General features: G+C 44.9%; 47 protein-coding genes and 1 pseudogene. 18 read left to right on the top strand and 30 right to left on the bottom strand.

Features of this window, described 5'->3' with window-relative positions; all coding sequences use genetic code 11:
- Positions 1-464: 464 nt before the first annotated feature.
- The 4 genes from Q4B79_RS06585 to iscX form a co-directional block, all read right to left on the bottom strand.
- Positions 465-842: a response regulator gene (locus Q4B79_RS06585; RefSeq protein ID WP_303085630.1), complete on the bottom strand. Its 378-nt coding sequence runs from the start codon at positions 840-842 to the stop codon at positions 465-467.
- Between the two features lie 168 nt (positions 843-1,010).
- Complete coding sequence (locus Q4B79_RS06580) at positions 1,011-3,236, bottom strand: ATP-binding protein (protein WP_303085629.1); 2,226 nt, start codon at positions 3,234-3,236, stop codon at positions 1,011-1,013.
- Positions 3,237-3,273: 37 nt separating this feature from the next.
- Positions 3,274-4,272, bottom strand: coding sequence for a galactose ABC transporter substrate-binding protein (locus Q4B79_RS06575; RefSeq protein WP_303085628.1), 999 nt, complete (start codon positions 4,270-4,272; stop codon positions 3,274-3,276).
- A 302-nt stretch (positions 4,273-4,574) separates the two neighbouring features.
- Complete coding sequence (gene iscX, locus Q4B79_RS06570; RefSeq protein ID WP_029103819.1) at positions 4,575-4,775, bottom strand: Fe-S cluster assembly protein IscX; 201 nt, start codon at positions 4,773-4,775, stop codon at positions 4,575-4,577.
- A gap of 105 nt (positions 4,776-4,880) precedes the next feature.
- Between iscX and Q4B79_RS06565 the strand changes: the two genes are divergently transcribed.
- Positions 4,881-5,630 carry an epoxyqueuosine reductase QueH gene (locus Q4B79_RS06565; RefSeq protein WP_303085627.1) on the top strand — a complete coding sequence of 250 codons (750 nt, stop codon included), beginning with the start codon at positions 4,881-4,883 and terminating at the stop codon, positions 5,628-5,630.
- Positions 5,631-5,695: 65 nt separating this feature from the next.
- Complete coding sequence (locus Q4B79_RS06560) at positions 5,696-6,289, top strand: CAP domain-containing protein (protein ID WP_303085626.1); 594 nt, start codon at positions 5,696-5,698, stop codon at positions 6,287-6,289.
- Between the two features lie 4 nt (positions 6,290-6,293).
- On the opposite strand, the gene Q4B79_RS06555 is transcribed toward Q4B79_RS06560, so the two are convergent.
- The 6 genes and pseudogenes from Q4B79_RS06555 to plsB form a co-directional block, all read right to left on the bottom strand.
- Complete coding sequence (locus Q4B79_RS06555; protein ID WP_303085625.1) at positions 6,294-6,902, bottom strand: hypothetical protein; 609 nt, start codon at positions 6,900-6,902, stop codon at positions 6,294-6,296.
- 12 nt (positions 6,903-6,914) lie between these two features.
- Positions 6,915-7,352: pseudogene (locus tag Q4B79_RS09660) on the bottom strand (OST-HTH/LOTUS domain-containing protein); the annotation flags it as partial.
- A gap of 65 nt (positions 7,353-7,417) precedes the next feature.
- The gene (locus Q4B79_RS06550) at positions 7,418-7,876 is read right to left on the bottom strand and encodes an NYN domain-containing protein (protein WP_303085624.1); all 459 of its coding nucleotides are present in this window, start codon (positions 7,874-7,876) and stop codon (positions 7,418-7,420) included.
- Positions 7,877-7,958: 82 nt separating this feature from the next.
- Positions 7,959-8,807, bottom strand: coding sequence for an SPFH domain-containing protein (locus Q4B79_RS06545; RefSeq protein ID WP_303085623.1), 849 nt, complete (start codon positions 8,805-8,807; stop codon positions 7,959-7,961).
- Positions 8,808-8,843: 36 nt separating this feature from the next.
- Positions 8,844-9,293, bottom strand: coding sequence for an NfeD family protein (locus Q4B79_RS06540; protein ID WP_303085622.1), 450 nt, complete (start codon positions 9,291-9,293; stop codon positions 8,844-8,846).
- Positions 9,294-9,348: 55 nt separating this feature from the next.
- Positions 9,349-11,976, bottom strand: a complete 2,628-nt coding sequence (gene plsB, locus Q4B79_RS06535; RefSeq protein WP_303085621.1) for a glycerol-3-phosphate 1-O-acyltransferase PlsB — start codon at positions 11,974-11,976, stop codon at positions 9,349-9,351.
- 153 nt (positions 11,977-12,129) lie between these two features.
- Here plsB and Q4B79_RS06530 point away from each other — a divergent pair, with 153 nt between their 5' ends.
- Both Q4B79_RS06530 and Q4B79_RS06525 read left to right on the top strand, forming a co-directional pair.
- Positions 12,130-13,065, top strand: coding sequence for an acyl-CoA thioesterase II (locus tag Q4B79_RS06530; RefSeq protein ID WP_303085620.1), 936 nt, complete (start codon positions 12,130-12,132; stop codon positions 13,063-13,065).
- 37 nt (positions 13,066-13,102) lie between these two features.
- A complete protein-coding gene (locus Q4B79_RS06525; RefSeq protein WP_303085619.1) occupies positions 13,103-14,254 on the top strand; it encodes a DUF1615 family protein in 1,152 nt (383 codons plus the stop codon).
- 3 nt (positions 14,255-14,257) lie between these two features.
- Here the strand turns inward: Q4B79_RS06525 and Q4B79_RS06520 are convergent, their stop codons facing one another.
- Positions 14,258-14,863, bottom strand: a complete 606-nt coding sequence (locus Q4B79_RS06520) for a class I SAM-dependent methyltransferase (RefSeq protein ID WP_303085618.1) — start codon at positions 14,861-14,863, stop codon at positions 14,258-14,260.
- Positions 14,864-14,975: 112 nt separating this feature from the next.
- On the opposite strand from Q4B79_RS06520, the gene Q4B79_RS06515 reads away from it, so the two are divergent.
- The gene (locus tag Q4B79_RS06515; protein WP_303085617.1) at positions 14,976-16,274 is read left to right on the top strand and encodes a valine--pyruvate transaminase; all 1,299 of its coding nucleotides are present in this window, start codon (positions 14,976-14,978) and stop codon (positions 16,272-16,274) included.
- On the opposite strand, the gene xerD is transcribed toward Q4B79_RS06515, so the two are convergent.
- The gene (gene xerD, locus Q4B79_RS06510; protein ID WP_303085632.1) at positions 16,271-17,218 is read right to left on the bottom strand and encodes a site-specific tyrosine recombinase XerD; all 948 of its coding nucleotides are present in this window, start codon (positions 17,216-17,218) and stop codon (positions 16,271-16,273) included. The two genes, Q4B79_RS06515 and xerD, sit on opposite strands and share 4 nt — an antisense overlap.
- A gap of 132 nt (positions 17,219-17,350) precedes the next feature.
- Between xerD and ribB the strand changes: the two genes are divergently transcribed.
- Positions 17,351-18,439 (top strand): 3,4-dihydroxy-2-butanone-4-phosphate synthase, encoded by a 1,089-nt coding sequence (gene ribB / locus Q4B79_RS06505; RefSeq protein ID WP_303085616.1) that lies wholly within the window; start codon positions 17,351-17,353, stop codon positions 18,437-18,439.
- A 62-nt stretch (positions 18,440-18,501) separates the two neighbouring features.
- Here the strand turns inward: ribB and Q4B79_RS06500 are convergent, their stop codons facing one another.
- The 4 genes from Q4B79_RS06500 to parE form a co-directional block, all read right to left on the bottom strand.
- Positions 18,502-18,999 (bottom strand): YggT family protein, encoded by a 498-nt coding sequence (locus tag Q4B79_RS06500; protein WP_303085615.1) that lies wholly within the window; start codon positions 18,997-18,999, stop codon positions 18,502-18,504.
- A 125-nt stretch (positions 19,000-19,124) separates the two neighbouring features.
- Positions 19,125-19,955: a pyrroline-5-carboxylate reductase gene (gene proC / locus Q4B79_RS06495; protein ID WP_303085614.1), complete on the bottom strand. Its 831-nt coding sequence runs from the start codon at positions 19,953-19,955 to the stop codon at positions 19,125-19,127.
- A gap of 88 nt (positions 19,956-20,043) precedes the next feature.
- Entirely contained in the window at positions 20,044-21,516 is a 1,473-nt protein-coding gene (gene tilS / locus Q4B79_RS06490; RefSeq protein WP_303085613.1) for a tRNA lysidine(34) synthetase TilS, read from the bottom strand.
- Positions 21,517-21,528: 12 nt separating this feature from the next.
- Positions 21,529-23,433 (bottom strand): DNA topoisomerase IV subunit B, encoded by a 1,905-nt coding sequence (gene parE, locus Q4B79_RS06485; RefSeq protein WP_303085612.1) that lies wholly within the window; start codon positions 23,431-23,433, stop codon positions 21,529-21,531.
- Positions 23,434-23,593: 160 nt separating this feature from the next.
- Here parE and Q4B79_RS06480 point away from each other — a divergent pair, with 160 nt between their 5' ends.
- On the top strand, positions 23,594-25,255 hold the full coding sequence (locus Q4B79_RS06480) for a DEAD/DEAH box helicase (RefSeq protein WP_303085611.1): 1,662 nt from the start codon (positions 23,594-23,596) through the stop codon (positions 25,253-25,255).
- The gene (locus Q4B79_RS06475) at positions 25,158-27,050 is read left to right on the top strand and encodes a 3'-5' exonuclease (RefSeq protein WP_303085610.1); all 1,893 of its coding nucleotides are present in this window, start codon (positions 25,158-25,160) and stop codon (positions 27,048-27,050) included. Before Q4B79_RS06480 ends, Q4B79_RS06475 begins: the two co-directional genes overlap by 98 nt.
- Positions 27,051-27,126: 76 nt before the next feature.
- On the opposite strand, the gene Q4B79_RS06470 is transcribed toward Q4B79_RS06475, so the two are convergent.
- The 4 genes from Q4B79_RS06470 to Q4B79_RS06455 form a co-directional block, all read right to left on the bottom strand.
- A complete protein-coding gene (locus tag Q4B79_RS06470; RefSeq protein ID WP_303085609.1) occupies positions 27,127-27,723 on the bottom strand; it encodes a glutathione S-transferase N-terminal domain-containing protein in 597 nt (198 codons plus the stop codon).
- 253 nt (positions 27,724-27,976) lie between these two features.
- Positions 27,977-29,785 (bottom strand): aminopeptidase P family protein, encoded by a 1,809-nt coding sequence (locus tag Q4B79_RS06465; protein WP_303085608.1) that lies wholly within the window; start codon positions 29,783-29,785, stop codon positions 27,977-27,979.
- A 22-nt stretch (positions 29,786-29,807) separates the two neighbouring features.
- Entirely contained in the window at positions 29,808-30,416 is a 609-nt protein-coding gene (locus Q4B79_RS06460) for a YqiA/YcfP family alpha/beta fold hydrolase (protein WP_303085607.1), read from the bottom strand.
- A 22-nt stretch (positions 30,417-30,438) separates the two neighbouring features.
- A complete protein-coding gene (locus Q4B79_RS06455) occupies positions 30,439-30,918 on the bottom strand; it encodes a type IV secretion protein Rhs (protein WP_303085606.1) in 480 nt (159 codons plus the stop codon).
- Between the two features lie 59 nt (positions 30,919-30,977).
- Between Q4B79_RS06455 and Q4B79_RS06450 the strand changes: the two genes are divergently transcribed.
- The 4 genes from Q4B79_RS06450 (at position 30,978) to Q4B79_RS06435 (ending at position 33,650) form a co-directional block, all read left to right on the top strand.
- Entirely contained in the window at positions 30,978-31,262 is a 285-nt protein-coding gene (locus Q4B79_RS06450; protein WP_303085605.1) for a hypothetical protein, read from the top strand.
- Positions 31,259-31,636 carry a type II toxin-antitoxin system VapC family toxin gene (locus Q4B79_RS06445; protein WP_303085604.1) on the top strand — a complete coding sequence of 126 codons (378 nt, stop codon included), beginning with the start codon at positions 31,259-31,261 and terminating at the stop codon, positions 31,634-31,636. The genes Q4B79_RS06450 and Q4B79_RS06445 overlap by 4 nt, the downstream gene beginning before the upstream one ends.
- Positions 31,637-31,776: 140 nt before the next feature.
- Positions 31,777-32,412: a hypothetical protein gene (locus Q4B79_RS06440; RefSeq protein ID WP_303085603.1), complete on the top strand. Its 636-nt coding sequence runs from the start codon at positions 31,777-31,779 to the stop codon at positions 32,410-32,412.
- Positions 32,391-33,650 (top strand): replication-associated recombination protein A, encoded by a 1,260-nt coding sequence (locus tag Q4B79_RS06435; protein ID WP_303085602.1) that lies wholly within the window; start codon positions 32,391-32,393, stop codon positions 33,648-33,650. The genes Q4B79_RS06440 and Q4B79_RS06435 overlap by 22 nt, the downstream gene beginning before the upstream one ends.
- Before the next feature lie 2 nt (positions 33,651-33,652).
- Here the strand turns inward: Q4B79_RS06435 and tusA are convergent, their stop codons facing one another.
- From tusA to Q4B79_RS06405, 6 genes are all read right to left on the bottom strand, one after another.
- Positions 33,653-33,892 carry a sulfurtransferase TusA gene (tusA, locus tag Q4B79_RS06430; protein WP_303085601.1) on the bottom strand — a complete coding sequence of 80 codons (240 nt, stop codon included), beginning with the start codon at positions 33,890-33,892 and terminating at the stop codon, positions 33,653-33,655.
- On the bottom strand, positions 33,889-34,353 hold the full coding sequence (locus Q4B79_RS06425) for a thioesterase family protein (protein WP_303085600.1): 465 nt from the start codon (positions 34,351-34,353) through the stop codon (positions 33,889-33,891). The genes tusA and Q4B79_RS06425 overlap by 4 nt, the downstream gene beginning before the upstream one ends.
- Positions 34,354-34,389: 36 nt before the next feature.
- Positions 34,390-35,334, bottom strand: a complete 945-nt coding sequence (locus tag Q4B79_RS06420) for a hypothetical protein (protein ID WP_303085599.1) — start codon at positions 35,332-35,334, stop codon at positions 34,390-34,392.
- Positions 35,335-35,347: 13 nt separating this feature from the next.
- Positions 35,348-36,133 (bottom strand): uroporphyrinogen-III synthase, encoded by a 786-nt coding sequence (locus Q4B79_RS06415; RefSeq protein WP_303085598.1) that lies wholly within the window; start codon positions 36,131-36,133, stop codon positions 35,348-35,350.
- Entirely contained in the window at positions 36,130-37,059 is a 930-nt protein-coding gene (gene hemC / locus Q4B79_RS06410) for a hydroxymethylbilane synthase (protein ID WP_303085597.1), read from the bottom strand. Before hemC ends, Q4B79_RS06415 begins: the two co-directional genes overlap by 4 nt.
- Before the next feature lie 126 nt (positions 37,060-37,185).
- Positions 37,186-37,920 carry a LytTR family DNA-binding domain-containing protein gene (locus Q4B79_RS06405; RefSeq protein WP_303085596.1) on the bottom strand — a complete coding sequence of 245 codons (735 nt, stop codon included), beginning with the start codon at positions 37,918-37,920 and terminating at the stop codon, positions 37,186-37,188.
- A gap of 413 nt (positions 37,921-38,333) precedes the next feature.
- On the opposite strand from Q4B79_RS06405, the gene argH reads away from it, so the two are divergent.
- From argH to Q4B79_RS06385, 4 genes are read left to right on the top strand one after another with little or no spacing between them, the layout of a single operon-like run.
- Positions 38,334-39,722, top strand: coding sequence for an argininosuccinate lyase (gene argH, locus Q4B79_RS06400; RefSeq protein ID WP_303085595.1), 1,389 nt, complete (start codon positions 38,334-38,336; stop codon positions 39,720-39,722).
- A 1-nt stretch (position 39,723) separates the two neighbouring features.
- A complete protein-coding gene (locus Q4B79_RS06395; RefSeq protein WP_303085594.1) occupies positions 39,724-40,032 on the top strand; it encodes a hypothetical protein in 309 nt (102 codons plus the stop codon).
- Positions 40,033-40,034: 2 nt separating this feature from the next.
- Positions 40,035-40,430, top strand: coding sequence for a type II toxin-antitoxin system VapC family toxin (locus tag Q4B79_RS06390; protein WP_303085631.1), 396 nt, complete (start codon positions 40,035-40,037; stop codon positions 40,428-40,430).
- Between the two features lie 11 nt (positions 40,431-40,441).
- Positions 40,442-40,732: an oxidative damage protection protein gene (locus Q4B79_RS06385; protein ID WP_303085593.1), complete on the top strand. Its 291-nt coding sequence runs from the start codon at positions 40,442-40,444 to the stop codon at positions 40,730-40,732.
- A 37-nt stretch (positions 40,733-40,769) separates the two neighbouring features.
- On the opposite strand, the gene Q4B79_RS06380 is transcribed toward Q4B79_RS06385, so the two are convergent.
- From Q4B79_RS06380 to Q4B79_RS06370, 3 genes are all read right to left on the bottom strand, one after another.
- On the bottom strand, positions 40,770-41,192 hold the full coding sequence (locus Q4B79_RS06380) for a hypothetical protein (protein WP_303085592.1): 423 nt from the start codon (positions 41,190-41,192) through the stop codon (positions 40,770-40,772).
- Between the two features lie 64 nt (positions 41,193-41,256).
- Positions 41,257-42,471: a serine/threonine transporter SstT gene (sstT, locus tag Q4B79_RS06375; RefSeq protein WP_303085591.1), complete on the bottom strand. Its 1,215-nt coding sequence runs from the start codon at positions 42,469-42,471 to the stop codon at positions 41,257-41,259.
- 156 nt (positions 42,472-42,627) lie between these two features.
- Positions 42,628-44,127, bottom strand: a complete 1,500-nt coding sequence (locus Q4B79_RS06370; RefSeq protein ID WP_303085590.1) for a leucyl aminopeptidase — start codon at positions 44,125-44,127, stop codon at positions 42,628-42,630.
- Positions 44,128-44,318: 191 nt separating this feature from the next.
- Here Q4B79_RS06370 and lptF point away from each other — a divergent pair, with 191 nt between their 5' ends.
- Complete coding sequence (gene lptF, locus Q4B79_RS06365) at positions 44,319-45,500, top strand: LPS export ABC transporter permease LptF (RefSeq protein ID WP_303085589.1); 1,182 nt, start codon at positions 44,319-44,321, stop codon at positions 45,498-45,500.
- Complete coding sequence (gene lptG, locus Q4B79_RS06360) at positions 45,497-46,567, top strand: LPS export ABC transporter permease LptG (protein ID WP_303085588.1); 1,071 nt, start codon at positions 45,497-45,499, stop codon at positions 46,565-46,567. Before lptF ends, lptG begins: the two co-directional genes overlap by 4 nt.
- 14 nt (positions 46,568-46,581) lie before the next feature.
- Here lptG and Q4B79_RS06355 read toward each other — a convergent pair.
- On the bottom strand, positions 46,582-47,103 hold a 522-nt coding region (locus Q4B79_RS06355), incomplete at its 5' end, for an anhydro-N-acetylmuramic acid kinase (RefSeq protein ID WP_303085587.1).

Genomic DNA, 47,103 nt, shown 5'->3' with positions numbered 1-47,103 from the left:
TGTCGTGTTGGTGCAAAATGTCAAGATTTAGGGCTTTTGGCCACCAAGCCATAGGACCTTGTTGATCTGAGGTTACGCCGCCGTGAAATGGGCAGCCTGCGGTATTTTGTTGGCTCATAATGAACTCCAAGGACTGTTAAAAATGTTTTTGGCAAATGCCTGTTGTATGATTGGTATTCTAGCGAAGATTGATGATTTGGTAAATTGCATTAATCTGATATTTTGATTTGATTTTTTAAATTAAAAATTTTTAATAAATGAACGATTTTAATTTAAATAATTTATCAAAGACATGAGTTTCTTTTTGTTGAGATAAGAAGTTAAAGCGTGCCAGTGAGATGGGTGGCTATCCTTTATTTGGTGGGTCAAATCTGTATTTACACGCCAAAAATCGTCATTATTGGCTTTTTTTGGGTTTTTGCAAGAGTCAAAAAGCTGACGCAATGCACGTCAGCTAGGTAAGATTATTTTTTCTTTTTAAGATTAATCATGCGTGTGATGGCGGCATTTAGCTCCTCTTCGCCAAATGGTTTGCAGATAAATCCTCTAGCACCGTATTGTAGGGCTTCTAGGGCGGTGTCTTTATCCGTTAGAGCAGAGACTACCAAAATACTTACACCTGTGCCTTGTGCTACGATACGTTGAATGCATTCTAATCCGTCCATTTCGGGCATGGTCAAATCCATCGTAACAAAATCTGGATTTAGTTCGGAGAATTTTTGGAGGGCTTCTACGCCATTAGTGGCTGTACCAACGATTTGGATTTCGCTGTGTTTGAAGCTTTTTTCAATGCGGTTTCTGATGATGTTAGAATCATCAACAATCATAAGTTTGTATGTCATTGTTGGTTTCCTGTGATGTTATATCTACCATAGTAGAAATTTACTACACGTTGTTAGACTGATAAGCCTGTTAGTATCAGGCTAAACTTCTATTGCATGAGAATGTTTTTGTGCATAAAGGTCAAAGTCTAAGAAACTTTGTAGTAATTTTTAAGTTTGCTTGGCGTATTAAATGTCTTTTGGGAAAGTAATGCTAATTTGGGTAAAGTGGTCTGCCTTACTACTGACACCAATCTTAGCATGGTATTTGTTTGCCAGTGCTTTGATGATGTCCATGCCTACGCCACGACCTGCATCTTCATCTACTGTCTTGGCGGTGGATACGCCTGATAAAAACATGATGCGTACAAGGTCTTTTTGGGTAAGGTTGTGGGCGGTGTCGGTGGTGGCTTGTCCAATCTCCACAGCTTTTTGGCGGATTTTTTCCCAGTTAATGCCAGCACCATCATCTTTGATGGTGAGTTTTTGATTTTTGGCATCTTCGCTAAGGTTGAGGGTAATTTGACCTGTAATGTCTTTGTTTTTATGGGTTCGTTCTTCAGTATTTTCAATACCATGTACGATGGCATTTTTGAGTAGTTGGGTGGCAATGTCTTTGTAGGCAGACATCAAATCATTTGGGATATTGACTTCATCAAAGCCTGCTATATGTACTTTGATCTGCTTGTTTTGACGCTTGGCGATGTCATTAGCATATTGTGTAAAATACCCTTGCCAGTGGTCTTTTGGGGGTTGGGTGGTTTGGGCGTTGTTGGTGGGTACATCAAGATTGGGGAGGTTTTGGGGGTTACTACCGATATTTAGTCGTCCAATCAGGCTTTCAATAAATGACACCATGTCCATCATTTCGTTTAGACCGATGGTAAAGGGCAGAAAGTCGTTGCCTTTTAGGTCGGTATGTTCCAAAAGTTGCTTTAGAGTGGTTTCTTGTCTGTGAGCAATGTCTACCAGTGCGTTTAGATTGACCGCAGACGCATCGCCTTTTAGGCTGTGCATTTCACGATACAGCAGTTGGGCTTTTGCTTTTGGGTTGTCTGTATTTTGGTTTTTAAGCACATCGTTCATTCGCTCGATGCGTCCTTTGGTTTCATTGATAAAGTAAGTCAGCTGACTGCCATCAACACTCAATAGGTAACTAATCATTTCAATTTGGCGATTGTGTTGTTCTTTGTCTTTTTGCATTTGATTTTGGAGATTTACCTCTTTGGTGATGTCGGTAACACTGACAAATACACTCTTGATGTCTTCGGTGCCTTCGTCAAGCACCCGAAGGAAATTAAATGCTAAAAACTTAGTGGCAGGTACGCCATTGTCGGCAATGTATGACAACGAGACTTGTTTTAGGGGGTTTAGGTCTTGGATTAGCTCTTCAACCACCCAAATATTATACAGCTGTTCAATAAAACGTTTGGTGGTACCCATGTCTTTTTCGCTAATCATGCCTTCTAAGATATCGTAGAGATTTTGTCCAGCGATATTTTGTTTGTGTAAAATCTCTTCTAGCTTGGCGGAGTGTTGGTCGGAGATGATGAGATTTTTGTCAATCAAAAACAGACCTTCGTTTACCGTGTGCATGATGTCATCGGTTTGTTTTTGGGCAACAGCAAGCTGTTTATCGGTGCGAACCAGCTGACGAAGAGAACCAAAGACGATGGCCAAAAATAACAAGAATGCAACACTGATACCACCGATTTGCCCCAAGCGTAGTTGGTGTGCCACAGACTGAATCAGCTCGTTTTGGCGACCTGAAAATTCAATGGTTTCAGCTTGCAAGGATAGATTGTATTGGCGAGCATAGTCCACCAAATAATCGGAGGTTTGTTTTTTGATGATGCCTTGTTTGGTGTCATTGACGAAGTTATTTAAAAGACCCAAAAACGGTGTCCAAATGGTTTCAATTTCGTCAAGTATTTTTTTGAGTTTGGGGTCGGTAACGGTGTTGATATTGACAGCATTACCCAAAACATCTTGTGCGACACCGCCATGTTTTAGGGCATTTAGCATGTTGGTAAAGGTTTGGGTTTGTTTGCCGATTTCTTCTAATTGATAAATCCCTGTCTGTGGTAACAAATCAAGTGAATAAGTGCCATGTGGCAAGGCTTGTTGCTCTGGGTCAAAGACTGTTGTATCAGAGATGTTGATATCTTGGTTGGTCAAATCATTCAGATATAGATTTAGGTCAAGTAAGTTTTTGGAGAGCTGTTGCACCAAGATGGTTTGTTGGGAGGCGAGTTCTAGCTCCTTGGTGGCGTTTGCGATTTTGTTCGTGGTTAGATAAGTTACACCAGAGAGTACCGCAACCAAACCAAAAAAGCTGGTCGCCAATAGAATTAAAGAGCGGTATTTTGCCAAGCCTTTTAGCTTGGTGTCGTTATTATGATGTGTATTAGTCATTATGTTATCTCTTGAATATTTGGTGTCAATATGCCTGTTATTTTACTTCTTGGTAAGGCACGTTGATGGTTTTGTGTTGTAGTTTGTGGTCGATGCCCTCTAATGGGTCGGTACCAGCAGCAAGATTAGCAGCAAGACGTAGCGAGACTTTGGCTTGTTCTGTGGCATCATTGAGTACGGTTGCGGTGATTTGACCAGATTTGACTGCATTTAATCCATCAGCGGTGGCATCAATGCCAAAAATTGGTAGCTTAATTTGAGCCTCATCTAGGGCTTTTGCTGCCCCCAGTGCCATTGCGTCGTTATTGGCAAGAATTATCTCCACATTGGGAAACTTTGGTTCTGTTATCCATGATGACACCAATGCATGAGCTTGCTCTTTATCAAACATGGCAAAATCAGCATATATCTCTTCTACATCAATACCCAAGGTTGGATAGTTTTCCATGGTACCAATAGCCCATTTGGTGCGAGCCTGTGCGCCTGCGTGGCCTGGAATGCCTTTTAGCATGGCAAACTGGATTTTACCATCGTTGTTTTTGTCCCAGTTGGGGTTGGCTTTCCATAATTCCAAAACTTTTAGTCCTTGTAGCACTCCTGCTTGGGTGGCATCTCCATCTACGAAGTAGGCTCTATCACACTGGGCAAGAGCTTTATCGCCTGGATTGCGATTAAAAAACACAAGAGCAACCTGACCACAATATTTATCAATGATTGCTTTGCCTTGTGATACATCGGCAAGATTGAGTACTAGGGCTTTTGCACCTTTGGAGATCATCGTTTCAATTTGGGTATTTTGGGTGTTTTGGTCATTATCCGCCTGTTCAACGATAAGGGTCAAAGAGGGATTAGCATCTCCTTCGGATTGATAAGCATCAAATGCACTCTTAAAAAATGGGTTGGTGATATTAGTAATGCTAACCCCTACATTAGCGGTCGGATAGGCGATATCTTGGGGGTTGGTTGGGGTAGGAGCTTGACCACATGCGGTCAAGATTAGTGTGGCAATAGCAACACTTAGCACTGTCTTTATCATAATTTTCTCATCAATGTCAATAATGATGAATGCCAACAGAGGCTATATAAGGGTGTTGATAAGTCATGAAAAACAGCCATACCACTCAATGCACTCATCGGATTAAATACGGGGGGGGGGGGGGCGAAAGTTGCCCAAAACCACATAAAATTCATGCAATTGCCTTGCTGGTTATTTACTAATAAAAACGGCTGGGCAACCTTCGGCTGTCTATTCTATCATAAATTTATCATTTTTGTTTAATTGATATTACAATAATATGAAGTTTGTTTATCAATCGGAGATATTTTGTCTGGGTGGTATCAGTCCAACTCATCAAGCCACGCCATTTGAATGGCTTCCAAAATTGCTTCGTTGGACTTGTCAGGCTCACCAACAAAGTCGTCCAGTTCACAGACATAACGGTGCAAATCGGTAAAGCGGATATATTGCACATCGACATCGGGGTGCTTTTCTGCCAACGCAATGGCGATGTCAAGGCTGTCGTGCCAGTTAAGTTTCATAAAAAACCTTTTTTTAAAGTGAAAGTTATACAAATTTTAACAAATTTTTTTAATCAATGCTATAATAACCGCCATTTTAATTTATCATCATTATCTTTAAAAATCATGACTGTACAAACCCACACCCCCCAACAATCCCAAAACGGACAAAAAAAAGGCAAGCCCCAAATTGCCAAAGCCGACCCAACCAACCCACACCTAACGCCCATTGACCGTGAAATTTTGATTCCGCCAAACGGACACAAAAAAGTGCTACTGCACTCATGCTGTGCCCCCTGCTCGGGCGAAGTCATGGAGGCAATGCTGGCAAGCGGTATTGAATTTACCATTTATTTTTATAACCCCAACATTCACCCCAAAAAAGAATACGAAATCCGCAAAAACGAAAACATCGCCTTTGCCGAAAAACACGGCATACCATTTATTGATGCTGATTATGACATGGATAATTGGTTTGCCCGTGCCAAAGGCATGGAGCAAGACCCAGAGCGGGGTCGCCGTTGCACCATGTGTTTTGATATGCGGTTTGAACGCACCGCCCTATACGCCCATGAGCATGGCTTTCCTGTGATGACCAGCTCGCTTGGCATCAGTCGCTGGAAAAACATGGCACAAATCAACGATTGCGGACACCGTGCCGTTGCCCCTTATGAGGGTCTCGATTATTGGGATTTTAACTGGCGAAAAGGCGGTGGTAGCAGTCGTATGATTGAAATTAGTAAGCGTGAGCATTTTTACCAACAAGAATATTGTGGCTGTGCCTACTCTTTGCGTGATACCAATAATTTTCGCCGTAGTCAAGGAAGAGAGCCAATTAAAATCGGTGTCAAATATTATGGCGATGATGACAAGTAATGGTAAAGCGATGAAGCAAGGTATTGATGCCTTGCTTTTTATTGGTAAGATTGATGGATTTTGTGATGAAATTACAACCTGTCTTATTGGTGGCGGTGCTTGCTACTTTTGGTATTGCCAATGCCGAGTTTATTAAATACCAACAAAGCGTTGTCGCTATTTATCAGCCCTACGTGATTATCATGCCACCACCCACGCCAGCTGTGCCGATTAGTCTATTTGTGGAGCGACCCACCGACAACCAACACGCTGAAATCCTAAAAGCCATCAATCTTACCAATGCCCTGCGTGCCAAAAACGGCTTGTCTGTACTTCGCTATGACGAAAATTTATCTGCTTATGCCCAATTGCGAGCTTATGAGATTGTTCAAAAATTTGACCATGAGCGACCCAATGGTGAAATGTATTATACGAGCATGAGTGTCGGTAGGGGTGCTAATGAAAATATCGCAGCAGGCAAGGCACGTGCCAGCGATGTTATCTTGCAGTTTAAAAACAGTCCAACGCATTATCATGCCATGATGAATGCCAATCATACCAAAATCGGCATGGGGTTGGTGTATGCCCCAAAAAGCCAATATAAGTATTATTGGGTGCAGATTTTGGGGGCGGACAACACCAAATCTCCTGCCGCATTTGGGGGTAACTCCAACCATTAATCTGTCAATGAGGCTTAATGGTGTATTCGTGGGCAAAGATGGCTTTATTGTCTTTGTATATTAATTTAAATTGTATCAATTCATATTCAATAAACATCAAAAAACACTCATGATTTGATTTATCATCTAACATCATCTCTTTTGGTATGTTTTTAATAATCAAATTTAAAAAATCATTAATATCAATCTCTTGACCGCCATCTAAAAACTGCTGAATTTTATGGCTGATGACCATCTTATTTCTTAATAAAATTTGATAAAAATGCGTTGATTGTAAATCCAGATTATATTTGGGTTTTATGGCTTTTGTTTTATTGGCAGGTTGTATGTTTGACTGGTCGGCGAGCGTAAAATAATCACCGCTACCTACCTTTTTGTGAGTAATACCCCAAGCATTTGCAAGTAGCAGTCCAAATGTTTTGAAGCCTAAGTCTTTTGGGTTGTATCCTTTGTTTTTTAATTGACTTCCTAGATAGCCGATATGTACCCATTCATCAGTGCGAGTGGTGTTTTCATTGATGATTTGTGTGATGTCATCGAGCAATTTTTGGTTGTGGATTTTGGTATTGGCTACTGTGGATTTATCATTTGAGATTTCACGGATAAATGGCACATTATCCTCTTTTTTTATTTCAAATAAGTCTATTTTATTAATGAGACTTTGCCATTTTTTATAGCCATAATTTTTGGGTTTGATGTTTGGGTAATTGACATTTAGGTATTGGGTAAAATTGGTAAAATTTGCCCAGCCATTTACCGAAGTTTTGGTAATACCATCTTTGATGGCGTTTATTAAATTGGTGTCTTGTAATAATTTTTCTTTTGAATATTGGCTATTGACACCATTGTTTTGAGTGGGTTTTTGTCTAATAAATATGGTAGAGTTTTCTTTTTTGCCTTCAAATAAGTCTATTCGATCAATAATCTCATAAAACTTATCATAGCCATAATTTTGAGGGTTAATGTCTGAATGGTGTTTTTGTAGATATGATGAAAAAACAGCATAATTTACCCAGCCATTTTCATCGGCTTTATTTTTTTGAATGCTATCACGCAGGGCGTTTAGTAATTTGGTGTCGCCTTTGAGTTGAGTTTTGGTGTGTTTTGCAGATTGTTTGGTTGATGTGGTTAAGGAAGTGAGAGGGGGGGGTTGCTGGGTGTTGTAATGCTACTGACATTAAAAAATTTTGAACAGGCTTGGCGAAACGCTGTGTTGGTTTTGTCCTCGCCAAATCCAAAAACCTGCACGCCATTACGTCTTAGGCGTACCGTCAATCTGATAAAATCACTATCAGATGAAATAATACAAAAAGCGTCATAATTTTTGGTGTGCCATAAGTCAATGGCATCAATAACCAATGCAATATCGCTGGAATTTTTGCCTGTGCTATAACTGGTTTGGTGTTGTTTTTCGATGGCGTATTTTAGGGTGGGTGTCTCCCAAGGTAATAAATGCGACTTTGTAAAATCGCCATAAATTCGCTTAATGCCGATTGTGCCTAATTCACTGATTTTATTAAAAATCCAATCTGCTTTATTGGCACTGATGTTATCAGCATCGATGAGTACGGCAATGTTGTTAAACATGATTTTAATTTTCCGAGAAAAGCCATTATTAAGATGGTGTTATGATAAAATCAAACCCACGTTGGTGGGTTTGTGTATTGGGTTAGCCTTTTAATTTATCGCCCACCAGTCCTTTGACGGTGTTTAGGATATCGGAGGGTAGGACGACGGTTTTGGCGTTGTCAGATTGTGCCATTTCATTCATGGCTTTGATGTATTGTTCGCCAAGTAGATACACCACAGGCATTTCTTTGCCGTCCATCGCTGATGAGATGAGGCGGATAGACTCTTCTGAACCACGAGCTAGCACTACTTGTGCTTCGGCATCACGGCGAGAGGCTTCTAAGCGACCATCTGCCTCTAAGATGGCGGCTTGTTTTTGACCGTCGGCACGTGTTACCATCGCACGGCGCTGGCGTTCGGCGGCGGCTTGTTCTTCCATTGCCATTTGCATGGTGTGTGAGGGTCTGATGTCTTGGATTTCGACTGTTTTTAGGGTAATGCCCCAATCTGCGATGTCATCAGAGATGGCGTGTTTAAGTTGTGCTTTAATTTGGTCTCGACTGGATAAGGCGGCATCAAAATCCATGTCGCCAATGATGGAACGTAGCGAGGTTTGTACCAAATTGCGGATACCATATTCATAATCCTCAATACCATAGACGGCGTATTCAGGCTGAATGATGTTGATGTAGGCGACAGCGTTGGCAATGATGACCACGTTATCTCGTGTGATGACTTCTTGGCTTGGAATGTCAAGCACGATGTCTTTGGTGGTGATTTTGTAGGCGACCGTATCAACAAAGGGAATGATGAAGTTAAGACCGGGTTCTAGGGTTTGGTGGTATTTACCCAGTCGTTGTACGACCCATTTGTAGCCCTGAGGGACAAGGCGTACCCCTTTAAAGATGGTAAACACCACAAAAGCGACTAATACAAATAATACTGACATTTTTACTCCTAATTTATAAGTGAGGGGCTATCCCCATTATTTTCGTTTGACAACCAATTCATTGCCCAATACAGCCGTAACAATCACTCTATCGCCTGCGTTTAGCATTTCGCCATCAACGGCACGGCAAGCCCATTCATCAGAGCCGACTTTTGGGACGCTAAATCGTACCTTGCCTAGTCTGTCCGATGTGGGGGCGTGGGTTAGCATACCAATCTCACCGATGATGACGCTACCACCTAGCCCTGCGGTGGTGCGGTTTTTGATGTGGGGCTGGATAAATTTAAACCATAAAATACAGATAATGACTGACAAGATAAGCCAAGCGATGACGCTGATGGTCAATGACATGCCAATCATCCACGCAAAAAGCGAAATGATGACTGCTGATAGTCCAAACCACAACAAGAAAAATGTCGGCACAAAGATTTCAAGTATCATCAAAACTAAGCCAAAAATCAGCCATTGCCAAGGTTGCATGTTCATCATTTATCCTCGTGGTGTTTTGGGTTACTATATAATATCCAGATGTGAATTGCAATCATTTACCTGTGGGTGTGCGTCCGAATTTATGTTTTGAGTTCATTTGATTCATGACGGTACTGATGTCATCATGACTAAGATGAGCACTGTGGCGTAGTAGCTCTATCATGTCAGGATTTAGGACAAATTTGGCGTGTTCTGCGATTTTGTCAATACGCTCATCAAAATGAATCATGGCTGTTTTGGTGTCAATTTGTACATAATCCATACGCACTAATGTGTCAATAAAGCTCTTAAATAATGCCTTATCAAACATGTCAGGCAAATCATCAGCATACAGCACCGAGACACGCTGACCCAAGAAATAACAGAGGTTTACGACCTGTTCGCTGTTTAGGCGACCACTACCTTGCTCAGACAGGAGGGTTAATGCCATAAAATAGCGTTCAAGGCTCTGCTGGGCGGAGCTGGCAAGCGTCATGAGTTGTTGGTAGGCTAAGGAGTTGGTCTCAGGCGTGCTAAACAGTCCATCTTCCCATTTTACCACGACATTTTCGGCGATTAGGACACTTAGAATGTTGTCGATGGTTTGATGGATATTGCGTTGGGGGAACTTTAAGAACAACTCGGTCTGCAAAAAGGGATAGAGTAGCTCGCCAATATTCAAAAGCTCGCTTTGGTGCATGCGCCCATTTCTTTGGATGAGGGCAGCGATGAGGCTAGCTAGGATAAACACATGTAAGATGTTGTTTTTAAAATAACTAAGCAGAGGAGCTTGCTTGTCTGCCACTCGTATCACGTCGCCCAAGATATGAGGGGTGCGTTCGATGAGTTTGAGTTGTAAGCCATACGCCAAAATATCCTTCGGTGACATGTCGGTTACAAAGGTGTCGTCATCGTAAGGTAGGGCTTGGGCGATACGCTGATATAGGGCGATTTGCTCGATAGCCCCTTCTTCGTCTAGGGCGGATTTTGGGGTGGAGAGTAGCACCAAAGCAAGCAGTGAGACAGGATTTACTACCGCTGCCTTATTGATGTGTTGCATGATTTTTACGCCGATGTTGGCAATCATGGCGTGCGTTTGCTCGGTGTTGGTTTCTTGGTCATCAAGGCTTAGTGTGGAGGCTTCTTGGTTGGTTTTGACATTAAATTTTTCTAAAAAATTTGCCAAATAAAGCGGTTCGCCAAAGGATAGATGTACTGTACCAAAAATACGCTCGATTTTTTGGGCGGTCTTGATGAGGCTAAGGAGATTTTCGGACTCTTTGGGTTTGCCTTTTAGTTCGCCCACATAAGTTGCCCCTTCCATGATTCGCTCATAGCTGATGTAGGTGGGGATAAACACCACAGGTTTGGCAGGGTCTCTTAGATAGCTACCTACGGTCATGGCGAGCATACCCAGCTTGGGCGGTAGCAGGCGACCTGAACGAGAACGCCCCCCTTCCACAAAATACTCAATAGGGGCGGCTCGTTGCATGAGCGTGTGTAGGTATTCTTTAAAAACGGTGCTGTATAGGGCATTACCCTTAAAACTACGACGCATAAAAAACGCACCGCCACTTCTGAGCAGTCCACCCACGATGGGAATGTTTAGGTTGTCGCCAGCAGCGATGTGAGGGATACGAAGTCCACGCTTATAGATGACATAAGACAATAGCAAATAATCCATGTGGCTACGGTGGCACGGCACATAGATGATTTGATGGTCGGGTGCAAGCTGGCGAACACGCTCAAAATGCCTAACCTCTACGCCGTCATATAGCCTAGTCCACAGTCGTGTTAAAAATTGGTCAAACAGTCGCACGGTAGAATGTGAATAGTCGCTGGTAATCTCGCCGATGTAATTTGAGGCTTCTTTTTTGATTTCATTGATGGATTTGTGGCTGACACGTGCTTCATGTTCGATGGCATTTTGGACGGTAGCAGATGACAGGATTTGTTCGGTAACGTTGCGTCTGTCAGACAAGTCAGGACCGATGATGCTGGTGCGTTGCTTATCCAAAAAACCTTTTAGGCGAACACAAATGGACTGCGTCAAAGCTCTGGCGCTGATGTCATTGTCATCTTCGGCGGTTTGGGTGTCGTGTATGAGGGTTTGTAAATCTTTTGGGGTGGCAAATTGCACCACCGTATCACGCCCCATCACGCCGATGTTAAAGAGCTGTTTGGGGATACTGGGGCTATCCCATTCGTCCGCCATGAGCAGTTGAAGCAGGCTGTCTTCTTTATCAGGGGCACGACCCCATAGGATAGTTACGGGAATGAGGCGTATGTTTAGGCTAGGGTCATTTAGGCATGCCTCGACCAGTCTTTCAAGGCGTGGCGATGGCACATGAGATGAGCTGTGACGATGTTTTAAAAAAATCACAGAGGCACTTTCATGGATACTGCCAGTGCGTGTGGAGGCAAGAGCCGATGGCAAGCCAAGCTCACGAGTTTTTATGTCCACAAGCAGACTGTTGGAGCGAGAGTACTCTCGCAGAACATAAAATGTGGGGATATCATCATCAATGGAGGGAATCTCGCCCAGCACTTGTGCCTTGACTGCAAGCGATAACCCCTTGCCTGATAGGTGGCGATAGGTGGAGGGCTTGTTTTCTATTTTTTTGGCGGTTTGTTCAGCGAGTAGAGGGGCGTTTTTGGTTTTTTTGCCAAAGATTTGGGATAGGTTCGGGAGTTTTAGCATAAAACATCACATGATTTAAAAATAAAAAATAGCGTACTGCAAACTTGTGCAATAAATACTTAGCATGCCTTAATTTATTTTACCATTTTTAAATAAAAAATAGATAAAAAATTTGTTATACTTAAAAAGCTTAATTTTTATTTGGAAAATCTTATGCCGAACGCCACCCAACAAAGCCTGATTGATGATTTGATGAATACACTAACGCTTACCGAGCTTGCTCCTAATGTGTATCAAGCACCCAGTTTTGACTATGTGGGGGCGAGGGTATTTGGCGGTCAGGTGCTTGCCCAAGCGATGATGGCAGGGGCTTTGACGCTGGTGGAGGATAAGCCATGTCATAGTTTTCATGGGTATTTTTTAAGAGGGGGCGATGTCAGACTGCCCGTTATTTATCAAGTTCGCCGTCTACGAGATGGCAGAAGTCTGTCGGCAAGGGAGATAGTGGCGGTACAAAATGTCCCAATCGACCCAGCCAATCCTGACTTAGGCACGACTGAGCAGGTTATTTTTAGTATGATTGCGTCATTTTCGCCAATGGAGGGTGGGTTAGATTATCAAGAGCCAATGCCCATCTATCCGCACCCTGACACCCTAAAAAACGAACAAGAACTCAAAGATGAGCATGTCGGTAAGATTCCAGAGGCTCTAAAAATGCGTTATCTGCGTAAACGACATATTGAGATAAAGCCTGTTGAACCAAGAGATCCCATACACCCCAAGCCCATGCGACCACGCCAAGCCAATTGGCTTAGGGTAAATGGTCTAGGTGATAAACCTGTGGCTATCCATCAGGCTCTGCTTGCGTTTGCTTCGGACTTTTATTTGGTGGGGACAGGGCTGATGTCTCATGGGCTTAGTTATATGACCAAAGGGCTACAAGTGGCGAGTATCGACCACAGCATGCATTTTCATCGCCCCTTTGACATCAATGAGTGGCTGTTGTACGACATGTGGAGCGATACCACAAGTCATGCTAAGGGGCTAAATCACGGACAGTTTTGGCAAGATGGTAGGCTTGTCGCCACCACCCAGCAAGAGGGTCTAATGAGGCTCATTGATGCAGAATGCTACACCACGACTTCCTAGATGGGCGGTTTGGTCTAAATTTATTGTGGAGGCTGTGATGATAAAAAATCGCTGTTTTTTGCCAGTTGTGTTGTCTTTGGCGGGTGTGCTAAGTGCTTGCACCGATGAAGTGCCAACCACGCCAACACTCTCTACTGCTGACATCGCCAAAATCATGCCTTCTCGCTCGCAGGATAAGGCAAGCTGGGCATCAGACATCGCATCGGTTTTTGATGAATTAAAACTGCATAAAGACAAGCAAAACATCTGCACCGTCATCGCTGTCATTGACCAAGAATCCAATTTTCATGCCAACCCTGCCGTCCCAAATTTAGGAGAGGTTTCCCTAAAAGCCATTGATGAAAAATTAGAATCCAAACTTGGTAAGCCACTTGCAGGCGTGTTTCGTACCATGCTTGCCACCGCCCCCACCAAAGAGCGAAATTTCATGAGTCAGATTAAGGCGGTAAAAACCGAAAAAGAACTCGATGAGCTATACTGGCGGATTTTTGACCATTTTGCGAGCACCTATAAGGTCTCAGGGCTAAACACACTCACTAAGATGACTGGCGAGAGTGTGGACGAACGCCTAAACCCCATCACCACACTAGGTTCTATGCAGGTGCATATTAACTATGCTCGTGCTAACAGGCGAGCGAACATGAATGACCGCACCCTTCGTGCTGACCTATATGGACAGTATGGGGGGTTGTATTATGGCATTCATAGACTGATGAAATATGAAGCCAATTATGATAAGCCCTTATATCGTTTTGCAGATTATAATTCTGGGGTGTATTCTAGTCGTAACGCCGCTTTTCAAAAACGTGTGGCAAGCCTGACAGGGGAGCGTTTGGCGTTAGATGGAGATTTATTGATATACAGCGGTAGCGGTATCAGCTCCCAAACTTCGCAGACGGAGCGAGCCTTGGTTAAGCTACTTGCCACCGCTAAAACACCGCTATCGCCCGCCCAAATCCGCCATGACCTAAAAAAAGAAAAAAAGGCAAGTTTTGAGACCACGGCCACCTACACTGCGGTCAATGAGATGTTTGTTGCCAAATACCAAAGACAGCCCACTTATGCCATCATGCCAGAGGTGGTCATCAGTAGCACCAAGATGAAACAGGATAAAAATACCAACTGGTATGCCACCAACGTCAATCGCCGTTATGAAGCGTGCATGACGCTGGCGGATAAGTTGCCTTAGTGTTTATTCTTTGACTGCCACCGTTACTGTGTAAGTCTTGCCTTGTTTTAGTTTATCGGCATTACCAAAGACTTCACTAAACGAGCGTTTCATAAAATCCCTAAGCCCATTGATGGTAACAACATAAAATCGCCCACCCACTTCCATGCGTTCATAGGCATCTAGTAGATACAGATAATGCTGTTCTTTGCTCGCTTTGGCAGGTAGATTGCTCATCACAAGGCTAAATTTTCGCTCTTTTGGTACATGAGCAAAGCCGTTGGAGAGCATGACTTCGGTATTGGTCAGCCCATTTTTTTGGCAATTTAGGCGAGCGTACTCCACCGCCACAAAGTCTTTATCAATGAGCAAATGTTGACCCTTTGGGCATTCACGGCTGGCAGTCATGCCCAGCACGCCCACACCACAGCCTAAATCAATGGAGTTATCGTCTGCCTTAAAATCAATATAATCAAGAAGCATGAGGCTACCTTCGTCCAGCTTTTCAGGGCTAAAAACCCCCCAAGTGCTGTTAAAGGTAAAGGGTTTACCCAAAACTTCTTGGGTAAAGCTGATATCCTTTCGCCAAGCATTTGATTTTTCTAATAAAACTGGGTCAATGATGTGCATGATTTTTCCAAGTCATAAAAATTGCCATATTATAACCCAATCCACCCTCAAAACAAGACAACGCCCCAAGAAAAATGTTAAAATAGCCCCATTTCTCATCTGGGGTTCAATCATGCATTTTTCAAAATTTGGTAAAAAATTCACCCAAAACAGCGGTATTTTGCAACTCATGGACGATTTGGGCAATGCCCTAAACAGCAACAAGCCCATCAACATGCTAGGCGGTGGCAACCCTGCTTACATCGAGGAGGTTAGCAGGGTGTATCATGAGGTGTTAGGCAACATCGTCCAAAGCGAGCAAGACACCGCCAAAAACATCGCCCTAGACAGCGTGGGTAATTATTCGACACCGCAAGGGGATGCTAAGTTTATTGAGGCGTTGGTGGCGTTTTTTAATCGTCATTATGATTGGCACATCACAAAGGATAATATCGCTCTAACCAACGGCTCGCAAAACGCCTTTTTTTATTTGTTTAATTTATTTGGGGGTGCGTTTGATGATGGCGATAAATCCATTTTATTGCCCTTGACACCTGAGTATGTGGGCTATGCCGATGCTCATGTGGCGGGCAAGCATTTTATTGGCATCAAGCCTCATATCCAACTTTGTGAGCATGATGGACAGGCGGGATTTTTTAAGTACGTGGTGGATTTTGAGGCGTTGGAGAATTTAGATGAACTTAAAAACAATAAAATCGGAGCGATTTGTGTCTCTCGCCCCACCAACCCCACAGGCAATGTCCTAACCGACGACGAAATGGTACGGTTAGATGCCATCGCCCAGCAGTATGACATTCCGCTCATCATTGACAATGCCTATGGCATGCCTTTTCCTAATATCATTCATAGTCATGCGATGCTGACATGGCATGATAACATTATCTTGTGTTTTAGTTTGTCAAAGATAGGGCTTGCTGGGGTAAGAACTGGCATTGTGGTGGCACGTCCTGACATCATCAAAGCCATCAGCAGTCTAAATGCCATCGTTAATCTTGCCCCAAGTCGTTTTGGGGGTGCGATTGCCGCACCGCTTTTGCGTGATGACCGCCTAAAATCACTATCCTTAGAGCATATCCGTCCGTTTTATAAAAAACAAGCAAATACCGCCATTTGTCTATTAAAGCAAGCTTTTGGCGATTTACCACAGGTAAAAATCCACAAGCCAGAAGGGGCGATATTTTTGTGGATTTGGTTTGAGGGGCTGCCCATCAGTACCCAAGAGCTGTACGAGAGACTAAAACAACAAGGCACGCTGATTATACCAGGCGAACATTTTTTTGTGGGAGTGGATATTAGTGAGTTTAGGCATGCTCATGAGTGCATTCGCATGAGTATCGCCCAATCAGATGAGGTGCTAGAACAGGGCATTGCAGTCATCGCTAAGACCGTCAAAGAAGCCTACGGTATTTAGCCTCTGGGGTGATGCTCGGCATGCAGAGTTTGCAGTCTGGCTGTGGCGACATGGGTATAAATCTGCGTGGTGGATAAGTCGCTGTGCCCCAGCAAAAGCTGAACACTGCGTAAGTCAGCTCCATGATTGAGTAGGTGTGTGGCAAAAGCATGGCGGAGCGTGTGAGGCGAGATGTCGATGGCGATGTTTGCCCATGTTGCGTATTTTTTGATTAAATGCCAAAAATTATGTCTTGTCATGTAGCCTCCTTGCTCAGTCAAAAACACCGCCTGACATTCTGTGTCTGACAATTGTCCGCTTTTGCCTAAGGTCAGCTCATGGCGATGAGCAAGGTAATCATTGAGGGCATTTAGGGCGTATTCGCCTAGTGGAATCAGTCTGGTTTTGTTACCCTTGCCTGTGATTTGTAGCCAGCCTGCGTTCATGTTGAGTTCGCTAAGCGAGAGATTGACCAGCTCTGAGACACGCAGACCGCACGCATACATGACTTCTAGCATGGCTTTATCACGAAGTCCCAAAATCGTAGTGGTGTCAGGCGAGTTTAGTAGCCGAGTGATGTCGTTTTCGCTTAGGGTTTTGGGGAGGGGCTTGTCGGTTTTGGGGTTTTTGATGTTTTGGCAGGGATTATCATCACGAAAGCCCTCGCCCACTTGCCACAAAAAAAACTGACGCAGGCTTGCAAGCACTCGCACCTGTGTTCTGGGAGATTTGCCTTGCCCTTGTAGGTACACTAGGCATGACGCCACATGCGTCTCTTGCCATTTTGGTAGAGGAGTGGGCGAGCTTGCCATACAAATTCGCAAATCCCTGATGTAGGCATTGCGTGTGCGAGTAGATAGCCCACGAGCAAGCATATTGATGCGAAATTGTGTCAAAAATTCTGGGTCGGATTCGGTGGTGGTTAATGATGGTAGGCGTGGTTTGGTGGCACGAACTTTGCTCATGATGGTATGACTGCTAAAATTTTGGTTATTGTAACAAAACATGCCAAAAATTAAAGTCATCATTTTTATTTTTTTACTTTAATCCATTAAATATGCCCCCATTAAAGGGCAAATTTTAAAAAGAGATGATTTATGGCAACCTTAAACACCGCCCAAGAGCTTATCGCCGACATCAAAGCAGGTAAGATGGTGATTTTAATGGACGATGAAGACCGTGAAAACGAAGGCGATATCGTCATTGCATCCAGCCACATCAGTGCTGAGGCGATTAATTTTATGATTACACATGCACGAGGTTTGGTGTGTCTTACCATCACGCAGGAGCGTGCAAAACAGCTAAACTTGGGGCTGATGAGTGATAAAAACGGCTCGCAGTTTAGCACCAACTTTACTGTCTCCATCGAAGCCGCTGAGGGTGTAACCACAGGCATCTCGGCAGCTGATAGGGCATTGACTATCCAAAGAGCCATCGCTCCTTATGCCAAGCCTACCGACATTGTCAGCCCTGGTCATATTTTCCCCATCATCGCCAAAAAAGGCGGTGTCTTGCACAGAGCAGGGCATACAGAGGCTGGCTGTGATTTGGCACGGCTGGCAGGGCTTGAACCCTCCGCTGTGATTTGTGAAATCATCAAAGAAAATGGCGAGATGGCACGCCGTGATGATTTAGAGATATTTGCCAAAGAGCATGGGCTAAAAATTGGCACGATTGCTGACCTCATTCATTATCGCATGACCAACGAACAAACCGTTGAGCTGGTTGATAGTGGTACGTTAGATACCGAATTTGGCACTTTTGATTTGCACCGTTTTAGAGAATATGGGGCAAGCGAAACCCACATCGCCCTAGTCAAAGGCGACCCAAAAAACGGTGTCAGTACCGTGCGAGTACATAGCCTAAATCCCTTAAAAGATTTGTTTGGGGCGACCATAAAGGGTGGTTGGGACATGCAATCGGCTCTGCGTGAGATTGCTGGTAGTGAGCAGGGCGTTTTCGTGTGGATAGATGGTGGTCAAGCCCTTGATGTGAGTGGTGCGTTGGATAAGGCAAACACAGGGGCAAGCGTTCATGAGGGGAGCGAGCCATATCGCACCATCGGCGTGGGGTCGCAGATTTTACGACTGCTTGGCGTGAGTGACATGCGACTTTTGTCAAGTTCGGCGAGGTTTAACATCTCTGGCTTTAACCTAAACATCGTGGAGATGGTCGAGAAAAATTAACTCATTTTCTATCCTTTATTTACACAAAAATCGGACTTGTTGCCGATTTTTGTTTTTTGGTGCTAGGTTAGCATGTGTAAGATATTTCCACCGATGATTCGAATGATAATCTCTAAGAGTGATAACGCCAAAATCGCCACCAAAGTTGAGAAATCGAACATGCCTAAATTGGGGGTGATTTTACGAAATGGAGCAACGATGGGTTCTGCCATCTGTGTGATGAGGTCCATGAGTGGGTGCATGACCTGAGCAAGCATGATAATCCAGCTGATGATGACAGATGCGATGATGATGTACTGAAACATGTCAATGAGTGAGAGTATCGCTGTGAGTGTGCCACTTAAAAACAGTACTAGGGGGGTAATGCTCTTACCCAGAATGCTCGCCATGCCTGCAATTTTAATAAAAGTCAGCAAAATCATCAAAACCACCGCAGAGGTGCTAAATCGACCTTTGGACAAATCAGGAAAAATCCGCCCAAATACTGTTACGATGGCTGAGAGCGTGTAGGTAACTTTGGCGTAGGGGTGGTGCTTATCAATCTCGGCAAACTGAAACATGAACCTTAAAAAACAAATGATTAAGGCAAAATTGACAACAATATTAAATAAAATGGTAATCGGCTGATTCATAAGTGGTTTTAACTTGGTTTTATTAATGATTAAAATTGTCTAATGGGCGATGATTATAGTTTTCCTAGCTCCACACTTCGCTCGTAGCACGCTCTCATCGCACGCCCAAACGCACCGCCGACATCGTCATGGCTTAAAGAGTTGATTGCTTGTGCGGTTGTGCCACCTTTTGAGGTAACTGCCTCACGCAAGGCGGTGGGATTACCATGTCTGGCAAGTAGACCTGCCCCAATCATGCTTTGTACAGCAAGCTTGTGTGCGACATCGACAGGTAATCCCATCGCCACCGCTTCTGAGGTCATGTGTTCTAACACATAAAAAAAGTAGGCAGGTGCAGAGCCTGACACCGCTGTAACTGCATGGAGCTTATCCTCATCTGCCACCCATACCGCCACGCCACAGCTTGACATGATTGCCTCGCATATCGCACGGCTCCCCTCATTAATATCAGCAGAAGCGTACAATCCTGTCGCCCCAGCCCCAACAGAAGCAGGTAGGTTTGGCATGGCACGCACCACATGAGCTGTTCCCAAAGCATTTGTCAATGTCGCCACACTCACACCTGCCAGTACTGACAAAACCAACTTATCTGCCAAATAAGGGGCAAGCGTGGGGGCGACATCAGCCAGTACTTGGGGCTTAACCGCAAGCACCACCACATCAGCTTTTTCAATCAGTGTGTGGGCGGTGTCAGGCATGGCAGTCTGTACGCCTTGTTTGGCAAAATGTGCCAGTTTATCTGTGTGCTTATCAGAGACGCCGATGGTCAAATTCAACTCATGTGAGTCTCTGGCGTTTATAAGTCCACCAATCATCGCCCCTGCCATGTTGCCACCACCGATAAAGACAATGCTTTTACCGTCTAATGCCAAAAAATCCGTCATTATTTTTCCTAATTTTAAAACAAAAACCGTCTGCTATTGTACCTAAAATGCACCGATTGTGCAAAACTTTACCTAAAAATTGTCAAGCTTATACGCTTATCAAATCCGCCCTGTGCTTTTTTGATAAATCCACCGCCAACCATGTCTGCCCCATGCCACTGGCAAATGCTTGGTTTAGCTCATCAAATATTGCACTTTTTGTCAGCCACATCTGCTCCATACTCATCATCATCACAGGTTCATCACTCACATAAATTGCCCACAGGCTTTTGCGTTGCCATGAGGGAATGTGTAGGTGCTGATAGAGTTTTTTACCTTGCAATTTGATGAAGCCAATTTGCTCATAACCCTCCTTGTCCACATAGGGCTGATAAATAAATAACACATCGGTGCGAGTGATGGGTTTCATCAGGGCAGATTTACCATAAAAAAGGGCTTTGACTTCATCATGATAATGAAAAAACAGACAAAATTGAGCATTTCTTTTTAAAAGAATTTTTTCATCATCGCCAAGCAACACGCCATCACAGTATGGCTCATCTTGTAACAACAAAAACAGCTTATGATGATAGCGATAAAGGGTGTCTTGATAACGACAAATGGTATAATCCTGACCGTCTTGTACGCCATCATTTTGCCAAAAAATCCTCGTCTGATGGTCGCCGTCGGTGCGAGCGATGAGGTGTAAAACATCGGTAACGGTCTGATGGTTGGGTGGTAATGGCTCGCCCCCTTGTACAAAATACCGTATTATCGCCGATTGTTGGTGTTTTGCAAGCTTTTGTATTTTGCTGACGCTTAGGCGATTTACAAAAGGTGTGTGAGGGGTTGCAATCACGCATTGACAAAACAGCTCAAAAGCCGTCTTGCTGATAAGAGCATGAGCATCAGCCATGAGGGCGGCACTACGAGCGATGTTTTGGGTGGTTTTGGGGTTTAGGACAGTTAGGCGTGGCAAAATCTCATTTCTGATAAAACTTCTGGCATTATCACTCTCTTCATTGGTGGGGTCGTCCACATAGGCTAGGGCGTGGGCATGAGCAAAGGCGGTAATGTCCCCCCGAGAGACGGACAAGAGCGGACGATGAATGGCAAGCTCTCTGTCGCCCACAGTACGCACCTGCCACGCCCTCATGCCTGACAAACCCTGCACGCCTGCTCCATTGATAAGTCGCATAAGTACGGTTTCGGCTTGGTCATCGCTGTGATGAGCCACCAGTAATACGCCGTCCTCATGCATGGCGTTGGCTAAGGTGTGATAACGTGCGTGGCGGGCGGTGGTTTCGGTTTTTTTGTTTAAATTTAAGGGTAAAATTTGACAAGAAAACCCATGACTGCTCGCCCAATTTGCCACAAAATCCGCCCAATCGTCATTCGCCTTTTGCATGCCATGATGAACATGAAGTAAGGTCGGCAAGGCGGATAATTTGCCTTGTTTATAAAGCAAAAAACAGCCATAAGCCAAAGCAAGCGAATCTCGCCCACCACTACACGCCACATAGAGTGGACGGTCGATGTGAGCAAGGGGAGCAAGAGCGGTCAGTATCGGGCAAGGTTTCATGACTGATGATGGTTATACCCCCAAATCCGCCAAATCGCCCTTTTGTTCTAGCCACGCTTTGCGGTCGCCACTTCTTTTTTTGGCAAGGAGCATGTCCATCACGCTATTGGTATTGGCAAAATCGTCCAAATCCAGCTGAACCAGTCGTCTGGTGTCGGGGTTCATGGTTGTTTCACGCAAATGGTCGGGGTTCATCTCGCCCAAGCCCTTAAAGCGGGTGATTTGGGGTTTGCCCTTGTTTTTAGTCTTTTTAAGAATGCTTTGTAATTCATCGTCATCAAGGGCATAATGCACGTCCTTGCCAATGTCCACCCGATAAAGTGGGGGCATTGCCACAAACAAATGCCCTGCTTCCACCAAAGCCCTAAAATGTTTGACAAACAACGCACAAATCAACGTGGCAATGTGCAAGCCGTCCGAGTCTGCGTCCGCCAAAATGCACACTTTTTCATAACGAAGCTCGGATAAGTCGTCAGAATTGGGGTCAATGCCAATGGCGATGGCGATGTCGTGAATCTCTTGGCTGGATAGCACGGTGTCGTGTGAGACCTCCCACGTGTTTAGGATTTTACCCCGCAAAGGCAAAATCGCCTGAAAATGGCGGTCTCGTGCTTGCTTGGCTGACCCGCCTGCACTGTCACCTTCTACCAAAAACAGCTCCGCTCCGTCCTTAAATTCGCCCTTACAATCGGCTAATTTTCCCGGTAAGGCAGGGCCTTGGGTGATTTTTTTGCGGGCGACTTTTTGGGCGGATTTGAGCCTTTTTCCCGCTTTGGTGATGGCAAGCTCGGCAATGGCTTTGGCGGTGTCTGGGTGGGAGCTTAGCCACAGGCTAAACGCATCTTTGGCAAGAGCTTGCACAAGGGGCGACGCTTCACGGCTGGATAGGCGTTCTTTGGTTTGTCCGCTAAACTGCGGTTCGGCAAATTTTAAGGACAAAATATAATTAACCCCGTCCCACACATCATCGCCCGTCAGACGGACATTTCTGGGCAGTAGGTTATGAATTTCACAAAATTCTCGCAAGGCGTCCGTAATCCCCGTGCGTAGCCCATTGACGTGCGTGCCACCTTGTGCGGTGGGAATTAGATTAACATAACTTTCGGTAATGGGCGTGCCACCGTCAGGGAGCCACGCAATGGCAAAGGTTGCCCCGCCCCGCTCGCCTGCGGTCGGCTCGGCACTAAAATAAAACGGCACATCGGGCAAAATCGCCAAATCGCCAATCTCTTCGGTCAAATACTGCACCACGCCGTCCGTGTATTGCCAGCTCTCACTCTCGCTTGGTTCAATTTCATTAATAAAGTCAATTTTTAACCCTGTACAAAGCACCGCTTTGGCTTTTAGGCTGTGTTTTAGGGCTTTGATGGCAAATTTGGGGTTATCAAAGTATTTTTCGTCCACCCAAAACCGCACCTGCGTCCCTCGTTTTTTCTTGGTGGGGGCAGGCGTGCTGGCTAAGGGAGCGATGGGGACGGCATTGTCAAAATTCATCTGGTATTCTGTGCCGTCTCGCCACACGATGACTTCTACTTTTTTGGATAAGGCATTGACCACGCTGATGCCCACGCCGTGCAAACCGCCTGAAATGGCGTAATTGTCGGTGGAGAATTTGCCCCCTGCGTGCAGGCGAGTAAGAATCAGCTCAATGCCCGACTGCTTAAACTCTGGGTGAATGTCGGTGGGCATGCCCCGCCCGTCATCAAGCACGGAGAGCGAGCCGTCTGTGTGGAGCGTTACCGTGATGTGTTTGGCGTGTCCTGCCAAGGCTTCGTCCACCGAGTTGTCAATCACTTCTGCCGCCAAGTGATTGGGGCGAGTGGTGTCGGTGTACATACCAGGGCGACGGCGGACGGGTTCTAGCCCTTCTAAGACTTCTAGGTTTTGGGTAGTGTAGTTTTGGGAAGTGTTGGTCATCGTCGTTCTTAACATAAAATTTGGGTGGTATTGTAACCGATTTTTGGCAATTTTCATAATGGCGGTCGTTGAAGATGATATCATAAGGTGGGTATGATGTGCCTAATTGCTTTTTAAACCATCATAAATTTGCTATCATACCCAAAAATTGGAGTAACTCATGATAAGCATTGCCTTTGTGGATTTGGAAATTGACAGTAAAAATAAGATTGCGGATATTGGGGCGGTTTGTGGACAGCATCATTTTCATCAAAACCGACCGCATGAACTCATCAACTTCATCAAGTCCGCCAAATTCATCTGCGGTCATAATTTTTTGGCACATGATTTTCATTATCTGCAAGGTGATTTGACTGCCATTGGCAAAAACAAAATGCATGTCATTGATACGTTGTTGTTATCGCCTTTATTATTTCCTGCTCGTCCTTATCATGCGTTGGACAAAGATTATAAAATCCAACTAGAAGAATCCAACAACCCCCTAAATGACTGCCTGATTACCCAAGCCTTGCTCGATGACCAAATCCGAGCCTTTGGCGAGTTGCCTATTGGTGTGGAGCGGATTTTTTATCAGTTGCTACGTCATCAGGCAGGTTTTGGGGCGTTTTTTGATTTTATAAAATTTGAAGACATTGATGAAGAGTTAGCTTCGCTGATTGTTGATGCTTTTCAAACGCACATTTGTCAAAATGCCCCGCTTGATGAGATGATTGAGCATTCGCCTGTGGAGTTGGCTTATGCACTGGCACTCATTCATAGTCAGAGCCGTTATTCAATCACGCCTGCGTGGTTGCAACATCAATACCCTAAAATTGAACCGATATTAAACCAACTAAGAAACACGCCTTGCCTTTCATGTGCTTATTGCCAAACCGAACTCAGTGCCATCAATGGCTTAAAACGCTATTTTAAATTCCCCAGTTTTCGCCAATATGATGACAAACCCCTACAAGAGCAAACCGCCCAGCACGCCATACAAGGCGGTTCGCTGTTGGCGGTTTTTCCGACTGGGGGTGGCAAATCGGTTACATTTCAAGTGCCAGCTCTCATTGCAGGCGAGCGAGCCAAAGCCCTAACGGTGGTCATCTCGCCTTTGTTGTCTCTTATGAAAGACCAAGTGGACAACCTAGAACAAAAAGGTATCAGTGAAGCAGTTACCATCAATGGACTGCTTGACCCCATTGAACGTCAAAAGTCGGTGGAACGAGTGGCAGACGGCTCGGCAAGCCTACTGTATCTATCGCCTGAGAGTTTGCGTTCACGCACGATAGAGCGATTATTGCTTGGGCGGAACATCGCACGATTTGTCATTGATGAAGCACATTGTTTTTCGGCGTGGGGACAGGATTTTCGGGTGGATTATTTGTATATTGGCGAGTTTATTCGCACGTTGCAAGCCAAGAAACAACTTACCCACCCCATTCCTGTTTCGTGCTTTACCGCCACCGCCAAAATCCAAGTCATCAAGGATATTTGTGCGTATTTTGAGCGTGAATTGGGACTGACCTTGACCAAGTTCATTGCCCCTGTAACTCGCAAAAATCTGCGTTATCAAGTGCTTGCTCAAAAAGACGAAGATGAAAAATACCAAGTCTTACGCCAGTTGATAGAATCTCATCATTGCCCAACCATCGTCTATGTATCTTACACCACACGCACGACATCGCTGAGTGAGCGTTTGCAAAAAGACGGTTTTGGGGCGTTGGCATATCATGGCAAAATGAGTGTGGACGAAAAAATCGCCAACCAAAATGCCTTTAAGGCGGACGAAGCTCAAATTGGGGGTGGACAAACCCAATGTGGGTTTGGTGGTGCATTATGATATTTCTGATTCGTTGGAAAATTATGTGCAAGAGGCAGGGCGAGCAGGGCGTGATGAGGGGATTTTGGCGGATTGTTATGTGCTGTTTAATGCCTCTGAGGATTTGGATAAGCATTTTACCCTACTCAACCAAACCAAACTTTCAGTCAGTGAAATCAAACAAATCTGGCGAGCCATCAAAGAGCTGTGTGGTGTGCGTCCTCGCATTTGTGAATCTGCCTTACAAATCGCACGACAGGCAGGCTGGAATGATGGACGTCCTGATGAGATAGAAACTCGTGTCAAAACTGCCATTTTGGCACTTGAAGACGCAGGCTATATCAAACGTGGACAAAATATGCCTCGTGTGTTTGCCACGAGTATCATCAGCAAAAACGCCATAGAAGCGATTGATAAAATCAACGCATCCACGCTCATTTACCCTGACGAAAAAGAATCCGCTCGGCGAATCATCAAAAAGCTATTTTCTCAAAAAAGCCAAGCCAGCACCGATGAAGACGGTGAATCTCGGGTGGATTATTTGGCGGATGTTTTGGGGCTAAAAATAGAACGAGTCGTGCGAATCGTAACGTGGCTCACCGAAGAGGGGATTTTGGCAAATCAGCAGGATTTGCAAGCCTTTATCGGTAAAAACACCCGTACCAGCGACAGCATGACTCAGCTTAACCGTTGGCTTCATGTGGAAAAAGCCATGCTGGACGTTTTTGCTTATCATCACCCAAGCTGGTCGCTCAAAGAGTTTGCCCAACAAGTCCAAGACCGTTTTCCCCAAGCCACGCCCAAACACATCAACACGCTCATTAACTTTTGGCGGATTAAAAACCATCTGGGGCGAGACGAAGAAAATGGTGCTGAATTTGTCCTAAAACAGGATTTGCAAAGCTTAAATAACATACTCGCTCGCAAAGCGGTGCTGGGCGAATTTGTTGTGCGTCATATATCGGAGCTGTCCAAACAATCTGACAAAATTCACAACGACTGGATTGAGGTCAATTTTTCGGTGGGCGAATTAAAACACGCTTTCAATCAAGGTATGTGGGCAAACGCCAAACAGCAAGCGGTAAATTATCTTGCAACCAGCGTACGTTTGTCTTTATTGCAAAACATCATGCGTGCGTTTGAACAAAGTTGCCCCAACCGCAAATACGTTTCGGATTGGCGAGTGTTCATCAAAGAATCCAAATTGGAGCATTTTTATCACCCTGAAAAAGGCGTGGTAACGCTATCCACCATTCATAAAGCCAAAGGACGTGAGTTTGACAGCGTGTTTGTGCTGATTGACCACAAAAACATTCAACCCAAACACCTACCATACGGCAAACTTGATGATGTCAAAAAACGTGAATTTTATGTGGCGTTCTCTCGTGCCAAATCGCATTTGACGGTTGTGTCGAACAGTATGGCGGTGAACGAGCTGTTGCCCAAAGAGGGTGTTGATTGGCTAACTTATCAAGGCAATCCCCTAGAATTTAGGGAGTTGGTGCGGTATTTGAAGCTTGATGATGTGTATTTGGATTGGTTTTATAAATCTCAAATTGCCATTGAACCACTTAGGGCGGGGGCAACTTTGAGTGTGTTTGCAAACCAATATTATCAGGGCTGTTGTGATGAGCATGGCAACCAAGTGGCTGTTTTTTCTAAAAAATTCAAAAATGAATTGGCAGGGTATTTTAATAAAGGTTATCAGCTCGTAGGTGCAAAAGTCAATTTTATCGTACTTTGGCAAAACAAAGACAAGCAACATCAGAAGATTCGTATTGTGTTGCCAATGGTTTATTTGCAAAAATATCATTAACCGTTTAGGGTTTGGTGTGTATTTTGTGGTGCGACAACACCACCATATTCTCACATGGTGGTTTTAGGGCAAGAGATTACAAATCCCCCACCCAACTTGGCTTATTTTCTAACACATCAGCATTGAGTCTTTGCATGAGTGGACTTTGATGAAATTCGTTTACCGCTTGTTTGTTGGTGTCGCTCAATGTCTCAAACACATGAGGCAGTCGTACGCCAATCCAAATGAGTGCCGACATCAGCACCCTATCGCCCCAAGCGGTGCTGGTCGCTGATAAGGTGGGTAGGTTTGGCAAAGTGGTCTGTAACAGCTCGGTGGAGCGTGCCACAAAGGGGTGCAAATCGTGCCCTTCTGGGGTAAATCGCTCGGTAGAAAACGCACGCACGCCCTGTGCCAAAATCCCAAAGGCTTTGGCGATGTTTGGCAAATCGGTGGTGGTGTTGGTATAGACTTGTGGGGCGATGGCTTGAATGATGAGTGGTGTTTCGGTGATGACCTCGCCTGTATCAAGTAGGAGGGCTGGCACTTGGCTGAACGAATTGACGGCGGTCAGCTCGGCAGGGTTGTCCCAAGGGGTAACGAATTTTAATGCCAAATCCACTTGCTCTAACTTAGCAATCATAAGCAAAATGCGAGTATAAGGCGAGGTGGTACTGAGGTATAAAGTGTGCATGGTATGCTCCGATTTGGGTTAGTTGGTCAGTGATACAGCCCACGCCACCACTTGCTCCACTTGGTCGTCATAGTCGCTGATGCGGTGGTCGCCTCCGTCTTGGGCTTGCAAAACACCTTTGTTTTTGGAGGGCTTTGGCAGTCAAGTATTTGGCGGTTCATTGCTTATTTTGAGTGGGGTTTTGGTTTATTGGCTGTGCTTATGGGTGTGGTTCTTAAAGTCTGTATTGCCACATGCTGTGTTTGGTGTTGGTTTAAATTGCCTGTGTGCGTGCATTTAGCCATGCTTTGGCATCATCACTTAGTTCGTTGATGAGTTCATCATAAACATGCTGATGATAGGCATTTAGCCAATCTTTTTCGGTTGGGCTAAGTAGATGAGGCAGGATAAGACGTGTGTCAAATGGACATAGGGTCAGTGTTTCAAATTTTAAAAACTCCCCAAACTCGCTACGACCAGCAGGTACGCACAGCATGAGGTTTTCAAGACGAATGCCCCATTGATTTTCTCGGTATAGACCTGGCTCGTTACTGGTAATCATGCCAACACGCATGGTGCGTTCGGTGGTGGCTGGGGCGTGGTAGGAGATGCTTTGAGGACCTTCATGGACATTTAAAAAATAGCCAATGCCATGACCTGTACTATGACCGTAGTCAAGACCTTGTTGCCACAGTTGATTGCGTGCCAACACATCAAGTAGGGGGGCTGATATGCCTGCTGGAAAATGGGCTCTGGCAAGGGCGATATGGGCTTTTAGCACATATGTGATGTCTTGTTTTTGGGCGTCCGTGATGTCGCCAATACCAACCATGCGTGTGATGTCGGTCGTGCCGTTTTGGTACTGACCTCCTGAATCAATGAGTAGCAAACCATCGCCATCAAGATAGCTAAAATGCTCATCGGTGGCACGGTAATGCACGATGGCTCCGTTAGCACCCATGCCTGCGATGGTGGCAAAGCTAGGCGAGACATAGTGTGGCTGGCGACTTCTGGTCTGGATAAGCATGTCATCAATGTCTAACTCGCTTAGTGCTTCGCCGTTTGTCAGTCGTTTTTCAAGCCATGCAAAAAAATTGCATAACGCAACCCCGTCTTGCCTCATGGCAGATTTGATGTGTTTGATTTCTTTGGGGGTTTTGATGGCTTTTAGGGTGGTGCTAGGGTTGGTAGCGGATAACAAGGTGGCTTGTTGGGATAAACAAGAAAGCGTGCCAATGGTTATTTTGGCGGGGTCAATGAGCAGTGTGCCAGCCAATTTGCCAAGTGCCTCCCCCATTTTATCATAAGGGCAGATGGTTATGCCTGCCTCATGTAACACCAAGTGAGCATCAGCGGTCAGCTTAGTCTCATCGACAAACAGCGTGGCATGTTGATGACTGATGAGCAGATGCGATAAAAATACGGGGTTATAATCAACATCGCCACCTCTTAGGTTGGTAATATAGGCGATGTCATCTAGGCTACTGATAAAATGATAATCCGCCCCAGACCTTGTCATGGCATGGCGAATATTGGTAAGTTTATCAAGAGTGGTTAGGTCGGTAAATTCACGCTGATGTGGATAGATGGGGCTTATGGGTAGGTTAGGGCGTTCTTGCCAAACTTCGCCCAAGATGTCCAAATCCGTGATGAGTGTGATGTTTTTGGGGTCAAAAGTAGCACTTAGGTTTTTGTGTTCAGACAGCGATAGTACCGCACCATCGATGGCGACACTTGCCCCCTGTGGTAGCGTATCGGCTAAGAATCTGGCATAAGAGGGCGTATCTTTTGTGATTTTGTGCAGGTTAATGCTTGTACCGTCTAGTTGTAAAGTTGCTTGCACCCAGTAGCGACTGTCTGTCCACAAGCCTGCATTATCTAGGGTAATAACCAGCGTGCCTGCCGAGCCTGTAAACCCAGAAACCCATGACATGCCTTGCCAATACTCTGGCAGATATTCTGACAGATGTGGGTCAGATGAGGGAATGATGAGGGCAGATATGTTGTGTGCAGTTAAAATGGCTCTGATGGCGTCTAAACGCTTGACTCTGGCTGAGGCAGGGGTGTTGTGAAAGTTACTCATGATTGACTCGATTAGGGCTTGGTTATTTTGATGGATAAAACTCGTTTACCCATGATAGTACCATAGGTACTTGCGTGTCATAATCACTGATACGGTGGTCGCCTCCGTCTTGGGCAAGTACAAACGCCCCTGAATTTTCATAAAAGGCTTGGGTGGCGTGGGCATCTAGAAGCTCATCGCCCATTTTAAGTAGGACTTTGATTTTGTGAGGGTGTTTGGCGTGCAGGCGATGGCTCTCAAACCACGCCAAATCGCCAAATTTGATTTGCCAACCCTTGACGGTGGTATAAATCACTGTCTTGTCGGTTAAGTTTTTCTCATCAAAATTGTCTTTTAAAAACCGCCGAAAGCTAAGGTCAGGGCGAATGCTTGGATTTAGCAGTACGCAAGGCGTGCTTGTCATGTCGGACAGCAAGGTGGCAAAATAACCGCCCAGCGATGAGCCGACCAGCACACAGTTGGGGTTATCATGGATAAGTGCCGATATTTTTGTTACCACTTCGTCAGGCGGACAGTTCAAATCAGGGCGAATGGTGTCAATACCAAGTGTCTTGGCATGCTCGGCAGTAATGACGGCTTTGCTTGCATTGGGGTCGGAGTCAAGTCCGTGCAGATAGATGATGGTAGGCATGTTAGTTTATCCATAAAATGGTTTATTTTATCAAGTTATTTTTCGTTTCGCCATCGAAATTATCCAAAAACGGCACACACTCCTGCCAAGCCGTACAATCTTTGCCAAGTTCCCGCCTAACATAAAAATCCTCGACCATTTTGGCTTGTTGCTCAATGCCGTATTTAAAGAATGATTTGCCCTCTTTAAAAGTATAACTATATTGACGATTAAAAATCGCTCGGCGAACCACCGCCATGCCCTGCTGAATTTGCCAAACGTGGGTCAGTTCGTGAACAAGCCATGCTCTGATGTGCAAGGGTTTATCACTAAAATCCTCACAAAAATCGTCCTGATGAAAATACACCCAGCCATTGGGCGACACCGCATAACCCCTAAGCACCCACCACGCTGTGGTTAGGCGAATGTCATCAAGAGTCAGCGACTCGCCAAAGACCGAGTGGGCGATGGCTTGTTCGCCTGCGGTTAGGGGGCGAATGGGGCGTGGGGGTTTTAACTTCATAAACGCTCAAAAAGGTGTATAATAAGGTTATTGTAGCAGATTTTGATTTGGGAGTAAAAATGAATACGATTGAACTTATTCATCAATCCAGTTATGATTTAACCGAAAGCGAACGCCTTGAAGTATTTGGTTATATCAATATGATTAAGGCTCGTTTTGGACGCAAAAAAGACAGCGTGCAAGAAAATTTTTCGCCACAATCACAACAGGCTAACAGTGCTGATAAATCAGAAAAAATCTATCAGTTAATGTGCGAAATTTCTGATGATTTTCAAAAATCAGGTAGAAAAATTGATATAGACGATTTTGAAAAAAGCCGTCAAGATAGGGAAATTATCAGATGAAATCAAAAATCCTACTGGATAGCAATATCATTATTTATACAATTCAACCTGAATACGCCCATATTCGCAAGGCATTATTGGATTTTGAGATTTATATTTCAAAAATTAGTATTATAGAAACGCTTGGTTATCATAAATTGCAAGAACCCGAAAAGAGCAAAATAGAAAAGCTAATTTCGCTATTTGATTATTGTGATATTACCGACCCCATCATCCAAAAAGCCACTAAACTTCGCCAAGCCAAAAAGATGAGTTTGGGCGATGCGATTATTTTGGCGACTGCCGTCATTTATCATTTGCCATTAATGACTAGAAATAGCAAAGACTTTGAATGGATTGATGACTTAACAATAATCAACCCTTTTAATCAATAACAAACTTTAAATGATGCTCAAAAATGAATGAATGCACTTGCCCCCACCATGATTGCGGAAAAAATTTTACCCATGTAGATTATCATCACGGCGTTGTTTTTTGCCCGCATTGCCAAAAAAGTTTGTTGGTTAATCCTTTTTTGTCAGAATTAGAAAAGATGACATTTAGGCAATTTGCAAAACGCTTTACCAAAAATCAATGGAAGGTATACGCAGTTACGGCTATCATGTTTGCATTTTTTATCGCCATAATTGAAGTGGTTGCTAATTTTGACAAAATAAATTTAGGGGCAGGATTTTGGATAACGCTATCGGTGTTTGCCTTGATATTGCTTGGTATTTCCATTTATTTTATAGAAAAAAATTTACAAAATTATCATTATGACAGATTAAAAAATAAACCCATTTTAAAGGGTGTAGATACTTGTGATTTGGTTAAAGATGATTTTCATGTTTCGGTTGCCTTGGAAGATTTAAAGGCACAATTTAATGCATTCGACCCTTTTTGTCCAAATTGTCATTCGCAAAGACTTCATCAAAAGATTGATGAATTTAACTGCCAAAATTGCCATATTAAATTTATATTAAATCCAAAACTAAAAAACATCAATACTTATAAGTTTATTGTTAGCTATATTTTAATGTTTTTTGTGATAAAATATTCATATGATAATTTTTATTTCATGTTCTTGTTTATTCCTTTATTGTTTTTTGTTAATTCAATCCTTGAATATTATTGGTGTAAAACCCCAAAATGGACAATTTTATCCCCCTAGCCGAACGCCTACGCCCCCAATCCCTTGACGACATTATCGGACAAACACACCTTTTGGGCGAAAATGCCCCCATTCGCACCCTTGTCCGTCAAGGCTTTTTGCCGTCTATGATTTTGCACGGCACGGCAGGCATTGGCAAAACCACGCTGGCAACACTCCTTGCCAAAGTGGTCGGTCGCCCCTTCAAATCCCTATCCGCCATAAGTAGCGGGGTCAAAGAGCTAAAAGACGCCATCACGCCCGACACGGGGCTGTTTGCCGAACCGCCCGTGCTGTTTATTGATGAAATCCACCGCTTTAACAAAGCTCAGCAGGACGCCCTTTTGGGAGCGGTAGAAAATGGCACAGTTACGCTTATCGGAGCGACCACCGAAAATCCGTCATTTAGCGTCAATAATGCCCTATTGTCTCGCTGTCAGGTGTACCGCTTAGAGCCGTTAAATGATAATGAAATCAATACTTTACTAAACCGTGCCGTCCACACCGACCCCCTGTTAAAAACCAAAAACATCGCCCTTGCCGACACCACCGCCCTTATCAAACTGGCACAAGGGGACGCACGCAAAGCCTTGAATTTATTAGAAATTTGCATTCAAAGCCAAGCCGAACCCATCGTCATCAATTACCAAACCATCACCGCCGTTGCAGGGCAAACGCTCGTCCGCTACGACAAAGACGGCGATATGCACTACGACATCATCTCCGCCTTTATCAAGTCGGTGCGTGGCTCTGACCCTGATGCCAGCGTTTATTGGTTGGCACGAATGCTCGTGGCGGGCGAAGACCCTGCGTTTATTGCAAGGCGACTTGTGATTTTGGCAAGTGAAGACATCGGGCTTGCCAATCCCAACGCCCTGCTACTGGCGGATACCGCCCTTAGAAGCGTGCAAAGCATTGGCATGCCCGAAGCAAGGATAATTTTGGGGCAAGTGGCGATTTATTTGGCAACTTCGCCAAAATCCAACGAAAGCTATAAGGCGATTAACAAAGCCCTAGATTTTGCCAAAACGGACGGCTCGCCCGTGCCACTCCACCTAAGAAACGGCGTAACCACGCAAATGAAAAAAGACGGCTATGGCATAGATTATGTCTATCCACACGATTATCCCAACCATTATTATCCGCAAAATTATTTGCCTGATAATTTAGTAGGAATGCAGTTTTATCACTTTGGCGATAATCAAAAGGAACAAGCAAGTTTTGCGTTTATGAATTGGTTAAAGTCTCAAAATGGGTAGAATTAGCCCTTTTTAACCACGACAAACCGATAATTGCCCTCATCGCTGGTTTCTTGGCTGGCGAGGGTATGCCCCAAATGGCGACAAAAATTGGGAATGTCCCTCGTGGTGGCAGGGTCAGTGGCGATGATGTGAATCTCATCGCCTCCTTTGGCACGGCGAATGGTTTGATGAAGAAGCATGACAGGTTCAGGGCAGATAAGCCCTGTGGTGTCTAAGTGATGAATGGTATTTTCGCTCATGAGAAGTCCACTCCCTCAAAGTCGCTGATGAGTTTTCGTTCATTGGCTGTCCACGCCTGCTTATTGCCGTCTTTGTCGGTGCGGACGATGGTGGCGGTACCATTGGCAACGATGGCATTTTGGGCGGTGCTGTAATATTCATAAGCCATTGATAGGCTGGTATTGCCGATTTTGGTGCATTTGACCCCGATAAGTAGGGTATCAGGATAATGCACGGGGCGTAGGTAGTTGCACGATGAACCTGCCAAGATGGTTAAAGTTTCGTCCTTAAACATGGCAAGCGAGTGCATATAGCTAATACGAGCAGACTCAGCGTAGCGGTAATAGGCGACATTATTGACGTGATTAAAAGCGTCCATCTCGCCCCACATCACAGGCTGGACGTGAACAATGGGGTAATTGACAAGGGCGGTAGGGCGGTCATCGCCTGTGAGGGTGTTTTTAAAAGCTGGCTGTGTCATGGCGTTCCTTTGGTGTTAAGCACAGTTAAAGTGATATCATTGTAACATTTCTACGCTGGTAAGTTCTTTGTTTTTTGGGGTATTGGCAAGCAAATCATACACCCACAGCAGGGCGTCTTCTGTGGTGTTTAGCGTTGTTTTTTGGGGTGGTTCATCTGGATTGGGAGATTGGTTGGTTTGTTCTTGGCTTTGTTTTTTGAGGTTTTCAGCATCGATTTTGCCACCGTGTAGCACGATATGACTTTCAAGCTGTGAACGCACTTCTTGTAAATAACTTGTCATCAGTCCTCTATCTCGCATGCCTGAGGCACTAATAGCAAGAGAGAGCATCATGTTGGCATCGTGAAGCAGAATATCACTGCGGTTTAGCGGTGCGTTTTGGGTGTGCTCGGTTTGTTTGCCACGCAAAAAAGTTTGTAAGTCTCGCATTTTAATGGTGTGAGCTTGCCATGCGTCAGGCTGGGCTTTTAGGGTGTTGATGTGAGCAATGTCTGCCTTGATGGAGGCACTTAGGGCTGCACCAAGCGATGATGATAAGAGATTTGCTTGGGTAAGCTGATAATCGATGGCACGTAGGGCAGTCAACGCGTCCTCGTGATTGCCTTGTTTGTAGAGGCGGTCTGCCATGGCAAGCTCGATTTTAATGAGTTTGGTGTTATTGGTGGTGTCGGTAGTTTCAGATTTTTTGTGGGTGTCGTGGGTGGGTGTGATGGCAAATAGCCTATCATCGATGTCATTTAGGCGTGTGTCTACTGCATCTATTTTGACGAGGCGTTCATCGACTTTATCAACAACAGATAAAAAAGAAAAATAAAGCCAAACCAGCCCCCCAGTCAATAAAATAATAACCAGCCATTGTAGTCTCATTAGAACAATGCGTGCTTGCTCGGTTTGTTTTTTGAGTTCTTCTTTATCGTCCGACTTGGCATAGGCGGTCTTTGGTGCGGTGTTTGGGTCTGGACTGATGTTTGGTGCTGACATGGCAATGAGATGGTTATTGTGATTGAGTAATGGTGTGTAAGGCTTGGTGCAAAGTGGCTTTATCTAAATTCTCAATACGCCACACCCCAAAATCAGGATAATACTGACTGGTGAGTGCGGCAAGCCTTTCGCCTAGCGTCAAATATATCACATTTTTGGCAGAAAACATACCATCTGGGGCATTTTCCTGACAAACATCACGCCATGCGTTTAGGCTTGCCTCACTAGAAATGAGCACTGTGATGAGCTGGGGCGGTGAGTCTAGGAGTATGGCTAATAACTCATGAAAGCGTTGGGGAAGATGAGGCGAGACTTTTCGCTCATAAAAAGCAATGGCATGCACACCAATGTCTCTCTTGATAAGCGTATCGGCGAGCAGTCTGCGTCCGCCCACGCCACGCCATATTAAGATGTCATCGTTAGGGCTTAGGTGTTTGATGATGGGTAGCTCCAACATGCCTTCGTTGTTTTGGGTGTCAGGAATGATGGGTGTGATGCCCCATTCTTTGAGTGCTTGCCCAGTGGCATCGCCTACGGCGATAAAGGCAGGGGGGTTTTTTAAGTCACGCACGTGGCAGATGCCTTGTTTTTTTAGCCAAGACATCGCACAAGTTACCGCCATCACGCTAACAGCAATCACCACTTTAAATTGACCCTGTATCAGCCTTGATAATAGATGAAGCTCATCATCTGCCAGCGGACGTGTTGACAGCTCCAATAACGGCAAATCAAATACAGCCATACCATCGATGTGATAATGTACATTGGGGCGAGTATTGATAAAAACAGGGTGGCTCATGTGTAGATGTTTTTTAAAATCTCATCAGCCCCCGCCGATAATAACGAAGTGGCGACCGCCTCCCCAAGTGCTGTGGCATCTTGGTGGGGATTATCCCCTAAGGTGGCGGATTTGATGACTTTGAGTAATGTTTTGCCGTCAGGCGAGCCAACTCTGCCCTCCAAATTGATGGTTTGACCCTCTAAGTTTGCAAACCCTGCAATGGGAACTTGGCAACCTCCTTCTAAGGCATGATTCATCGCCCGTTCGCAGATGGCTTTTAGGGCGGAGGTTTCATGATTTAAAGGTTTGATGAGTTCTTTAATCTCATCGTCTCGGCACTCGATGGCAAGCGTCCCTTGACCCACCGCAGGCAGACAAATGTCAGTAGAAATGCTGTGGCGAATGCGTTCATTTAGCCCCAACCGCTCCAAGCCACTTTGGGCGAGGATAATGCTGTCATAGTCGCCATTGTCGAGTTTGGATAGGCGAGTGCCGACATTGCCACGCAAACTGATGATGTCTAGGTCAGGGCGGTAGGCTCGCAGTTGGCATTCACGGCGTAGGCTTGATGTGCCAACTTTTGCTCCTTGTGGTAGGTCATCAAGGTTTGCAAAATGGTTGCTGACAAAAGCATCAAAAGGACTGTGACGGTCAAGATATGCACCAATGACAAGTCCATCTGGTAGCATCATGGGTACATCTTTTAGAGAATGCACGGCGATGTCGGCTTGACCTGAGAGTAGGGCGTGTTCTAATTCTTTGACAAATAAGCCCTTTCCACCTATCTTGGCAAGTGGGGTGTCTAGGATTTTGTCGCCTTTGGTTACCAGTTCTAGCAGTTTGATGTTTAGGTTTGGATAGAGGGCTTGGAGCTGCTCTTTGACAAAATGGGCTTGCCAAAGAGCAAGCGGGCTTTGGCGTGTGGCTATGGTTAGTGTGTTCATTGTTGTTGGTGTCTGGTTTGTGTTTTGTCTATTTAATCACATTTACCCAAAAATGCCAAATGAAATTTCACGTTTGATGATGTTCAAACGGACAATGAAAAGGGCGATAATCTCGCCCTGTATGTTTTAGATGTTTTGGATTTTTTCTCTGAGTGTTGGCAGATGGCGACGTGATACAGAGAGTGTCTCTGACATGCCCCGAAAACGCACTCGGTATTGTCCGCTATCAACCGTCTCCAACAAGTCAAGATAGCTGAGGTTGATGAGGGCATTTCGATGAATACGAAACATCATGCCTGAAAACTCTTCTTCTAGATCTTTTAGGGTTTCATCGATGAGTACCACGCCACCTTTATGGCGAACTTTAACGTATTTTTGGTCGGCGGTAAAGTAGTATACATCGGCAAGCGAGATAAGCTCTACGCCACGATGAGTGCGAGCAGCGATGTACTGACGAGTGCGAGGGCTGTCTTCGTCTTGTTTGCTTAGTGCCTGCTCTTGGGCAGCGTTAATGCGAGTGCATTTTTGTATGGCGTGGTGCAGGTTTTTTTCATGAACAGGAATGAGTAAATAATCGCTCGCCTCACATTTAAAGGCATTTAGCAAAAGATGACTATCATCTAAGCCAAAAAAGATGAAAGCGGGCGGTGCTGTCAAATCGTCAGATAGTTTTTGGGTAAATTCATGGGTATGTGGCAGATGTGCATTTATCAGCACAATCTCGGGGTGGTACTGTAAAGTTAGCTTGTATGCTTCATCTAGGCGATTAGTCAATCCAACCACTTCATGTCCAAGAAGTGTGATTAGAGTTGTCAAGTGTTTGCCCAAAGATGGCTCTATTTCACAAATCAGAATATTCATCAGTATTTCCTTGATAATTCAATGAAATCCCCTAAATCAAAAAAAAAGGGGGGGGGGGGGCGACACTGACTGGCACCCTAAATTCACACAATTTATCAGCCGAAGAATATCTACATCAAAAAATAGATGAAATGAGGTATTTTTATGATGGATTGAATGGTTTGAAGTGAGAATGGCATAAAAATTGCTATCCTTTAGTATTATAACATTTATACACGAAAAGACAACAGTTGTTTTTCAATATTGGCTAATTTTTGTACAATTACTACAATAATTTTAATAAATTCACAAAAATATATCAGATTTTCTAAAAAATTATCCTTATTTTTGCTATCTTTTCTCAAAACTTCTTGTACTCTGCGGTGTTCGTTGTTAAGATAAGCGTAATTTTTTGTTTATTTTCGAGTTATTTTATGACAAACCAAACATCATCAATGTGGGGCGGACGCTTTTCCGAAGCCACCGACAAATTTGTTGCCGAATTTACCGCATCCGTGAATTTTGACAAACGCATGGCAAACCAAGACATACAAGGCTCCATCGCCCACGCCACAATGCTTGGCGAGTGTGGGGTTATCACAAAAGACGAAAGTCAAAAAATCATTGACGGACTTAATCAAGTCAAAGCCGAGATTGAAAGCGGTGCGTTCGTGTGGAAAGTCGAGCTTGAAGATGTGCATATGAATGTCGAGAGCCGTCTGACCGCCCTGATTGGCGATGTTGGCAAAAAGCTCCATACGGGCAGAAGTCGTAACGACCAAGTAGCGACCGACATTCGCCTATGGTTACGAGACGAAACCGACAACATTTTGGCACTATTAAAACGCCTGCAAAGTGGGCTTTTGGATTTGGCAGAAAAACACACTGACACCATTATGCCGGGCTTTACCCATTTGCAGACCGCCCAGCCCATTTCGTTCGCTCATCATTTGATGGCGTGGTTTGAAATGCTCATTCGTGATAGCGAGCGATTGACGGACACTCGTAAACGCATTAACCAAATGCCACTTGGCTCGGCAGCGTTAGCGGGGACAACTTATCCGATTGACCGCACCATTACCGCCAAATTGCTTGGCTTTGAAGGCATTTGCCAAAACTCATTGGACGCAGTTTCTGACCGTGATTTTGCCATTGAATTTGCCGGCAATGCCAGTATTTTAATGATGCACCTATCTCGTATGAGCGAAGAGATTATCCTATGGATGTCGGCTCAATTTGGCTTTGTACAAGTACCTGACCGCTTTTGTACAGGTTCATCGATTATGCCCCAAAAGAAAAACCCTGATGTACCTGAGCTTGTGCGGGGTAAGGCATCAAGGGTGTTTGGCGATTTAACCACGCTTTTAACCTTGATGAAAAATCAACCGCTTGCTTACAACAAAGACAACCAAGAAGATAAAGAGCCACTTTTTGATATTGTGGATACGCTGACAGGTTCGCTCCTTGCCTTTGCCGATATGCTGCCCAACCTTGTCCCCAACAAGGAAAATATGCGACAAGCCACCCTAAAAGGCTATGCCACCGCTACCGATTTGGCGGATTATTTGGTCAAAAAAGGCTTGCCGTTTCGTGATGCTCACGAAGTCGTGGGTAAGGCGGTGTCTCTTGGCGTGGCAAAAGGCGTGGATTTGGCGGAATTGTCATTGGACGAACTGCGACAATTTAGCGACTTGATTGGCGATGATGTGTTTGACTGCCTAACGCTGGAAGGTTCGCTTAATGCTCGTAACCATATTGGTGGAACAGCCCCACAGGCGGTGAAATTGGCGATTACCAAAGGGTGGGAAAGAATAGAGGGATAATATGCTTGTTGCATACCAAGCCAAAATCACAGGCAATCAAATCCATTGGATAGACGCACCGCCCGATGTGTCCGATGTCGATGTCTTGATTTTACCAAAACAAAACCAAGACATTCCCAAGCCAAAACACCAAATCCCAGCATCTTTAAAGGGGCTTGGGCAAGAAAATGGCGATATTATGGATACAGGTGATATTACTAATTTAAAACCCAAACGCACTCCCCCAAAAGAATTGCAAGGGCAAATGCAAATTGTGGGCGATATTTTTGATATGTCCGAAAGCTGGCAAGAATGGGGATATTTTAAGTGAAAATGCTTTTATTGGATACGCATATTTTATTGTGGTATACCAATGAACCTAATTTGCTTTCCGATAAGATAAAACAAGCCATTGCAACTTATGATAAAATATGCGTTTCGGCAATTTCGTGTTTTGAAATCAATTGGCTTGTTCGTCATAACAGGATTATTTTGCCAAATGGGCTTGATTATGCCACTTGGATAGCACGCGTTCGGCAATTAACTGACATTGAATTTTTAAACATCATGCCAGAAATTGCCAGTTTGTCGGTTGAATTGTCCGAACATCACAAAGACCCTGCCGACAGACTCATCATCGCCACCGCGTTAATTCATGGCTGCTATTTGGCGAGTGTGGAAACCAAATTTCCTTTATATCAAGAATTACACCATAAACTGATTAACTAAAAGGCAAGCTTATGACCGAAGTTTTTAACCCCAAAGCCAACCTTGTATTTTGTCGTAAATACCAAGAAAACCTACCAAAATTACCCGCTCCGCCCTTTCCCAATGCCAAAGGCGAAGAAATCTTTAACACCGTCTCAAAAAAAGCATGGGATGAATGGCTTGAACTACAAACCATGCTCATTAACGAAAAGCATCTGAGTATGGTGGATAAAGAGGCAAAAAAATACATCGCCGAACAGCGAGAGTTATTTTTGGATAATGGCGACTACGAACGCCCAGCAGGTTTTAAACCCAAAGCCTAAAATAGAAATCGGACAGTAAATGTCCGATTTTTTGGTTTTAGCATGCCACGCCAATAATCCATTCGCTTAGATCGCTCGTGGTTTTGTCGAGTTCTGGGCGGCGAATTGGAGGTTCGGTGCAACCTCTGGGTGTGATGTAGTCCATTGCAATGCTTACTGCTGTCTCCCTCATGATGGGAGTGTCATCAGTAGTGCGTACATGAACATAAAAAGGTTGCTCTAAGGGGATAACATAACTATCTAGCAGATACCATCTGTCTTGGTGGGAGATTTTGGTGTGATATTCCTTAAAATGGAGCATGCCCACGCCATCCACATAGGCATCAGGGGAGAGGGGCTGGTCGGATTTTTGGGTATTGGGGTTAATCAGTAGTGATGGTATGACTTGCTCAGTAGCAGGCTTGCTGGCACAACCGATAAGCGTAAACGCCATGAGTAGGGCGATGGAGAGGTTTTTCATAAATTATCCTTAAATATTAAATCCACCAAAAGGGCGTATCGCACGCCCCTTGAATCTGTCCAAATTAACCCTTGTGGGCGTATTTAGGGTCGGCAGCAGCGGTAAATAGCACGTCTGTTGACGAGTTGAGTGCTGTCTCTGCTGAGTCTTGTACCACGCCAATGATAAAGCCAATGGCAACCACCTGCATGGCGACATCATTTGGGATATTAAATAAGCTACATGCTAGCGGAATGAGTAGCAATGAACCACCTGCTACGCCTGAGGCACCGCAAGCACTGACCGAGCCAACAATAGCAAGTAGTAAGGCTTGAAAGAAACCAACCTCAATGCCTAATGTATGAGCAGCGGCAAGCGTCAAGATGTTAATGGTGATGGCTGCCCCTGCCATGTTGATGGTTGCCCCAAGAGGAATGGTTAGTGAATAAGTATCTTCGTTGAGTCCCAGTTTTCTGGCAAGGTTCATGTTTACGGGGATATTGGCGGCTGATGAGCGGGTAAAAAACGCCGTTACGCCTGATTCTTTTAGGCAAGCAATGACGAGCGGATAGGGGTTTTTGCGAGTCTTGATAAAGACGATGAGCGGATTTACCACAAAAGCAATAAATGCCATCGCGCCCACCAGCACCCCAAGCAGACGACCATAACTTGCTAACGCCTCAAATCCTGTTTCGGCAACGGTAGATGATACCAACCCCAAAATACCAAAAGGAGCGATGGCGACAATCCACTTAACCACCGCAGAGACAGCGACCGACACGTCATGTACGACTGTTTTGGTGGTTTCTGAGGCATGGCGTAAGCCTAGACCGATCAGGATTGACCATGTCAAGATGCCTAGATAGTTGCCACTGCTTAGAGCGGTAACAGGGTTGGCGACTAGGTTCATGAGTAGATTTTTTAGGACTTCACGCAACGACTGTGGGGCAGACTGCTCAACGGCAGTCATGTCGGCTAATCCAACCAGTTCAGTAGGAAAAGCGAAACTTGCCAGCACGGCGGTCAGTGCGGCGGTAAATGTTCCTGCCACATAAAGAAGCATGACAGGCTTGATTCTGGCGTCATTACCGCCTTTAAAGCCTGAAACTGCCGATAGTACCAACACAAATACCAAAATAGGGGCAACCGCCTTTAACGCACCAACGAACACATTGCCAAGCACCCCCAAAGATAACCCCAAGCTGGCATTGGTCTGACCGATAATCGCTCCAAGTACCAAAGCAATAACAATCAATGGTACAAGTCCTACACGCATGTACGCCTCAACCAGTTTACGCATATCAAAATCCTCAAAACAAAACAATAAAATAACACAATTCACAAAATACGATAACTATACCATTTTTTGTACAAAAAGTGTGAACAATTTTCATGTACAAATGTCATCTAAATAAAAACGACCACTCATGGAATGGTCGTTGGGTGCTTTAAATATTTAAGCTTGATTGGCTAAATAACGCACAAGCATCGGTACAGGACGACCTGTTGCCCCTTTGTTTTCGCCACCGCTTACCCACGCAGTACCTGCGATGTCAAGATGAGCCCATGCTTGCCCCTCTTTGATGAAGCGTTTTAAGAAGCATGCTGCTGTGATAGATCCTCCCTCACGCCCACCGATGTTTTGGACATCTGCAAAGGTGGATTTGAGCTGGTCATCATAGGCATCGTCTAGGGGCATTTGCCATACGAGGTCATTTGTGTACTCGCCTGCATCTTCTAGGGCAAATAACGTATCTTCATCGTTGGTATATAAGCCAGAGCGAACAGAGCCTAATGCAATCACACAAGCACCTGTGAGCGTGGCAGCATCGATGATGGTGCGTGGCTTGTAGGTTTCTTGGACATAGCACAGAGCATCGCATAGAACGAGGCGACCTTCGGCATCGGTGTTTAGGATTTCAACGCTCATACCGTTCATGGCGGTAACGATGTCTGATGGGCGAGTTGCTGTGCCAGATGGCATGTTTTCAGCACAGGCGAGTACCACCACGATGTCAATGGGTAATTTTGCCTCGCAGACAGCCTTAATCGTGCCTAGCATGGCGGCTGCACCCCCCATGTCATATTTCATCTCTTCCATGCCAGCGGCAGGTTTTAGAGAAATGCCCCCTGTATCAAAAGTAATCCCCTTGCCAACCAATGCGATGGGGTCTTTTAGTTTGCCTTTTTTCTTGTCCGATTTGCCGTAGTATTCGATGACAGCAAGTTTGCCTTCGTTGTTTGAGCCAGCAGACACCGCCAAGAAACAGCCCATGCCTAATTTACCCATCTCTTTTTCGCCTAAGACATTGACATTAACAACATCTTTATAATCTTTGCCTAGTTTTTGGGCGACTTTGGCAAGGTGGCTTGGGGTCATGATGTTGGGAGCGTCATTGGCGACATCACGAGTTAGGCTCTGACCGATGGCAGTAGCGATGGCGATGGCGAGGGCGTTTTGGTAATCGCTTTGACTGTCTTTGTTGCTGATAAATGTGATGGTGCTTAGGGGGAGTTTGTCGGATTTTTTGGATTTATAAGTCTCAAAACGATACTCAGCGTGGAGCATGGCACGTACAAATTGTTCAAACTGTCGCTGACAAAGCACATCACCTAAAATCACAACCGCAGTTTTGCTGTTTTTGATGGTGTTAAAGGTGGTTTTGGCAAGTTTTGGAAGTTGGTTTGAAAGCTTATTTGGTACGCCTGTGCCAATCACGCTAAGTGTACCGCCTCCGTTTAGTCCAAAATCGCTCACGCACTCGCCAGCTTCGCCCTTAAATCCGCTTGCCTTAATTAGAGCGGTGGCTCGTTCTAGCTCTGGCGAGATGATGGGTAGGGCATCTCCCAACACTTTGCCGTGATTATCGGCAAACAGCACGATGTGGGGAGTGGCTTTGGATTTTTGGGGGGTAAATTCATCTAAGACGTTAAAATCGAGGGTAGATTTTGACATATTAAGCTCCTAATTATAAATACGAACCGTTTCAGATTGTAGCATATTTTTGTGAAGTGATGGGGGAATGAATGCAAAAATTGACAAAATATCTTTGATGGGCTTGATGGGCTGACAAAGAGTAATATAAAAGTTCAACACACCCTAAAATTTTGCTATAATAAGAGGTTTATTTTATCGGTATTTTTAACGTGATTCTTCGCCGTTATATCACAAGCCAAGTTGCTCTGACCACCGCCCTTGTATTGGGGTTTTTGGTGGTTGTTTTGCTTGGTGGGCGATTGATTCGTTATTTTGGGATTGCTGCCGAAGGCGGGCTAAATACAGGCGTGCTTTGGACGCTCATCGGCTATAACCTACCGTATTTTTTGGAGCTGATTTTACCGTTGTCATTTTTTATTGGGCTGATGCTTGTTTTTGGGCGAATGCACGCCGAGCATGAAATGGCGGTATTAAATGCAGGCGGGGTCAGTCGAGGTGCATTATCAAGACTGCTTGTGCCACTGGTGGTGGTGATTTTTGTTATTCAGCTATTTATCACAATCATTGCTAAACCATGGGGCGTGGCAAAGGCGACCAATCTTTGGCAAGAGCAGTCGGTGGTAGAAGTTTTTGACTTGATTCGCACCAAAGAATTTATCAGCAGTGGCGACTATCATTTGTATGTCGGCGAAGTGGGCGATGAGCGTGAATTTTTAAAAGACGTGATTGTTATTCAAATGGGTAGCTCAACCACCCAAAGACATCAATCAAAAGAGTCGGCGGATACCCATCAAACAGCGATTTTTAATAAAGACACCGTGATTTTTGCAAGGCTTGCCACCCAAGTACCCACAGCATCAAGTGATGGCTCGGTGGTGCTTGATTTGCATGATGGTAGGCGTTATGAGGTTGATACGACAAGCCAGCAGTATAGCCAAGTTGGTTTTGGGCGTTATCGCATTCATCTGACAGGCAAGCAGGGCAATGACAGACCCATAAAAATCGAAGGTGTCGCCACAGGTGAGCTTTTGGCATTAAATGATGGTATGACCATGTCCGCTTCATTTAATATCAATCAAGTGCGTGCAGAGCTTGGTTATCGATTTGCGTTGCCGTTTTTGATTGTCATTGCTGTGCTACTGGCAACACCGCTTGCGACCACAAGACCACGTCAGGGCAGATGGTTAAAACTCATTCCTGCAATTTTTGTGTTTGTAGCAAATGTGTTGATTTTAATATCCCTCAAAGAGACGATTTCTAAGGGCAAGGTGGGACTTGCCGTATATCCTTTGGCGGTGGCGATTTTTGTGGCATTTGCCGTGTATCTTAATTATCACGAGCGTCTCATGACAAAAGCACGCCTGACACGCACTAAGGGGGATAAGTCATGACATGGATACTGCCTCGTTATGTCATTCGTTTTGCCTTTTTTGCCATGATGGGAGCGGTGGTAGGCTTATGGCTTTTGCAGATGGTTTTTGCTTATTTGTCTGAGCTTGAAAACCTGTCAGAGACTTATACGGTCAAAGATGCTTTGATGTTTATTTTGTATCGCTCCCCTTATTTTTTGGTGCAATTTATCCCTACGGGGGCATTATTGGGGGCGGTTATTGGGCTTGGGCTTTTGGCGGGTAATAGCGAGCTTGTGGTCATGCGAGCAGGCGGGGTTAGCGTTTATCGAATCATCAGCTACGCGATGTTGCCAGCGTTTTTATTTGTGCTGATTGCGTTGGGCATAAATCAATTCATCTTGCCCGTTACCAACGATAAAGCCTCCCAAATCGTCAATCGCCTCGATGATACAAGATTGTTTAGTGTCAATGGATATTGGTCGGTCAATCATACAGATAAGGGACGGGAGGTTGTCTATATCAGCTATGCAGACTCGGAGGGTAAGTTGGGGGTTACCAAGCGTTATCGTTTGGACGTGGATAGCAATCTTGTTGGGGTAACGCATGCCAAAAGCGGTGTCTTTGCGGGGGAGGGCTGGCAACTGACAGAGGTGGCACAGCTTGATATTGGCGGACGAGGCGTGCAACGCTCTTTTGATGATTATGCCATGTTGTCATTGCCGATTGCTCCAACGGACGTGCATTTATTAACCAAAGAAGCAGAAGATTTATCACTTAGCGACCTGTATGCTCATGGTCAGCTGATGAAGTCTCAGAGTAAGCGTTCGTTGCGTCATGAAGTTGCCTTTTGGCAAAAGCTACTTTCTCCTTTTGCGGTGTTGTCTTTGGTGCTTGTGGCATCTTCGTTTGTGTTTGGTTCTCTGCGCTCACAGGGACTTGGCGTGAGAATCGTGATGGCGTTATTGTCAGGATTGCTGTTTAGTTATTTGACGGATTTATCAGGATTTGTGGCAATCGCAATGGGGATTTCGCCGTTTTTGATGGCATTATCACCCATCGTGATTAGTGCCATGATTGGGTTTTATTTATTACAAAGATGCACCTAAGGGCGTGTGTTTATTTACCCAAAACACACCACCCCCAGCACCACGCCTTTTTCTGCCCCTGTAACGCTTGGCAGGTTGGCAGGTTGCCCCAAGATGGTTTGGCGAGCCAGCCACGCAAAACACACGCTTTCCACCCAAGTGGGGGCAAGTCCTACGCTGTTGGTGGCGGCGATTTGCCAAGTGGGTAAATGCACTTGCAAGCGTTCCAATAAATAGCCATTGTACGCCCCACCGCCACAGACATATAGAGCGTTGTCCGCTTTGGCAAATTTGGCAATTTCACGCCCTGCGGTTAAGGCGGTAAATTCGCATAAGGTGGCTTGTACATCTTGGGGGGAGGTGTCAAAATTTGTTAAAACACCGTCCAACCAGTCTAAATTAAACTCCTCTCTCCCTGTGGATTTTGGGGTGGATTGGCTTAAAAATGGGTGTTTTAACAATTCGTTTAATAGCTTTTCATCAACCACGCCACCCCTTGCCCAGTCGCCATTTTTATCATAGGCTTGCCCCAAATGACGAGCCGTCCAGCCGTCCAT

The organism is Moraxella sp., from assembly GCF_030525845.1.
Lineage (GTDB): Bacteria > Pseudomonadota > Gammaproteobacteria > Pseudomonadales > Moraxellaceae > Moraxella.
Note: the sequence above shows the minus strand (reverse complement) of the source record. Positions and strands in the feature narration are given on the sequence as shown.

Excerpts from the sequence above, each read along its gene's own strand:
- Q4B79_RS06585 (WP_303085630.1), bottom strand. The coding sequence starts at position 842 with ATGACATACAAACTTATGATTGTTGATGATTCTAACATCATCAGAAAC.
- Q4B79_RS06580 (WP_303085629.1), bottom strand. The coding sequence starts at position 3,236 with ATGACTAATACACATCATAATAACGACACCAAGCTAAAAGGCTTGGCA.
- Q4B79_RS06575 (WP_303085628.1), bottom strand. The coding sequence starts at position 4,272 with ATGATAAAGACAGTGCTAAGTGTTGCTATTGCCACACTAATCTTGACC.
- iscX (WP_029103819.1), bottom strand. The coding sequence starts at position 4,775 with ATGAAACTTAACTGGCACGACAGCCTTGACATCGCCATTGCGTTGGCA.
- Q4B79_RS06565 (WP_303085627.1), top strand. The coding sequence starts at position 4,881 with ATGACTGTACAAACCCACACCCCCCAACAATCCCAAAACGGACAAAAA.
- Q4B79_RS06560 (WP_303085626.1), top strand. The coding sequence starts at position 5,696 with ATGAAATTACAACCTGTCTTATTGGTGGCGGTGCTTGCTACTTTTGGT.
- Q4B79_RS06550 (WP_303085624.1), bottom strand. The coding sequence starts at position 7,876 with ATGTTTAACAACATTGCCGTACTCATCGATGCTGATAACATCAGTGCC.
- Q4B79_RS06545 (WP_303085623.1), bottom strand. The coding sequence starts at position 8,807 with ATGTCAGTATTATTTGTATTAGTCGCTTTTGTGGTGTTTACCATCTTT.
- Q4B79_RS06540 (WP_303085622.1), bottom strand. The coding sequence starts at position 9,293 with ATGAACATGCAACCTTGGCAATGGCTGATTTTTGGCTTAGTTTTGATG.
- plsB (WP_303085621.1), bottom strand. The coding sequence starts at position 11,976 with ATGCTAAAACTCCCGAACCTATCCCAAATCTTTGGCAAAAAAACCAAA.
- Q4B79_RS06530 (WP_303085620.1), top strand. The coding sequence starts at position 12,130 with ATGCCGAACGCCACCCAACAAAGCCTGATTGATGATTTGATGAATACA.
- Q4B79_RS06525 (WP_303085619.1), top strand. The coding sequence starts at position 13,103 with ATGATAAAAAATCGCTGTTTTTTGCCAGTTGTGTTGTCTTTGGCGGGT.
- Q4B79_RS06520 (WP_303085618.1), bottom strand. The coding sequence starts at position 14,863 with ATGCACATCATTGACCCAGTTTTATTAGAAAAATCAAATGCTTGGCGA.
- Q4B79_RS06515 (WP_303085617.1), top strand. The coding sequence starts at position 14,976 with ATGCATTTTTCAAAATTTGGTAAAAAATTCACCCAAAACAGCGGTATT.
- xerD (WP_303085632.1), bottom strand. The coding sequence starts at position 17,218 with ATGAGCAAAGTTCGTGCCACCAAACCACGCCTACCATCATTAACCACC.
- ribB (WP_303085616.1), top strand. The coding sequence starts at position 17,351 with ATGGCAACCTTAAACACCGCCCAAGAGCTTATCGCCGACATCAAAGCA.
- Q4B79_RS06500 (WP_303085615.1), bottom strand. The coding sequence starts at position 18,999 with ATGTTTCAGTTTGCCGAGATTGATAAGCACCACCCCTACGCCAAAGTT.
- proC (WP_303085614.1), bottom strand. The coding sequence starts at position 19,955 with ATGACGGATTTTTTGGCATTAGACGGTAAAAGCATTGTCTTTATCGGT.
- tilS (WP_303085613.1), bottom strand. The coding sequence starts at position 21,516 with ATGAAACCTTGCCCGATACTGACCGCTCTTGCTCCCCTTGCTCACATC.
- parE (WP_303085612.1), bottom strand. The coding sequence starts at position 23,433 with ATGACCAACACTTCCCAAAACTACACTACCCAAAACCTAGAAGTCTTA.
- Q4B79_RS06480 (WP_303085611.1), top strand. The coding sequence starts at position 23,594 with ATGATAAGCATTGCCTTTGTGGATTTGGAAATTGACAGTAAAAATAAG.
- Q4B79_RS06470 (WP_303085609.1), bottom strand. The coding sequence starts at position 27,723 with ATGCACACTTTATACCTCAGTACCACCTCGCCTTATACTCGCATTTTG.
- Q4B79_RS06465 (WP_303085608.1), bottom strand. The coding sequence starts at position 29,785 with ATGAGTAACTTTCACAACACCCCTGCCTCAGCCAGAGTCAAGCGTTTA.
- Q4B79_RS06460 (WP_303085607.1), bottom strand. The coding sequence starts at position 30,416 with ATGCCTACCATCATCTATCTGCACGGACTTGACTCCGACCCCAATGCA.
- Q4B79_RS06455 (WP_303085606.1), bottom strand. The coding sequence starts at position 30,918 with ATGAAGTTAAAACCCCCACGCCCCATTCGCCCCCTAACCGCAGGCGAA.
- Q4B79_RS06450 (WP_303085605.1), top strand. The coding sequence starts at position 30,978 with ATGAATACGATTGAACTTATTCATCAATCCAGTTATGATTTAACCGAA.
- Q4B79_RS06445 (WP_303085604.1), top strand. The coding sequence starts at position 31,259 with ATGAAATCAAAAATCCTACTGGATAGCAATATCATTATTTATACAATT.
- Q4B79_RS06435 (WP_303085602.1), top strand. The coding sequence starts at position 32,391 with ATGGACAATTTTATCCCCCTAGCCGAACGCCTACGCCCCCAATCCCTT.
- tusA (WP_303085601.1), bottom strand. The coding sequence starts at position 33,892 with ATGAGCGAAAATACCATTCATCACTTAGACACCACAGGGCTTATCTGC.
- Q4B79_RS06425 (WP_303085600.1), bottom strand. The coding sequence starts at position 34,353 with ATGACACAGCCAGCTTTTAAAAACACCCTCACAGGCGATGACCGCCCT.
- Q4B79_RS06420 (WP_303085599.1), bottom strand. The coding sequence starts at position 35,334 with ATGTCAGCACCAAACATCAGTCCAGACCCAAACACCGCACCAAAGACC.
- Q4B79_RS06415 (WP_303085598.1), bottom strand. The coding sequence starts at position 36,133 with ATGAGCCACCCTGTTTTTATCAATACTCGCCCCAATGTACATTATCAC.
- hemC (WP_303085597.1), bottom strand. The coding sequence starts at position 37,059 with ATGAACACACTAACCATAGCCACACGCCAAAGCCCGCTTGCTCTTTGG.
- Q4B79_RS06405 (WP_303085596.1), bottom strand. The coding sequence starts at position 37,920 with ATGAATATTCTGATTTGTGAAATAGAGCCATCTTTGGGCAAACACTTG.
- argH (WP_303085595.1), top strand. The coding sequence starts at position 38,334 with ATGACAAACCAAACATCATCAATGTGGGGCGGACGCTTTTCCGAAGCC.
- Q4B79_RS06395 (WP_303085594.1), top strand. The coding sequence starts at position 39,724 with ATGCTTGTTGCATACCAAGCCAAAATCACAGGCAATCAAATCCATTGG.
- Q4B79_RS06390 (WP_303085631.1), top strand. The coding sequence starts at position 40,035 with ATGCTTTTATTGGATACGCATATTTTATTGTGGTATACCAATGAACCT.
- Q4B79_RS06385 (WP_303085593.1), top strand. The coding sequence starts at position 40,442 with ATGACCGAAGTTTTTAACCCCAAAGCCAACCTTGTATTTTGTCGTAAA.
- Q4B79_RS06380 (WP_303085592.1), bottom strand. The coding sequence starts at position 41,192 with ATGAAAAACCTCTCCATCGCCCTACTCATGGCGTTTACGCTTATCGGT.
- sstT (WP_303085591.1), bottom strand. The coding sequence starts at position 42,471 with ATGCGTAAACTGGTTGAGGCGTACATGCGTGTAGGACTTGTACCATTG.
- Q4B79_RS06370 (WP_303085590.1), bottom strand. The coding sequence starts at position 44,127 with ATGTCAAAATCTACCCTCGATTTTAACGTCTTAGATGAATTTACCCCC.
- lptG (WP_303085588.1), top strand. The coding sequence starts at position 45,497 with ATGACATGGATACTGCCTCGTTATGTCATTCGTTTTGCCTTTTTTGCC.